The organism is Sorangium sp. So ce145, from assembly GCF_051525985.1.
GTDB lineage: Bacteria > Myxococcota_A > Polyangia > Polyangiales > Polyangiaceae > Sorangium > Sorangium cellulosum_B.
The window spans coordinates 2,995,182-3,050,000 of record NZ_CP150315.1; the positions used below are offsets into that span (position 1 = coordinate 2,995,182).

Genomic DNA, 54,819 nt, shown 5'->3' on the forward strand with positions numbered 1-54,819 from the left:
CGGCGTCGCGGCCGCGAGGGTCACCTGGTCCACGCCGGAGTCCGGCTGTACGAAGCGGCCGGTCGCGCCAGCGTAGCCGTCGAGACCGAGCTCGGCCGCGGTCGAGCGACAGGCTTGCACGCGGGCGGCGGCCTCGTCCGCGTCGGTCGCCGACAGCGCGAGGAGCGCGCCGTCGGCGCCGATCTCGATGCCCAGCGTGGCCGGGGGCAGCGGCGCGATCTCGGTCACCGCGCCGTCGGCGAGGCTCACCGCGAACAAGGTGTCGCGCAGCACGAGCACCCGCTGGTTTGCGGCGTCGAAGGCGAGATCCGCGGCGCCGGCCAGCCCCGTCTCGAACCGCGGCACCACCGTCTTCGCGGCGGGATCGATGCTGAGCAGAGAGAACGACCTCGGTCCACCGAGCGCGTAGAGCCGGTTCGTCGCCCCATCCCAGGTGAGCGGACCCACGGCGCCGCTGCCATCCACGGCGTCCTCGACGGCGCCGGTCGCGAGCGAGTAGGACGAGATCGACCCGGCGCGGTTGACGAAGAGCGCCTGCGGGGTCGCGCCGCCCGACAGCCCCGTGACCTCGAGCTCCGCCAGCGGAAGCGCGCTGCCCGAGCCCGGATCGAGCGTGGCGAGCACCGGACGCCCCTCGAAGGAGCCCGCCATCACCAGGGCTTCGCTCGCCGTGGGCGTACGGCCGCACCTCCCGCCTTCGCCTTGCTCGAAGTTCGCGGCGCAGAGGTCGCAGCTCTCCCCCGTGTATCCGAGAGCGCAGACGCAGCGCGCGAAGCCGATCGAATCGTCGCACCTCCCGTGCTCGCCGCAGCGCACGCCGGCCCCGTCGCAGGAGGGTAGGCAAGCGCCCGTCGTCGAGTCCTGCAGGTAGCCTTCGGCGCAGCTCGCACAGCCGATCCCGCCGTACCCCTCGGCGCACCCGCAGCGGGCGCCCGTCTCCGTGTCGACGCAGATCTGGTTCGTGCTGCAGGTGAAGCCGGAGGCGGCGCACGTCGGCACGCAGCCGGTCCCGCTGTCCCGATAGCCGAGCGCGCAGCGCGAGCAGTCGTCCCCGGTGTACCCCGTCGGACACTCGCACAGCGCGGTGCCGCCCGCGTCCGAGCAGCGGCTCGGCGCCTTGCAGTCGAGCTGGGCCTCCGCGCAGGTGGGGCGGCAGTCGCCGTTCGCGTCGTTGTCCTGGTAGCCGCTCTCGCACTCATCGCACAGCCGACCTTCGTACAGCGCCTCGCACGCGCATTCGTCCGCGCCGGCCGTCGCGACGCACGTGCCGTGCGGACCGCAGAGCTCCGGGTTGACAGCGCAGTCGAGCGGGATGAGCGCGCAGCGGTTGCCGACCTGCTTGTAACCGGACGCGCACGTCGTGCACTCGGTGCCGACGAACCCCTCGGTGCACACGCAGGTCGGGCCCAGAGCCGAGCTGACGCACTCCTGCCGGGCGCTGCACATCTCGACGCCGCAGCTCAGAAAGCCCGAGACCGAGTCCTCGCACCCCAGAAGGGAGAGGAGCAGGAGCGGCCAGGAGACGCGCAGGACCCTCATGGCACCTCCGCTACCCACGCAAGCGCGTTGCCCGCAGGCTCGTGCGCGAGGCGAACCTCGAGGGTGGCCTGAGACGCCCAGTCCATCAGCGCGAGGGTGGCGGCGCGCCGTTCGGGGAAGTTCGTGATGCTGTCGAGGGCCAGCGCCTCCCACGAGGCCGTGTCGTGCCCGGTGATGCCTTCGATCGGCCCCGAGACGCTGAGGCCCTCGTCGGTGTGGACGATGAAGCTGTAGCTCGCGTCGGCGGGGCGCGCCGTCGCGTCGACGCTCACCGGTCGGCCCGGCGCGGCGACCAGGAGGAAGCCGGCCCGGAGGCTCGCGGACAGCGCGATCTCGAGCTCGGCCGCCCCGCCCCCGTCGTCGACGACACACACGGCCGCGTCGGGGTGGTCGACGGCGATGGTCACCGCATCGATCGGCCGGGCGCCCAGATCGGCGACGATCAGCGCCGGATCCGCGCCCTCGTACGCCAGCGTGAGCGGCGCCGTGCTCCCGCCGCTGGCATCGACGACGCGCTTCGCGTGCCACGCCGGGACGGCGCCGAAGCGCGCGAGGGCCCCGGCGCAATAACGCAGGAGTCGGTCCTCACGGCTCTCCGCCTCGCTGCCGAGCAAGTAGGCGCGCGCGCTTCCGGGATCGAAGGCCATGGCGAGCCACTCGGAGCCCTGCGTCTGGCCGACGAGCTCCGGCGCGGAATCAGCGAGCTCGAAGGTCGCGCCCGCCTCGTCCAGCCCGAGGATCCTCGCGCGGCTCGGGTCGTACTCGAGCGCGCGAGCGCCTACCGCGGAGAGCTCCTCGGCCTGGAACGTCTCGAGATCGATCTCGTAAATGGCGTCCGCGGACGCGGAGAACGCCCTGTTTCCGGCTGGATCCAGCGACAGCGCGCTCCCCAGATCGGCGTCCGCGCTCGTGAGATCCATGACCGCACCGGAAGCGAGATCGAGGGTCGAGAGGCGCCCGCCGCTCAGCGCGAACACGCGACCGGAGCCCGCGTCGTAGGCGACGTCCGTCACGGTGCTCGGCACGCTCGCCAGAGGGCGGAACGACCAGTCGGGCGGGACGAGCGCGCCGAGAACGCGTTCGGAGCCGACGACGGACAGCGTCAGCAGCGCAGGGGCCGAGAGCGCGGTGACGCACCGTCCGGCGTCGTTGCGCGTGAGCCCTGGCTCGCAGCGCTCACAGCTGTCGCCCGCGTGCCCCGGATCGCAGCGACACGCGGCCCCGCTCGCCGTCTCCTGGCAGACTCCCGCCTCACCGCAATCGACGTCGGGGGCGTTGCAGGTCGGGACACAGTCGGACCCGACCAGCGCGGGCCGGTAGCCCTCCTGGCAGGGATTGCATTCAGGCCGGTCGTCTCCCGGCGCGCAGGTGCAGACGCGGCCTTCGCCGCAGTTGAGCGGCGGGGCCTCACCGCCGTCGTCTGCACACCCGGCGACCAGCGCCAGGGCCGTCGCCCAGAGCCCGTAGCGCAACGTCATTTCCCTATCCCGACGGTGACCATGAGCCAGAACCTCCACGCGCTGTAGTCGTACGTCTGCTTCGCTCGCCAGCTCGGTCCCTCCGCGTCGATCCCGAACAGGCGATAATCGACATGCTGGACAAGGAGCTCGGCGCCGATGGTGTTGAGGCGCGACGTGCGGAAGACAGGGCCGACCTGGAACCCGTAGATCCAGCTGAAGCGGGTCGGATAGGTCACGTCGCACTCGCTGACTTGCCCGCGCGCCCGCAAGTCATCACACAAGCTCTCGTAGGCTTCGCCGTCCCTCCCTTGCGCGCTGCCGTCGTGCGCGAACAGGAACTCCGGGCCGGCGAAGGCGCCGAATCGGAGCGCGAGGGACTCCGCCACGGGGAGCGCGGCGCCGAGCATGAAGGGGGTCGCGAACTCCCAGCCGATGCCCCGCTCCGGAACGGTGGGCTCTCGTCCTTCGAGGGTCGTGCCCGTGGTGAACCAGAAGCCAAACCCGAGGCTCACGGGCTCAGGCCCGAACATCAGATCGAAGCCGAGCAGCACCGGCGTGTGATCGTCGACGTCCTCTCTCCCGGAGCGCAAGGACAGCGGGCAACTGCCGGCGCACTGGCCCTGAAAATCCAGCGTGCCGCTCCCGTAGGCGCCGTAGCCGAAGCGAAACACGGACAACGGCACGCTCCGCGGCTTCCTCTTGGCCGGAGGCGGTGGCTTGGACGGCGCGCCAGCGGTGGGGGCCGGCGGGGGCATGTACGGTGGAGGCCCGGGCGGGTAAGGCTGGGATGGATAGGTATACGGATACGGGGTTGGATACGGATATGGGTACGGGTACGGCTGGGCGGCGCTCGGAGGAGGCGGCGCGGGCTGCGCGGGTTCAGGCTGTGAGGGGCCGGGCGGCGGAGCTTCCGCGGGCGCGGGCTGCGGCGGTAGAGGCGGCGCGGGCGCGGGCTGTGCCGGTGCAGGGGGCGCAAACGCGGGCTCCATGGCGCTCGAGTCGGGCGCCTGAGCGAACGACCGCGCGCTCATGATCAAGCCGAGGCACTGCACGTGCCAGAAGAACCTCCTTCGCGAGGTGCTCCACCGTCGGGTTTTCACCACTTCCTCATCCTAGAGCTCGGGCGCGAGCTGAAGCAAGGGCCAAGCCAGCGCCGTAGTTGCTGCAAAACCCGCCTCGCGCCTCGCGAAGACCACGACATCCGTGTCGTTGGCTCTCTCGACGAGCTGTCGAGTCCCAGCTTCGACCGCTTCGATCGTCATGGAGGTCCACGCTACCCTGTTCGACGCTGGAACTTCGGTGATCCCGGGTGAGCTCGGCCTGGCGCTCTCTGTTGCGCGCCCCGCGTCGCGGCCCTGGAGCTTGGCCGAGCGACCGCCCGGTGGTACCAGGACACGATGGACGTGAGAGCTGGGGCGCCCTCCCGGGATCCTGCGCGCACGGCGCTGCTGATCATCGACATGCAGAACGACTTCCTCGCGGAGGGAGGCGCGTTCTCGAAGCGCCACTGTGATCCGCACCAGCTCGCGCAGACCGTGGCCTGGCTCGCGCGCGCGGCGCGAGCGCAGGGGCGGGTCGTGGTGTGGGTGACGTCGGTCTACGGCGAGATCGACGCGGCCCCGGACGCGCTCCGCGGACAGACGCACACCGGCAGCGCGTGCTGCGCTCGCGGCACGTGGGGCGCCGAGCTGTTCCCGGCGCTCGTCCCGGTGCGCGCCGAGCGCCCCGCGGGGACCGCGGAATGGCATGTCGAGAAGCGCTGGTATTCGGCCTTCCGTGAGACCGAGCTGCACGCCCGGCTGGCGCAGGCGGGCGTGACCGGCGTGGTCCTGTGCGGCGTCGCGACCAACGTGTGTGTCCTCGCCGCCGCCCGCGACGCGCGCCGGCTCGGCTATGACGTCGACATCCTCGGGGACGCGACCGCGGCGGGGACCGCGGGCAAACACGCCGTGGCGCTGCGCGAGATCGAGGGCCTCGGCGGCCGGCGCCGCAGCTGGGCCGACCTGCTCTCCGACGGACCCGGGCCGGTGCACATCGCCGGTATCGGCGCGGGCGAGACGGCGCTGTGGTGCGGCGCCCTCGACGAGCGCCTCGCCGGGGACGCCGGCGCCTTCGCCGCCGTCGAGCGCGAGGTCGCGTGGACGACGATGCGCCACCGCGGAGGGGAGGTGCCCCGCCTGGTCGCCATCCAGGGCGAGCGCTCGCCGGACGGCGCCATGCCGCTCTATCGCCACCCGGCCGACGAGCAGCCCGAGCTCTGCCCCTTCACCCCCGCCGTCGACCGCATTCGCAGGGAGGTCGAGCGCCGCGTCGGGCACCCGCTCAACCATTGCCTGCTCCAGCTCTATCGCACGGGGCGCGACTGGATCAGCGAGCACTCCGACAAGACGCTCGACCTCGCGCGCCCGTCGTTCATCGTCAATGTCTCGCTCGGACGACAGCGCACCATGGTGCTCCGGCCCAAGCGCGCCGAGGACGGCAATGCTGTACAGAAGGTCCCTCTGCCGCACGGCTCGCTGCTCGTCATGGACCTGGAGACGAACCGCCGACTCTATCACGCCATTCGCCAGGAGGGGGACACGGAGGGTGAGGGAGGCGGCCCGACGCCGCCCTCGCGCATCTCGCTCACGTTCCGGCACATCGGCACGTTTCACGATCCGGCGACCGGCGCTGTCTGGGGCGTCGGCGCGCCCGCGTCCCATCGCCCCGAGGCCGAGGCGCGCGCCCGAGCCCGATCCGCGGTCCCCGAGCCGGAGCGCGAGGCGGCGGAGCGCGGCGAGGCAGAGCGGATGTTGCAGCTCTTCCGCGCCGAGAACATCGACCCCACCTTCGACGTCGCCGCGTACCGCCCGGGCTTCGAGGCGCTCAATTTTCGCACGCTGCGCACGGCGCAGGAGCCCGGAGGCGACCGATGAGCGCTCAGCGCACGGTGTATTTCGTGAACGGCTCGATCTCGAGCTGGCGCGTCCTGATGGCGGCTCACGAGAAGGGCCTCGCCTTCGAGCCGCGCCGCCTCCGCGTGATGCGGGAGCCCCGCGAGACGCGCACCCCGGAGTTCCTGGCCCTCAACCCGCGCGGCCAGGCCCCGGTGCTCGTGGAGCCCGACGGCGCCGTCATGAACGAGTCGCTGGCCATCCTGACGTACCTCGAGCTGCGGTATCCCGACCCGCCGCTCCTCCCGCCGCTCGCCGAGCCCGGCGCGCTCGCCCGCGCGCTCGCCTTCGCGCAGGAGTCCGAGGCCACGGCGTGTGTCTACGACCCGCTGGAGGGCCTCTTCGAGGCCGGCCCCGAGGCCGTGTCGCCGGACCGGCGAGCAGCCATCCTGGGCGCGCTCTCGGGCGTGGAGCGGGAGCTCGCGCTGTGGGATGCGCGGGCCCAGAAGACACAATTCATCGCGTCGGACGCCTTCACGCTCGCGGACTGCGCGTTCTACCCCGTGCTCGCCTACATGCAGCGGCGCGGGCTGTCGCTCGCCGGTCATCCGGCGCTCGACGCCTACGAGCGCCGCGTGCGCGGTCGGCCTTCGGCGGTGGCCTCGTACCCCGAGGGCTGGTCCCACGACCGGGCGCGCCCCGACCTGTTCGCGCAGGCGCGCGCGCTCGCCGCCGCGACGTAGCGCGGCCGCCCCGCTGGCCGTGGGGTGAAGGCGGCCTGTTCGATGCGTGGATAGGTCGGCGATCGTATCGCCCTCGCGCACAGGCTCGAGCTCACGAACCAGAGATCCGAGGTGATCGATCGCGTTCGCCGAACTCTCGTTCATCGATACGCCCAGCAGCAGCAGATAGAGGGACCGATCACGATCTCGCGGTCCCTGGAGTCCTGACGCCGAGGGGCTTGGCTTCAAGCAAAGCGCTGAAGGGCGACCGGCTCGAGGATCCTTGTGAACGGTCACACCGGGTCGAGCTACCGCCCGGTTCCGCAGGGGTGGCGTGAAAGCGGCTCCTTCGGTTCACGGATAAATGTATTGAGGGACGAACTTCAACGATGCGGCGCTTCATTCGGGCTAAAGTTGATCATCATCACTAAATCTTCCGGAGCCGTCATTCGACCGGGACTCATCGGACAGGATCGATCGCCGTCCCGTTGTGCGGTGAGCTGAATAGTTGCACTACCCTGTGCTTGACATGAAAGCGCGCTTGGACGTCTTATTGCGCCGCGATACCAGCTGCCGTTCCGGTGAGCGCAAATCCAACCGATGAACGTTGATTATGCTCGCTCCAGGAGGTCCATCCATGCGAACGCTTGCCACTCGAACCGCCCGCGTTGCCCTCGGTCTCTGCCTCACGGCCGCTGCCTGCGGGCAGTCCGAGCCGAACGTCTCCGGGCAAGGAGGTGCGGGCGGCGGCTCGGACGGCTCGGGCGGCGAGAGCGCGACCAGCAGCGGCGACACGACGTCGAGCTCCAGCTCGGGCAGCGGCACGGCGTCGAGCTCCAGCTCGAGCGGCGGCACGACATCGAGCTCCAGCTCGGGCGTCGATACGACGTCGAGCTCCAGCTCGGGCACGGGTCCGGACGACACCCCTGTCGAGAACGCGAGCGCCGATTGCGAGGTCGCCGCCCTGCCGGAAGCGAGCGCTCTACCCAAGGTCTCCAAGTTGCCCGACCCGTTCACGAAGCTCGACGGAACCAGCGTTTCCACGAAAGCAGAATGGCACTGCCGGAGGCAGGAGATCCGCAAGCAAGCCGAGAAGTACATCTACGGCGAGAAGCCGACGCCCGACGTGGTGACCGGCACCGTCACCGAGAACAAGATCTCCGTGCACGTGGAAGCCCAGGGCAAGAAGATCGACTTCAGCGCCGACATCGTGCTGCCCTCCAAGGGGGAAGCGCCCTTCCCCGCGATCATCAACGTGGGCGGGAAAGGCGGGTTCGGTGGCATCACGCTGGGTGAAAGCCGCATCCTGGATCAAGGTGTCGCCGTCATCTACTACAACCACAATGAGATCGGCAGGGAGGGCACAGCGGAGCAATCCAGAGGAAAACCCAACCCGGGGAAGTTCTATGATATCTACGGCGGTGATCACTCGGCGGGCCTCTTGATGGCATGGGCCTGGGGCGCCAGTCGGATCCTCGACGTCATCCAGGCGTCGGGAGGCGACATCATCGATCCGACCGGGATCGGCGTCACGGGGTGCTCGCGCAACGGCAAGGGAGCATTTGCCATCGGCGTCTTCGATGATCGGATCGCCTTGACGATCCCCCACGAGACGAGCACCGCCGGCGTGCCGGCCTACCGCATCGCCGACGTGCTGGGCAAGGAGCGGACGGACCACAACTACTTCGGGCTGAACTGGCTCAGCAACAATTTCGAGCCATTCGTCTTCAAGAACAATGCCTCGAACGCCGTCAAGCTCCCGATTGACACCCACGCCCTGATCGCGATGATGGCGCCGCGCGGCCTGCTCGTCCTCGAGAACCCGCACCAGGCTCAGATGGGCGCCCCCGCCGGTCATACGGCGACAGCGGCCGGAGCGGCGGTCTACAAGGCGCTGGGCGTGGAGAAGAATGTCAGCTACCACTCGAAGGTCGCCGAGACGGCGCATTGCTCTTACAAGAACGAATACACCGATGTCCTCGCCAAGAGTATCGCCAGATTTCTGAAGCACGAGGGCGAGGCGCCCGGTGAGTTCGTCGTGGGCTCGGGCGGCTCGCTCAGCATGGCGGACTGGGTGGACTGGCAAGCCCCAACGCTGGAATGATGGCGCTGTTCGGGGAGCGCGATCGTCCCTGAGCCGAGGTGCGCGCAGAGCGGGGTGCAGGTTCGTGTGATTCGGGCTCAACCGCCCCGCATCACCCCGGGCGGGGCGCGGGCTGCACCGTGGCGACGCTTCGTGTCTGAATCTGCATCCACCGAGCGGTGGTGACCGCGGCCACGAGCGCGACGATCGTGGTGACCAGGAGCGGCGCGGCGCCGTCGCCGGACATGTGCGCGCGAGAGACGTTGTCGAGGTGGATGCCGAGGTGCGCGGCCCACGCGACGAGCACGCTGCCGCCCGATCGGAGGTGCAGCGCCGTCATCAGCACGCTGAGCGACGTGATGAACAGGAGGCTGAGCGCCCACGACCACCTCCCCAAGAGCATCCCGCGTGGGGCTCACCGCCCGCGCGTGCGCTCGAGCAGCGAGCGCAGGATCTCCTCCGCGTGCGTCCACAGCAGCGACCCTCCCGCCTCCGGGAGCACGCGCCGCTCGGCCGCGCGCAGCCGCCCGGCGAGCGACGCCCCGAAGTCCGGCGAGTGCACCGTGCTCGTGTCCCGCGCGCCGTACCACAGGTCGACCGGCGCGCGGATGCTCCCCGGATCGAACGGCCACGGGCTCATCGTCAGCACCGTGTCGCGCGCGTAGCCGGCCGGCCCCTGCGAGAACGCCTCATCCATCGCGCGCCGGTAAGCGCGCTCGAACACGGGGGCGGTGTACACCGCGCGGTCGACGTCCGCGAGCGTCGAGATGACGAAGCCCCACATCGCCTCGGCGCTGAACCCGCAGAAGAACGCCTCCGCGCGCCCTGCGTCGGTCGCCACCAGCTCCACGAGCCGCCGCACGTCCGGCGCCAGCGCATCGGCGAACACCGGATTCGCCAGCTCATCGGTCCCCGCGACCACGGCCACGCCAGCCACGACGCCGGCCGCCGCGCAGGCCAGGGCGAACGGCGCGCCCGCAGAGAACCCGACGGCCGCCACGCCGGACAGCCGCCGCGCCTCTAGGAAGCGCCGTATGTCCTGCGACCAGTCGCCGAGCGTGCGGCCCGGGGCCTCGTCCGACGCCCCGAGCCCCGGGCGATCCACGGAGATCAGCCGCACGCCGAGCCCGTCGACGACATCGCCCCCGAACCCCATCGACCGGCTCGTGGCGCCGCCGGGGCAGAGCAGCACGGGGATGCCGTCCTCCGGTCCCCACTCCGCCCAGCCCAGCCGCCGGCCGTCTGGAAGCGCCGTCTCCCCGAGCCGGACCGGCTCCACCACGCCGCTGATCATGGCCCCAGGGTAGTTGACCTGCACCGAGGATGCCAGGCGCCCCGCGCGTGTCGGGAAGGCGCGGAGACCGACCGGGGTCAGGACAATGCGGAGCGCACGTGTACGTGCTGCGCGGTTCCGCATGGAGCTGCCACGGACTCCCGTGGTAAGGTGATGGTGTCAGGGGGGTGGATGGTGGTGAATTTGTGATCGAGCCCGCGCCGGCCTCCGGCACACAAGTGCGCATGGATCAATGGCTCGATGGCGCGCCGGTCGGGGAAGGGGACAGGCCATGATCGCGGTCGCCGAGCCGGGCACACGCTCCCTCAGCGACGACGAGTTCGTCCTGTTCCAGAAGCTCGTCAAGCGCCTCTCGGGCATCTCCCTGGGCCCGCAGAAGAAGCCGCTCGTGCTCTGCCGACTCGGGCCCCGGCTCCGCGCGCTCGGACTCCGCAGCTTTGGCGAGTACTACCGCCGGGTGACCGCGGCGGGCGGTGAGGGTGAGCTCGTGCACATGCTCGACTGCATCTGCACCAACGAGACCCATTTCTTCCGGGAACGCGAGCAGTTCGAGCTCCTCGAACGCGAGATCCTCCCGGCGTGGGAGAAGAGCGCGGGCCCCGGCTCGCCGGATCGCGGAGCGCCCCGCGCGCGCGTCCGCCGCCCGCTGCGCGCGTGGAGCGCGGCCTGCTCGACCGGGGAAGAGCCCTACTCGATAGCGATGACGCTGCTCGACAGCCTGTCCTCCTCCGAGCACAGCGGCGCGAGGGCTGATCGCGCGCCGCGCAGGGCAGGCGGCGCGCCGGCGGGCGTTCCGGGGATCGGCGTCCTGGCGACGGATCTGTCCGTCCGTGCGCTCGAGCGGGCGCGATGCGCGGTGTGGCCGATCGATCGGGCCTCGGAGATCCCGGACGGGCGCCTGCGCGCCTACATGCTCCGCGGGACGGGCGCAAGCGCGGGCCTGATGAAAGCCGGGCCGGAGCTGCGCCAGATCGTCACCTTCCGGCGCTTCAACCTGCTCGACGCGGCGCCCGAGCGATTCGGCCTGTTCGATCTGATCTTCTGCCGGAACGTCTTCATCTACTTCGACGCCGCGACGAAGGCGGAGATCGTGGCGAAGCTCATCGCCAGCCTCGCGCCCGGAGGGTACCTGTTCCTCGGGCACGCCGAGGGTCTCCACGGGACGGACCCCCGCGTGCGATGCGTTGCCCCGTCCGTTTATCGGCTCCAGCCCCAGGCGGGGCTCAAGGGGAGCCGGATCCAGTAGCGCTCCTGCGGGACGTTGCTCCTGAACAGCAGCTCGTCCGACGGAGCCTCCCTCTCTCGAGGAGACCCGCGACGCCGCTCGACGGCGCCGGTGCGCGGTGCGCTGTCAGGGATGGATGTTGAGCTCGTAAACGCCGGATTCCTCGATCGCGCCGTCGACCACGATGACGATGGTCTGCCCTGCGTCGAGCGACACCGTGACCTCCGACGTGAACAGGTGCAGGTCGTCCCCGAGCACGTCGTCGCTGCACGCGATCTCCTCGCCATAACAGTCCCCGTCGAAGACGGCGAGCACGGTGTCGTAGTCGGAGCCGACCGTATCGATCGTGTACGTCCCCGCCTCCGGCGCGGTGAACAGATAGGCCACCTCAGGCGCGTCGAAGCCGCCGCAGCTCGCGTCCACCTTGGCCAGGCTCCCCTTGGTCGTCCCCGTCGCGGTCTGGGAGGCGAGGGGGGCGAGCTCGATGGGTTTATCGCACGTGCCGGTGCCGTCGAACAGGTCCACGTTGAGCACGTAGTCGCCCTCCGCGCCGTGGCTGTCGACGCTGATCAGGGCGGTCTGGCCGGCGTCGAGCCACACGAGCTTGCTCGAGTCCCTGCTGTCGTTGACGCAGGCCATCTCGTCGCCTTCGCACCCGCCGTCGCGCACGGACAGGACCGTATCGATCGTGGAACCCACGGTGTTCATGCGGTAGAAGCCATCTGCAGGCGCGGTGAAGCTGTACGTCGCCTCGCCGCCGGGCACCGTGGCGCAGGAGGGCGCCAGGAGATCGGCATAACCCTCGGTGCTGCCCGTGACCGACTGCGGGACCACGGCGGCGAGCGCGAAGCGAGGGCACGGCGGCGCCTCCCGCTGGGTGATGTGGAGCGCGTACTCGCCGCTCGCCGACACGCTGTCCACGGAGACGATCACCGTCTGGCCGGCGGCGAGGAACAGGCTCGCCCGCGAGTGGGTGATGACCCCCGCGGGGTCCACGTTGTCATTGCACCTGAGCGAGGGGCCAGAGCACGAGCCCTTCAGCACGTCCAGGACCGTATCGAGCGCCGAGCCCTCCGTGTCGAAGATGTAGAGCGCGTCGGCCGGCGCGGTGAAGCGATAGGTCGCCTCGGGGGCCCCGCGAGAGGCGCAGTCCGGCGCGAGGTGATCGGCGAGATCCGCGGTCGTGCCCGTGACCGTCTGCGGCACCGTCGAGCCGAGATCGATGAGCGGGCACTGCACCTCGTCGACCTCGAGCCGGTAGTCGCCCGTCGGGCCCGCGGTGTCCACCACGAGGATGACCGTCTCGCCGGCCGCGAGCGAGAGCGTGATGAGCGCCGGCTCGAACAGGCCGTCGACACACGCGATGAGATCGCCGGCGCACGAGGCGCGGCGCGCCTCCATGAGGACGGGGAAGCTCGAGCCGCTCGCGTCGAACGTGTACATGCCCTCGCGCGGCGCGGTGAAGCCGTAGGTCGCCTCGCCCCCGGTCGAGAAGGTCGCGCAGGCCGAGATCAGGTTGCGGAGGTGCTCGTTGTTCCCGGTCACCGTCTGCGGCAGGGTCGCGCCGATCTGGACGCCCGGGCACGGAGGGGCCTCGACGATCTCCAGCGTGAAGCTCGCCAGCGGGCCGGCCGGATCCGCCACCGCGACGAGCACCGTCTGACCGGCCTCGAGCGTCGCGAACGCGTTCGACTCGCCGCTGCCGTAGCGGCAGTAGAGCGAGCGGCCCGTGCACGAGCCGCCGTCGCGGAGCTCGACGATCAGGTCCGACGGGGCGCGCGCGCTGAACACGTACGTGCCGTCCGACGGGGCCGTGAACGTGTACGTGGCGTCCGGGGTCGCGCCGATGTCGCAGTCGGCGGACACCGTGTCCTCGCGCAAGACGGTCGTGCCCGTCACCGTCTGCGGGACGACGGGATCGAGGGCGGTCGGCGCGCACTGGACCGGCCCGGGCTCGGCCACGCGGAGCGTGAAGTCGCCCTGCGCGCCGCCCGCGCCGCTCACCACGACGAGGATGCGCTCGCCCTCGGCGAGATCGACGGAGATCTGCGACTGGACGCTCCCCGCGTCGTCATTGCAGGCCAGCTCCTCGCACGTGTCCGCCCGCAGCGCGCCGAGCGCCGTGTCGTACGAGGCCTCGAAGGTGTCGAACAGGTACGTCCCCGCGTGAGGCGCCGTGAACAGGAACGCCTGATCGGCCGCGCCAGGCTCCGAGCAGGTCAGCCAGCGGCCGTCGTCGGCGCCGATCGTCGTGCCGCTCACCCGCTGCGGGACGGCGGAGCCGATGTCCTGGGAGGGCTCCGCGCTGCACGCGCAGGTGCCGCCCTCGCAGGGGCGCCCGGGGTCGCAGGCGCGATCGCACCGGCCGCAGTGCTGCGTATCCGCGGCGAGGTCCACGCAGCTGCCGGCGCAGTCGGTGAGGCCCGGGAGGCAGGTCTGCCGGCAGACGGATCCGGAGCACGCGCGGCCTGGCGGGCACGGCGCGCCGCACTTGCCGCAATGGTCCGGGTCGGTGCGCGTGTCGACGCACGCGTCGCCGCAGCGCTTCACGTAGCGGCCCTCGCGGCACTCGGCTGGCTCACCGCCGCCGTCACCGCCGTCGCCGTCACCGTCACCGCCGTCGCCGCCGCCGCCGCCGAGCCCCAGCGGCGCGCAGGCGCCCTTCACGCACGCCTCCCCGGCCCGACATTCCTGGCCGCACGCGCCGCAGTGCTCCGGATCGGCGTGCAGCGCCACGCAGGCCCCGCCGCAGACCGAGTAGGGAGCCTCGCACCGCGGCGCCGGGGCGTCGTCGTCGCCGCCGCACGCGGACACCGCCGAGAGGAGCGCGGCAGGCAGCCAGAGCGCGGCGCTCGAGAGCGCGCGCCCGAAGCGAAATCCGTGTCTGTTCATCGACATCCCCCTGCGGCACGCGCCGTCGGCGCGCGCGAGCCGGCGGAGAATGCGAGCGCCTCTCCGACGTTCGGCTCCCGGGCTCCGCGCTGGTGGTTGATGGCTGACGTGGCCGCTCCGCTCATCCGCCCCTGTCGTCGAGGGCTCGCTGCGCCGGCCGGCGACCCGACGGCACCTCGGCCGGGTAGGCCGCTCCACGATCGTGCCTCACGTCGCGAAGCGAGGTCAAGGCGCGCCGTCCGGCAGGCTCTTCGATAAGGCGAGCCCGCGCGCCGCGCCAGCTCCAGCTAGAGAGCGACAACCGCCCCACCCCTTGCTAGAACCGCCCGCATGTCGCGGCCCGCGCGCCCTGAAGTCCTCGCTCCCGCCGGTGACCGCGCCGCCATGGAAGCCGCCGTGCGCGGCGGGGCCGATGCCGTCTACTTCGGCCTCCGGGGTGGCGCCGCGGGCGGCGGCGCGGCGTCGCCCTTCAACGCCCGCGCGCGGGCCGCGAACTTCGACGCGGCGGAGCTCGAGGAGGCGGTGCGCTTCCTCCACGCCCACGGCGTGAAGGGCTACGTCACCCTGAACACGCTGGTGTTCGACGACGAGCTCCCGGCGGTCCGCGGCGCGATCGAGGCGTGCGCCGCGGCCGGCGTCGACGCGGTCATCGTCCAGGACCTCGGGGTGATGCGCCTCGCGCGGGCGATCGCGCCCGGGCTCCCGATCCACGCCTCCACGCAGATGACCTGCACCGACGCGGCCGGCGTCGAGCTCGCGCGATCGCTGGGCGCCGCGCGCGTCATCCTCGCCCGGGAGCTCTCGCTCGACGACATCGCCGCCATCCGCCGGGCGACCGACGTCGAGCTCGAGGTCTTCGTCCACGGCGCGCTCTGCATCGCCTACTCGGGGCAGTGCTTGACGAGCGAGGCCATCGGCGGCCGCAGCGCCAACCGCGGCGCCTGCGCCCAGGCCTGCCGCCTGCCGTACCGCCTCGTCGTCGACGGCGCGCTGCGCGACCTCGGCGACGCGGCCTACCTCCTTTCGCCGGAGGATCTCGACGCCACCGACGTCATCCCCGACCTCGTCGCGCTCGGCGTCGCCTCGGTGAAGATCGAGGGGCGCCTCAAGGGCCCGGAGTACGTCGGCGCGACCGCGCGGCTCTACCGCGCCGCGATCGACGCGGCGCTCGGCGAGGGGGCGGGCCCCGGGGTCACGGACCGGGAGGCGGCGCTCCAGGCGTTCTCGCGGGGCTCGGGCCCTGGCTTCCTGCGCGGCGTCGACCACCAGCGCCTCGTCGACGGCCGCACCTGCGATCACCGCGGCATCGAGGTCGGGGAGGCGCGCGGCGTCGCGCGCCGGCGCGGCCACGAGGTCGTGGTCGTCCGCGCCGCCCGGCCGCTCGCGCGCGGCGAGGGGATCCTCGTGGAGGGCGGGTTCGCCGGCGAGGGCGAGATCGGCGGCCGCATCTGGGGCCTGTGGGCGGCTGGCCGCGAGGTCGAGCGCGCGCCGGCGGGGGGCGACGTCGAGGTCTGGCTCGGCCCGGACCGGCGGCTGCCCGAGGACGTGCTGAGCGGCGCGCGGGGGCTGCGCGGGCGCCGGGTCTTTCGCACGAGCGACCCCGTCGCCACGCGCGCGGTCCGCGAGGCGCTCGACCGCGCCCAGCGCCGGGTGGCGATCGACGTCCGCCTCGAGGGCCGCCTCGGCGAGCGCCCGCGGCTCTCGGCGGCGACGGAGGGCGGGGCGTCGGCCTCGGTCGAGGTCGACACCCCGCTCGGCCGCGCCGATCGATCGCCGCTCGACGAGGCCACGCTGCGGAAGCAGCTGGATCGCCTGGGCGACACGCCGTTCGCCCTGCGCGGCGTCGGGCTGTCGCTCGACGGGCCCGCGCTCGTGCCGCCGTCGGCGCTCAACCGCGCGCGCCGGGCGCTCGTCGCGGCGCTGATCGAGGCGTCGCACCGCCCCCATCCGTCGGCGCCGCTCTCGGCCGAGGGGCTCGTCGCCGGGGTCGCTCCGCCGGACGCGCCGCCGCCGGCGCCGGGCCTCTTCGTGCTGTGCCGCAACGTCGCGCAGGCGCGGGCGGCGCTCGACGCCGGCGCGAGCGGCGTCTACCTCGATTTCCTGGAGATGGTCGGCCTCGGCGCCGCGGCGCGCGAGCTGATGGCGGCCGGGGCCTCCGTCGGGGTGGCGCCCCCGCGGATCCGCAAGCCGGGCGAGGAGAAGATCGACCGGTACCTGCTCTCGCTCGGGCCGGCGTCGATCCTGGTCCGCGGCCTCGGCGCGCTGCTCGACGCCACGCCGGGCGTGCCCCGGATCGGCGATTTCTCGCTGAACGTCACGAACAAGCTGGCCGCGCGCGAGGTGCTCTCGCGGGGGCTCGCCGCGTTCACGCCGTCGTTCGACCTCGACGCCGCCCAGCTCGAGTCGCTGCTGGACTCGCCGTTCGGGCCGTTCGCCGAGGTGGTGGTGCACCACCCGATGCCGCTCTTCCACATGGAGCACTGCGTGATCGCGGCGACGCTGTCCGAGGGCAAGGATCACCTCACCTGCGGCCGCCCGTGCGAGCAGCACGCGCTGTCGCTGCGGGACCGGGCGGGCATGGATCACCCGCTCGAGGCGGACGTGGGGTGTCGGAACACGGTGTTCCACGCGGCGCCGCAGAGCGCGGCGCACCTCGTGCCGAGGCTCGCGAGCTGCGGCGTGCGGCGGTTCCGGATCGAGCTGGTGCGGGAGGACGCCGAGGGGGCGCGGCGGGTGGTGGAGGCGTACCGGCGGCTGCTCGCCGGGGAGGTGGCGCCGGCCGAGGTCGCGCGCGGGCTGCGGGCCGAGGGCAGCTACGGGGTGGTGCGCGGGTCGCTGCGCGTGCTGCAGGCGTGAGAGGTGCGGCCATCGCTCGGCGTGCCCTCCTCGTCATCCAGTGGAAGCCCTGTTCGACCGAGCAGAGCGCGAGAGCGACGTCTGCGAGAACGGCAGCGTTCGCTTCGACGACCGTTATGGCCATGTGGCGGATTGCTATTGGCACTGCGGTACAGACGGGAGCGGCGAGGAGGTCACCTGCTTCCAGCCCGACACGAGCGACGCGACGCGCTGCGCGGAGTGAGCGCTCAGAACACGAGCACCTCGCCGCCTGACGCGAGCTGGCACGCGCCGTCCTGGGGATCACCGCCGGTGCGGAGGATCTCGGACGGCTCCGGCTCGCGGTAGACGCCGGAGAGCGCGATGTCGACCATGCGCAGGATCGCGCGATCGAGCTTGGTGACGAAATAGCAGGGGATCGTCGGCTCCTTGTGCGCCCCGCCAACCCCGGAGTCGTCCGTCAGGAACAGGTATCGGCCGCCCGTGAGCTGCGCGGCAGAGCGCATGCTGAGCTCGGTGAGCTCATCCACGCCGCTCGACGCGACGGGATAGACAGCCACCCCGAGGTCCTTCAGGGCTCGTATCCCGCTCGCCATCGCCGCGGCGTTGCTGTCGTGGTGGGGCGCGTCCGCGACCCAGAAGGCGAGGCGCGCGGTGTCGCCGCCCGTGCGCCACGAGAGGTCGGCCGCCTTGGAGAGCGCCATGTCCGGCGCCTCCGGGAAGTCGCCGCCGCCGCCGGCCGCCTGCTCGGCGAGCTTCTCCTGGAACTCGTCGGGATCGGAGCGGAAGTCGAACCACCGGACGATGTAGTCGTCCTCGGTGTCCTTGTACAGGACGAGCGACCAGCGCTGCTGGGCGTTCGGGTACCTGGCGAAGATGGAGTCGGACAGCGCGATGAACTCCGTCTGGAGATACGTGATCTCGTCGCTCATGCTGCCGGTCGTGTCGATGACGAGCGAGACGTCGAGCGTCTCCTTTTTTCCTGGAGGCGCCGCGAAGAGGCTGTGCGCGGCCTGGTGATCGGCCTCGGTAATGGGCAAGAGGCCCGGGAGCTGCTGCGAATAGAGCGTGCTCCGGTACGAGAGGAAGAAGTCGAAGTTGCGATTGTCGTCCCAGGCGCCGGCGGTGAGCGTGCCAGGATCGATGCTGGCGCCGCCGCCTGCGCCGCCTGCGCCGCCAGCACCGCCTGCGCCTCCGCCGCCTCCTGTGCCCAGGCTTCCGCCGGGGGAGCCTTCGCTCGGAGGACCGACTCCATCCGACACACCTCCCGAAGCGGCTGAGCCGACCGCGGCGCCTTCGCCGAAGCTCGCATCGGGGACAGCGCCGCCGCCCTTCCCCGGGATCTCCCCGTCGCCGCCCTCTGCTGAGCTCGGGCCGCCCGAGCACGCTCCCAGCGCGAGAAGGCCTCCCACCATGAAAGCGAAGCGGAAACGGGTGTGCATCGGGATCTCCTTGGCCGCCAGGGTCGTCACGTGCCGACGTCGGACGCGGCCGGGGACGCCGTGATGCACGGCGCGTACCGGGTAAGATATGAATAATTTCATATGCTTACGTGGATGCGCGTGGTGCGTTCTGTGCCAAGGCGCGCCGGGGCGCGCCGAGGAGCAGCAGGCGCGCACCCCTGGGATCGCCGCCGCGGTTGTGGGTGACGTCGACGTGACGCGCTGCGCGAGAGACCTCAGGAATGGACGCGTCATGGACTCGTTGACCCTTCGCGCCTTCATACGTCTCGACCGCGTGCTGCACGCCCGCCTGCTGGAGCGCGTCGATCAAGCGCTGTTTCTGCTGGTCAGGGAACGAGGCGTCCTCGACCGCGCCCGCCACGTACACGCGCGCGCGGATCCGCGGCGCCAGGAGCTGCGGGCTGTCTGGATCGTCGGTCGCCAGGTTGCCGCCGTGGTAAGACGCCGCCGCGATCACGCGATCGTCTTCAACGTGACTGTAGCTCGTGACATCTGTTCGTCCTGCGTTTGGCGTGTGGATTACTCTCCTCCTCTCGCCTTGGCGAGCACAGTTGTCGTTCTGCGCCTCGAGCAGCGGAGTTGCTGATCTGCTGCTTCCCAGGCAGCAGCGTCGCCCATCTCCGGGTGAAGCGGCGACGACCCCCGGACGTCGCGCTCGATGGTGTCGCAGATGCGCGTGAGAGGCAGCCGGCCGTCCGGCTCGTGGCCGGACGGGTCGAGGCGCGGCCCCGAAGGCGGCATGTGATCGTTCACATGGCCGATGTCAACTCGAAACGGCCGCCAGCGACCGTCCTTGCGCCCCGATGGCAGACAGGTCTCCTCCGGAGCGCCGCGTCAAGAGGGGCGGGCATCGGGCCGCCGTCACACAGGCGCTGCAGCGCCGCCACCTCCGGCGCGTGGCGGAGCGACCTCGATCTGGCGATGCGGAACGCCACACCCCGCGTCGCGCGCCCGCCGCCGACGCGGTAAGGCGCCCGCGCCTCTTGCCGCGGCGCTCCGGAGAGCCCCGCCAGCCTCGCGCTCCCTCGGGCTCGGGGACCCTGCGGACCGGTCGTTTGGAATTGACGTTGCTCATGTGATCGTTCACATTGCCGCCGAGGGGTATCCTTGTTGCTGCGCCTTGCTCGGGTCGCCACGCGTACCGAGGCATTCGTCGTCTGATCGATACTTTGCACCAGCTCCGTTCGCTCGGTCGTCGCGGAAGCGATCGCCGAACGATGGAGATTGGCATCGAGCCGAGGGTGCTGCACCGGAGAACACCGCATCCCGCGCTTGTTCGGCGGTTGTCGTGAGATCTCGAGTGCTGTTCACCGGAGATGATTCCTTCAAAGATCCGGCAGCGCTGGCGACGCCGGATGACAACCGTCGGGGCGGCGTGATCTATGTTGAAGAACATGAACCCACAAAACCACGTGTCACGGAGGATGTTCCTGGCCATCCTGGGCTCGGCGTCCGTCGCCGCCGGCTGCTCCCGCGAGGAGAGCGAGGCCGCGCGCGACGCCCAGAAGCCGGCGTCGAGCGCCGAGGCCGCAGGGCGGAAGCCGAAGGCGCTGACCGAGATCGTCGTCGGCTTCTCGCAGACGGGCGCCGAGAGCTCCTGGAGGATCGCGCACAGCAAGTCGATCCAGGCGGAGGCGGAGAAGCGCCACGTGCAGCTCCTCTTCGCAGACGGTCAGAACGTGCACAACAACCAGGTCAACGCCGTCAACGGGTTCATCACCAAGGGCGTCGACGTCATCGTCATTGCGCCGCAAGAATCTGTGGGCTGGAAGCCCACATTGAAGGAGGCCAAGCGCGCCGGGATCCCGGTGGTGCTCACGAGCCGGGGCGTGGACGCGGAGGAAGATCTGTACGAGACGGTGATGGTCGCGGATTTCGTCTGGGAGGGGCGCCGGGCAGGGGAGTGGCTCGCAAAGCAGACGAACGGCAAGGCGCGGATCATCGAGCTCGTGGGCACGCCGGCGGCGGACGTGGCGGTGATGCGCAAGACCGGCTTCGCCGAGGCCATCGCGAAGCATCCGGACATGAAGATCATCGCGAGCCAGAGCGGTGACTTCACGCGCACCAAGGGAAAAACGGTGATGGAGACGCTGCTCTCGGCCCACAAGGGCGAGATCAACGCCGTCTACGCTCACAACGACGACATGGCGCTCGGGGCGATTCAGGCGATCCAGGCGGCAGGGTTGAAGCCCGGGCAGGATATCCTGGTGATATCGATCGACGCCGTGAAGCCGGCGTTCGAGGCCATGATGGAGGGGAAGCTGAACGCGACGGTCGAGTGCAACCCCATGCACGGCCCCCTGCTCTTCGATACGATCGACAAGATCGTGCGTGGTGAGAAGGTGCCGAAGCGCACGATCGTCCCTGGCCAGATCTTCGAGCGCGAGCAGGCAGCGGCGGCCATCGGCTCGCGGCCCTACTGAGGGAAGGCCTTGCTCTCTGTCGAGGGCCTCAGCAAGTCCTTCCCCGGCGTTCGCGCTCTGCACGACGTGCACGTCGAAGCGCGCGCCGGCGAGATCCAGGCGTTGATGGGGGAGAACGGCGCCGGCAAGTCGACGCTGATCAAGCTGCTCACCGGCGTCTATCCTCCCGACGCCGGGACCTTGCGCCTCGGCGGTGCGGTGATCCGGCCGACCTCTCCCCGCCACGCGGAATCGCTGGGGATCAGCGCGGTGCACCAGGAAATCAGCCTGATCCCGCACCTCTCCATCGCGGACAACATCATGCTGGGCCGGCAGCCTCGGCGCTTCGGCCTGATCGACCGGCGCGCCGTCCGCGCGAAGGCTCGTCAGGCCCTCGCGCGCCTCTCGCTGGATCTCGACGTATCGCGATCGGTGGCGGCGCTGCCCACTGCGCTGCAGCAGATGGTGGCGATCGCCCGCGCGCTCGCCGTGGACGCGCGGATCCTGATCCTGGATGAACCCACCTCCAGCCTGGATGAAGCGGAGACGCTGCGGCTCTTCGACGTGATGCAGAGGCTGAAGGCCCAGGGGTTGGCGATCCTCTTCGTGACTCACTTCCTGGATCAAGTCTACGCGGTCAGCGATACGATCACGGTGCTCAGGAATGGCTGCTTGGTCGGGCAGTACGCGAGCAGCGCGCTGCCTCGCCTGGAGCTCGTTCAGGCGATGCTGGGCGTCGAGCCTGGCGCGAAAGGCAGTGCCGCGCCGGGCGGCGCTGCCGGTCCGGGAGGGGCGGCGAGCGCCGCTGAGCCGGCGCTCGCCGCGCGCGGCCTCGAGAGAACGGGGGTCATCGGGCCGATCGAGCTCGCGCTGCGGCCCGGCGAGGTGGTGGGGCTGGCGGGGCTGCTCGGCTCTGGCCGAAGCGAGACCGCCAGGATGCTCTTCGGGATCGAGCCCGCAGATCGCGGTGAGCTCGCGGTGAACGGACGTGCGACCGAGATCAAGACACCACGGCACGCGATCCGGGCCGGCCTCGCGTACTGCCCGGAAGACCGCAAGGTGGATGGCATCATCCCGAACCTCTCGGTGCGAGAGAACCTCGTGCTCGCCTTGCAGGCCTCCCGGGGGGCGCTGCGGGTGCTCCCGCGCCACGAGCGGGATCGTCTGGTCCAGCACTACATCAAGGCCCTCAGCATCAAGACGCCGTCCCCCGAGACGCCCGTCAAGCTGCTCTCGGGCGGCAATCAGCAGAAGGTGCTGCTCGCGCGCTGGATGGCCATGCAGCCGCGGATCATGCTGCTCGACGAGCCCACGCGCGGCGTGGACATCGGCGCCAAGCTGGAGATCGAGGCGCTGGTGAGGTCGCTCAGCGAGAAGGGGGTCGCCACGGTCTTGATCTCATCGGAGCTCGAGGAGATCGCGCGCAACTGCTCCAGGGTGGTGGTCTTGAGAGACCGCAAGCAGCAGGGCGAGCTCGCGGGAGAGTCCGTGACGCCTGCGTCCATCATCCAGTCTATCGCCCATCAGAAGGAGGCGCCGCCCGATGCTTGAGAAGATCACGGAAGCGGCGCGCACGAACGCCAACCCCACCGGCATCGGGATCCTCCTCTTCATCGGCTGTGCGAGCGCCCTGCTGCTCGTGCGCGGGCGCCGCGAGGCCTGGCCTTTGCTCGGCCTCCTGGCGCTCCTTCTGTTCAACTCCGTCCTGTCCAAGAATTTCTTCTCCATCGTCGAGCGCGACGGGGCTTATTACGGGACGCCCATCAACCTGCTCAACCAGGGCTCGGAGGTGATGCTCCTCGCGATCGGCCTGACCCTGGTGATCGCCGTCAGGGGCATCGACCTGTCGGTCGGCTCGGTCATGGCGTTGTCGGGCGCCACCTGCGTGATCCTGATGAAGGAGGCCCACTGCGGGCCGCTCCTGGCTGCGTTCTTGTCCCTCGCCGTCGCCGGCGGCGTCGGTCTGTTCAACGGCGCGCTGGTGACGGCGCTGAACATCCAGCCCATCATCGTCACCTTGATCAGCATGGTCGGTGTCCGCGGCGTCGCCATGCTCATCACCCGCGCCGAGCCCGTGACGCACACGGATGCGACGTTTGCGTTCATCGGCAACGGTCACGTCGGTGGCTTGCCGTTCTCCATGGTGCTTGTGGCCGCCGTGTTCGTCGTCGCCGCGCTGCTCTGCCGGAGGACGGCGCTCGGTCTGTTCATGGAAGCGATCGGCGACAACGAGCGGGCGAGCCGGCTCGCAGGCGTCAGCGACCGCCGCATCAAGCTCTGGTTGTACGGCTTTTCGGGCCTGTGCGCCGGCATCGCCGGGCTCGTGGCCGCCTCGTACATCTCCACGGCCGACCCCGATCGCGTGGGGCGCCTGCGGGAGCTGGACGCCATTTTCGCCGCGGTGATCGGCGGTACGGCGCTCACCGGGGGGCGCTTCTATCTGGGGGGCACCCTGATAGGAGCGTTGTTGATACAAACGCTCTCCACCACGATGTACATCCAGCACGTCCCCTCCGAGATCGAGCCGATGCCCAAGGCCGGCGTGATGCTGCTCAGCTGTCTGCTGGTCTCGGAGGAGTCGCGCCGGCGGCTCGTCGAGCTGCTCGGGCTCAAGCGGTGGCAGTAGCCATGCTCCGCTGGGATCGGCGGGATCTGCCGCTCGTGGTGACCGCGGTCCTCCTGATCGCGCTCTACTCGGGGGTGCTGGTCTGTTACGACACGGCGCGTAGCCTGCGTTTCCTTGTCGACCTGATCAAGGGGAACGCGGCGATGGGCCTCTGCGCGGTGGGCATGACCTTCGTCATCCTGTCGGGGGGGATCGACCTCTCGGTCGGCTCCGTCGTCGCGCTCACGACCGTGCTCGTCGGTACGCTGGTGGCCGGTGGTTGCCACCCGCTGTTGGCGTTCTGCATCGGCCTCGCGGTGTCGGTCGCGTTCGGCGCCATGACGGGGCACCTGATCCATCGTTTCTCTCTGCCCCCGTTCCTGGTGACGCTCGCGGGCATGTTCTTCGCCCGCGGCGCGGCGTTCCTCGTCAGCATGCAGCCGATCGGCATCGATCACCCTGTGCTGGACTGGATCGTCGATGAGCTCGGCTTCGCGCTGACGATCCCGGGCCTGGACCGGACCTGGGTCCCGGCGACGGCGCTGTTGTTCCTGGTCGTCCTCGTGCTCGGCGTGATCCTCGGCCGTAGCACGAGCTTCGGCCGGAACGTCCTGGCCATCGGCGGGGACAGGCAGGCGGCGCTGCTCATGGGGGTGCCGCTGGGCGCCACGACGGTGGGTCTGTACGCGTTGTGCGGCTTGTGCGCGGGCCTCGGCGGGGTCACGACGGCGCTGATCGACAGCGCCGGAAAGCCGAACATCGGCGCCGGCATGGAGCTCGAGGCCATCGCCTCGGTGGTGATCGGCGGAACGCTGCTGACCGGGGGGGCTGGCAGCGTCGTCGGCACCGTGATGGGCGTGATGATCACGGGCATCGTGCGGGCGGTGATCAACCTGGATGGACGGCTGCCGTCGCCCTGGCACCACATCAGCATCGGGCTGCTGCTGCTCGTCTTCATCGTCATGCAGCAGGTCCTGATCCGCTCGGCCCCCGCAGCCAGGGGGGTGGAGTACGGTCGTCATTCATGAATGTGGAGAGCGAGGAGCGATAGAATGAACGAGGCCAAGCGAATTCTGGTCACCGGGGCGGCGGGCAAGGTCGGCCAGACATTCATCCGCAGGTTCCTGTCGAACCCCGCGTTCGAGGGGTGGAAGGTCCGCGCGCTGTGCCATAACCGCATGCTGGAGCGGACGGCGCGCGTGGAGGTGCTGCGCGGGGCCATCGAGGACAGGGCCGTCGTCAACGAGGCGACCGAGGGGGTGACCCACGTGCTGCACCTGGCGACCAGCAAGGAGACCCCGGAGAGCATCATGGACGTGGCCGTCAAAGGCATGTTCTGGCTGCTGGAGGCCTGCCGCGTCAGCCCTGCGTTCGAGCAATTCATCCTGGTCGGGGGCGACGCCGGGATGGGCCACTTTTTTTATCCGCACCCCGTCCCCGTCACGGAGGCGCAGCGGCACAGCGCCTACCCGGGTTGTTACGCGCTATCCAAGGTGCTCGAGGAGGTCATGCTCGAGCAGTACTACATTCAGTATGAGCTCAACGGATGCTGCCTGCGCGCGCCGTGGATCATGGAGAAAGACGACTTCAAGGCGCAGCTATCCTTCGGGGACGACGTGTTCGGAGGGCCGAGGTGGCGCGATCTGGTCGGTACCGAGGCGGCGGAGGGGTACGTCCGCTCGGGCGCCGTGCCGGTGATGCTCGACCGCCACGGCGAGCCGGTGAAGCGTAACTTCGTGCATGTGGAGGATCTGGTCACCGCGATCGTCAAGGCCATCAATCATGAGAAGGCGCGCCAGCAGACCTTCAACATCTGCATGGACGAGCCGGTGGACTACGGGGAGCTGGCGCGTTACCTGGAGGCGACGCGGGGCCTGCCGAGCGTGAGGGTGAAGACGCCGTTCCATTCGACTTGGCTGGACAACTCGAAGGCGAAGTTTCTGCTCGGCTGGCGGCCGCAGTACGACCTGGCGCGGCTCACGGACGCCGCCTTCGACTACGTGCGCGCGCCCGATGACCCGCGCGTCACGTGGTACCCCGGTTGATGGGCCCTGCCTCCCCGCGGCGGCCCCTTCCCGTGGTGGACGAGCCTGGCGATCACGCCGACGCCGAGCGTCGCTGCTAGGGGACGGGCCCGCCGACAAGCACCGTCGCCCGGCGGCCCGGCGTGCGCGCGTAGGCCTCCACGACGGCCCGCCCCACGCTCGCAGCGCGCCCGCGCTTCACCAGGGCCACGATCGCGCCGCCGAAGCCGCCGCCGGTCAGCCGGGCGCCGAAGACGTCCGGCTGCGCCCGCGCGCTCTCCACAAGCTCGTCGACCGCCGGCACCGACACCTCGAAATCGTCGCGCATCGACCGGTGGGACGCGTCGAAGAGCTCGCCAAGGCGGGCCAGATCCCCGGCGCGGAGCGCGGCCACGGCGGCGAGCACCCGGGCGTTCTCGGTCACGACGTGGCGCGCGCGCCGGTCGAGCGGCGCCGGCAGCGACGCGATGCGCGGCTCCACGGTCGCGTCGACGTCCCGGAGCTCCGGGACGCCGAGCGCCGCGGCCGCCTGCTTGCACTCCGCGCGCCGCGTCTTGTAGTCGCCGCTCGCGTGCTGGTGAGCCACCCCGGAGTCGACGACGAGCAGCTCGGCCTCCGCGGGCAGCGGGATGCGCTCGAACGCGAGCGTCCTCGTGTCGATGAAGAGCGCCGTGCTCTCGTCGGCGAGGCTCGCGGCCATCTGATCCATCGTCCCGACCGGCGCGCCCACGAAGTCGTGCTCCGCGGCGTGCGCGATCCGGGCGATCTCCACGTCGTCGATGGACAGGCCGAGCATCGACCGCAGGGCGCGGGCGAGCGCCACGAGCAGCGAGGCGCTCGACGACAGGCCGCTTCCGAGCGGCACTGTCGACTCGATCCTCGCGTCGAAGCCGGGGATCGATGCGCCCCGGCCGCGGAGGACCGCGGTGATGCCCTGCACGTAGTCGAGCCACAGCCCGCGGCGCGCCTCCTCGCCGGCGCGGAACGAGAGCAGGGCGCCGCCGTCCACGTTCGCCGTCGCGACCTGGATGAGCCTGTCTTCCCGGGGCGCGATCTCGACGCGCGTCTTCTGCGGGATCGCCGTCGGCAGCACGTAGCCGCCGTTGTAATCGGTGTGTTCGCCGATCAGGTTCACGCGCCCCGGCGCCTCGGCCAGGACCTTCGCCGGACGACCGAAGACGACCTCGAAGCCATTGCTCTTCACCGTCATCGCGGCGCACCCATGTTCACGGGGCGCAGGAAACCCAAATGTTTCCGAGGCGTCAAGCCACAACTGCGGGATCTGCGCCGGGTGTCGCCGTCCTTGATGACGAAGTCGAACGGCCGGTGCTCGTTGATGACGTCGCGGTGGTTCTTGATGTCCTGGTATGTCGAAGGGGGCGGCGAGCGAGTCACATGCTTCCAGGCCGACACGATCCTCTGAATGAGGAAACCTGCGCCCGTGGAGGAGAAGACGGAATTGATAGTCAAGCAGACTGACGCCGACATCCCCAAGCCGCCGACCGCGGCACCTGCCCCGGATCGACGGGGCAGGTGCTGACGCTCTACAACGTGCGTGGGGCGGCGGTGGCGAGCTTGGGGCGCGATCTGCGGCACACCGGCACGACGGGCCCGGGGCGCTCTATCGGTCTCTCAGGTCGTCGCGGACCGACCCAATCTGCTTTGGCTTGTTGCTCTGCGGCACGTTCTCCACCGGCTTCTTCACCCAGACACCCGCCTTGTCGGCCTTTTCGCGGACACGCTTCAGCTCGGTCTCGGCCTGCTCCTTGGCCTCCACGGCGTCGCGGAGCTTCCGCTCGGCCAACCTGAGCTGCTCCTCGCTGTCCCGCTGCGCCTTCTCCGCCACGCTCCTCGCCCAGGCCTCGCTTGCGGCCTTCAGCCACGATTGCTCGTGCTGCACCATGATCGCCCAGTTCTCGCGGGTCACCTTCACGAGGCCCATCCCCGAGACCACCAGCAGCGACAGGGCTGCGATGACCCCGGTGATGAGCCGGCGCCGCCGACGCCGCCTGTGATCGGCCAGCCGGAGCACCTCCTCCAGGAAGAGCCGTTCTCGCTCCGGCAGCTCCCCCCGGTAGCGCTTGCGAAGGCCGCGCGCCTCCTCGGCCATCTCGCCGCGCCAGAGCATGTCCACGGCCCGGTCGCTCGAATCCCACAGCCTCGCGGCCGCGCGCAACCGCTCCAGGAACACCGCGTCCTCCTGGCTCTCGTCGAGCCAGCGCTTGAGCGTCGGCCACCGCTCGATCAGCGACTCGTGCACCATCTCCACCGTGCTGCCCGCGCGGTCGCTCCCCCTCTCGATCGCCAGGAGCCGCCCGTCGGCGAGCAGGCCCACCACCCGCTCGATCGCGCCCGGATCCCCGGGCAGCTCGCAGAGCTCGCTCAGGCTGGCCACGGCGCACGTCCGCTCCGGCGTCACCAGGCGCTTCAGGACCGCTCGCGCCAGCTTCGCCTGGCGCCAGCTCATCCCGGCCAACAACGTGTCGGCGTGGCTGGCCAGCGCGCCCGCCACGCCGCCGAGCGCCTCGTAGCTCGCCCGCGTGAGCAGCCGGCGCTTGCGATCGCGCATCTCCCACAGCCTGGCTGCCGTGAACTGGAGCAACGGCAGCGCGCCGTGCGTCCTCTCCAGCGCGTCGAGGATACCCTCGACCATCGCCGGATCCTCGATCTCGTGCCGCGCCGCCTCGATCGGCCTTACCAGCGCCTCGCGCAGGTCCTCGCGCACCATCGGCCGGAGGAACACGAGGCCGCGGATCATCGCCGCCATGAAGCGCTCGTGCCCGGCCAGCCGCTCGATGAAATCCGACCGCACCGACAGGACGAGCCGCAGCGGCGACGACGCGTCGTCGGCGATGCCCTCGAGGCACGCGAGGAACGCCGCGCGCTCGTCGGCAGGGGCGCCGAGCGTGAACAGCTCCTCGAATTGATCGAGAAACACCACGAGGCGCTTCTGCGCGCGGACCGCCCACCCGCGGAGCGCGGCGCCGAGCAGGCCCGGCTCGGCGCGCAGCCGCGGGACCAGCGCCGCCCGCGCCGCCGCGGCGCCATCCGGGGCGAGCGCCTGGAGCTCGGTGCTCAGGGCCACGCCCGGCTTGGTGAAGAGCTCCGCGAGCGCCGCCATCGGCTCGCGCCCGGGCCGCACGATGAGCGCCTCCCAGCCCTCGCCGGATCGCTTGAGCGCCGGGATCACCCCGGCCCGCACGAGCGACGACTTCCCCACGCCCGACGCGCCCGCGACCGCGAGCAGCGGCTGGCTCCGGAGGCGCGCGACCACACCCGCGACATCCTGCGCGCGGCCGAAGAAGCGGTCGGCGTCGGCCTCCTGGAAGGAGGAGAGGCCGGCGAAAGGGTTCTCGTCAGCGCCGAGGTGGAGCTCCCGGCGCCCGGGCAGGAGGGGCAAGAGCTCCGCCAGGAGCTCCTCGGCGGAGGCGTACCGCTCGGCTCTTCGCTTGCGCAGGCAGCGATCGATGATCGCGCCGAGCACGCCGACCTCTGGGTGGCGCGCGCTGACCTCGGGGAGCGGCTCGTCGAGGACCGGCACGCTGAGGAGAGCCGCCCTGCTGTACGGCGCGAGCGGGTGCGTGCCGAGCACGAGCTCGTGCAGCATGATCCCCACCGCCCAGATATCGCTGGACGCGTCGATCTCCGTTCCCCACCACTGCTCGGGGGACATGTACGCCAGCGTGCCGATGATCCCTCCGTCGGCGGTGAGGTGCATGTCCTCGGCGGAAGGGCCATCGGCTGCGAGGCTCGCCTCTTCGTCGCGCAGCTTGGCGATGCCGAAATCGACCACCTTGATCGCGCCCGACGCGTCCAGCATGATGTTCTCGGGCTTGAGGTCGCGATGGACGATGCCGGACGCGTGCGCGCTCGCGAGCGCGCGCACGACGGGGGCCATCATGTCGACTGCCAGGCCGGGCGGCAGCGGCGCAGTCGACACCTCCACGCCTGCCTCCGCGGGCCTGCGCCGCTCCATCCAGCCGCGGAGGCTCTGGCCCTCGATGAACTCGAGCACCATGTACGGGTAACCGTTGTGCTCGTCCACCTCATGGATCGTCACGATGTGCTCGTGCTTGCAGCGGGCGGTGGCCTGCGCCTCGATCAGGAAGCGCTGGACCCCGAGGCTGCTCAGGCGGGTGAGGAGCTTGATCGCGACGAGGCGGGCGAGCCGCGTGTCGCGCGCGAGGAACACCACGCCCATTCCGCCCCGGCCGAGCTCGCGCAGGAGCTCGTAATGGCCGATGCGGGTGCCGGCCGAAAGCGGCGGCCTCGCCTGCGATCGCTGCGAGGGCGACGGGGCGGCCGCCGCGGTTGTCGCGTGGTCGTCCAGCGTGCGAGCGGCCGCGCCCACGCCGCCGCCCTTGACCATCGCCCTGTGGGGCAGGGGGGCTCTGGAGGGGGCTGCGGTGGCGAGCGTCGTGTTCACTCGGGCCACGTCCTCGCGCAAGCGATTCCTCTTCGCCGGACCTGCCGTGATCGTGCTCGACCGCGCAGAAAATCGACGGAGCGGCTCCTCGGTGGCTGTCGTGCTGGACATCTACCCTCCTCCAATGCAATGCGGTGCGTCTAATCGACGCCTGCGCCGCGCATTCAATGCTTCCAAATGAACGAACGGGAGCATTTGGGTCCGATGATGTGGGACATGCGCTCTGCGTATGTCCGCCGTTCATCGTCGAACGGAACGCAATCCGGGATTGCGCGCGGGGGTGGGCCTCGGCCTCGGCGAGACGACCGAGGGGCGGACGTACGCGGACGACCCGTGCCCCGGCGCCTCGACCATTGGCCATGTCGGAGGGATCGTCCGGAACAACACGGCCTTTGCGGGCAGCGCGGCGCTGTTCGCGTCGGCGTCGGGCTTCGACTCGGGGATCGCGGTCGAGCAGGCGTGCGGCGCGCGCGTGCTTCACAAAACGGTCGTGTCGACGCCGGCGCCGTTCTCATATCAAGACGCGAGCACCTCGCTGCCTGACGTGAGCTCGCCGTGGTGGGGCGCGTCCGCGACCCTGACGGCTCGGGCGCGCCGCTCAGGCTCCCCGCAGCGCAGCGATGACGGGCGCTGTGTCGGGCCGCATGCCGCGCCACAGGGTGAAGCACTCGGCGCCCTGCTCGACCACCATGCCGAGGCCGTCGGCTGTCTGGCCCACGCCGGCCGCGCGCGCGGCCTGCACGAAGGCGGTCGGTTCCTTCTTGTAGGCCATGTCGTAGGCCAGGGAGCCCTCGCTCCACACGCCGGCGGGCAGGGGCGGCACCTCGTTGGTCATGGACGAGGCCGAGCCGTTGATGATCACGTCGAAGCGCCCGGCGATGTCGGCGAAGCCGCCGCCGGCGAGCCGGACCGCGCCGGCATGCGGGCCGAACTCGGCGGCGAGCTCCACGGCCTTGCTGGCGGTGCGGTTGGCGACGAAGATCTCGGCCGGCTGCTCATCGAGGAGCGGCAACAGGGCGCCGCGCACCGCGCCGCCCGCGCCGAGGAGCAGCACGCGCGCGCCCTCGAGGCGGCGGCCGAGGTTATGGGTGATGTCGCGCACGATGCCGAAGCCGTCGGTGTTGTCGCCGAGGACGGTGCCGTCGGCGCGCAAGGTGAACATGTTGATCGCGCCGGCGGCGCGGCCGCGGGGCGTCAGCTCGTCGGCCAGCGCGAAGGCCTCGAGCTTGAAGGGCATGGTGATGTTCATGCCCTTGCCGCCGCTCTTCTGGAACTCGCGTACGGCGGCGGCGAAGCCATCCAGCTCGCCGAGGATCGCGCCGTACACCATGTCCTGCCCGCACTGCTCGGCAAAGGCGGTCTGCAGCGCCGGCGACTTGGTCTGGGAGATGGGATTGCCGATGATGGCGTAGCGATCGGTCATGGGGGCGTCCAGGCCTCAGCGACGCGGGGCCGCGCCCGCGAGCGCCGCAGATCTACGATAGTGTCCAGCCAATTGCCAGGAGCGCGCGGCGGCGCCGTGGCGGCTCGCATGCAGAGCGCCTTCCGGCCCTCCTCGGGAAGCGGCGAGAAAGGCGCCGCCACCGCCGCGCCGCGCTCAGTCCTGGTAGCTCTCGGCCTTCGACGCCATCACCAGATGGAGCGGCGACGACCCCAGGAGGTCGCGCTCGATGGTGTCGCAGATGCGCGTGAGGGGCAGGTCGTTCGGCTCGTGGCCGAACGGGTCGTCGAGCTCCCCGCCGAGCGCCTCGATCATCAGGACGGGATACGCCACCAGCATCGTCACGACGGGCGTCAGCACCCCGAGCGCCTCGACGAGGGCGAGCGGCAGCGTGGCCAGGTAGAGCGCCACGCCCCGCTGGAGCAGCAGGATGTAGCCGAGCGGCGTGGGGGTCTTGAGGATGCGCTCGCAGCCCCCGAGGCAGTTGACCAGGACGCTCAGCTGCTCCTCGGCGCATACCGCCATGTTGCGCTCGAGGCTCCCGGCCCGGACGAAGGCCGCGAGGCGCTCGGAGACCTGCTGCGCCGCGCGGAGCGGCGGGTGAGGGTGCGCCGAGAGGGCCTCGACCTGCTCCGCCGGGAGCAGCCGCTCGATCTCCGGGCGCTCGGCCTGCCTGCGCAGCGAGCGCCGCGCGGCGTGGACGAACACCACCACCCAGACGGCGACCTCGCGCGCCGCGCCCGGGTCCACCGCGGCGTGCGCGTTCACGATGCGCGTGATGTTGCGGCTCGCGTTCACGATCGAGCCCCAGAGGGTGCGACCCTCCCAGAAGCGGTTATAAGCCGTGTTCGTGCGGAACGCGAGGATGAGCGCGATCACCGCGCCGGCGACCTCGTGAATGCCGATCGAGAGCGACACGCGGGGGATGTGCCTGTGCGCGAGCCAGAGCGCGGCGGCGATGACCCCGAAGGCCAGCACGCGACGCATCACGCCCGGCGACAGGGAGCCCCGCGGCGAGACGAGCATCGGCAGCCAAGCGCGCCTGGTGTAGGGGATCATCGGGGCGACCCTCGTGGCGATGCCCTCCGGGAGCACCGAAAGGGGCCATCGACGTGAAGAGGCCTCAGCCTCTCATCGAACGTGCCGATCCTCGTGTGGCCCTGTCGGGATCGCCGCCCTGATCGCCGGGATCCAGCGCGCGCGGCGCGTGGCTCACGAAGAGGAGCATCGCGCCTCCCTACCAGCGAGGTCCCTGTACCGCAACGCCGGGCGGCGCGGGCGCACGCGCGTCACACGCCAGGCGGTCGGCCTCCGGTGGCGCCTGGCGCGGACGCGCTGGACGCGGGACACTCCGCGTCCGTCCAGGCAGAGCAGACCACGGTGGTCCTGTGCGCCTGGATCGCCTGGAGCCGTCGATTGAAGCTCGTGTCCCCCATCGTCCTGTTCTGGGCGGCCTCCGCCGTGGCCTGGCTCGTCGTCGTGGCAGCGGCGAGGCGCCGCCGGGGCGGGCTCTACGCGCGGTTCGTCGGCGTGCTGCTCGGCATCCACACCTTGATCTCGTGCGCGCTCTTCGGCCACGTCGGCCCGCTCGCGCCGGGGTTCGCGTATCTCCAGGGCGCGGTGTACCTGCATTTCCTCCTGCTCTCGCGCCCCCGGATGCGGCCGCTCGCCTACCGCGCGCTCGTGAGCATCCCCGCGTCCTACTTCGTGGCGGCGATCTTCCTGTCGTTCCCGTGGGCCATCGCGAGCGGGCTCGGGGCCACGCCCTACGGCCTCTGGGTGCCCTTCGCGCTCGCCGTCGTCGGTATCCTCCAGTCGCTCACCGCCCGCCGCGAGGAGATCGAGCTCGTCGTCGATCGCGCCCCCGTCGACGGGCTGCGCCGCCACCCGCTCCCGCGCGAGGGGGCGCCCGGCGCGCGCCGGCCCCTCCGCATCGTCCAGATCACCGATCCGCACCTCGGTCCGTTCATGTCCGTCGCTCGGCTCCGCGGCATCTGCGAGCGCGCGGTGGAGCGCGATCCCGATCTCGTGGTGCTCACCGGCGATTACCTGACGATGGAATCGCAGGACACCGCGGATCACCTCGCCGAGGCCCTGTCCCCGCTCCGCGCCCTGGAGGGGCGTGTGTTCGCGTGCCACGGCAACCATGATCACGAGTCGCCCCGCCACGTCGCGACCGCGCTGGAGCGCGCGGGGGCGCGCCTGCTCGTGGACGACGCGGCGCTCGTCGAGACCGCCGCCGGGCCGGTCCAGGTCCTCGGGATGGACTTCCATTACCGCGATCGCGCCGAGCGCATGGCGGCGGTCTGCGCCCGTCACCCGCGCAGGAAGGGCGCGCTCCGGCTCGTCCTGCTCCACGATCCGGGCGCGTTCCGCCACCTCGGCGAGGGGGAGGGTGATCTCGTGCTCTCGGGCCACACCCACGGCGGGCAGCTCGGCCTGGTCAGCCTCGGAGGCTCCTGGACCGCCCTCCAGCTCTTCGTGAAGATGCCCGATCATGGCCTGTGGGCCCGCGGCCCCGATCGGCTCTACGTGCACCGCGGGACAGGGCACTACGGGTTTCCCCTCCGGCTCGGCGTGCCGGCGGAAGAGAGCGTTCTCAAGGTCCACCTCGCCGGCGACGGTGTTTGACGGAGCGGAGCGCCCTCGCCGCTCGGCGATGTGGTCTCGCGCACGAGCACGCGTACCGTGCGCCGGAGACAGGTGGCGATGTTTCCGATAAGCCGCGGCGCGCCGATCCCTGGACAAGCTGCATCGGGCCGGGCGTACCTGCCGGTCCCGGCTCGCAGTGTTAGGTTAGGTTGAGCCGAAGAAGGCATGTGGTCTATGCGGCGACCAGCAGCGTGGTTCTCGGAAATCATGGTTTAGGGGGCATCATGTACTGGGGTCACAGATCGCGCAGAAACGAAGAGAGAGGGGCAGCGCTCCTTGGCGCGGTTCCACGTGCGGCCATCACCGGTGCCGTCGCGACGCCGTCGCACGAGCCCGTGCCAGGATACCGCAGGTTGACCCGCGCTGATGTCGCGCGAGCGAAGGCGACGATGGACGCCGCCTTGGCCGCGGTCGGGAGGACGCGCCGCCTTGCCGCCGACGCGGCATTCGGGAGCAAGACGCTATCGGGGGACTTCGTACAACCGTCTATCTTTTTCCCTGACGACCGGCGGCCCATCCTGAATCCCCAGTTGGCGCCGTGGCGCGCGATCTGCGCGCTGCGGATCCACGCCGCCGACGGCTCCCTCTGGCACGGTACGGGCTGGTTCATCGGGCCCCGTACCGTGATCACGGCAGGGCATTGCATCTTCATGCACAACTACGGAGAGTGGGTGACATCCGTCGAGGTGATACCCGCCCTCGACGGCGACAGTCGTCCATTCGGCTCCGCGGTCGGGACGGTATTCCGCACCGTCGAAGGATGGGTCGCGGACAGGGACGACAGCTACGACTACGGCGCGATCCTCCTCGGCGAGGACCTCGGAACTCACACGGGGCACTTCGTGGTGGACGCGCTGAGCGACCAGGACCTCGAGAGTGCCATGGTGAACCTCGCCGGCTATCCCATCGATCGCGACATGGCGACGAGGCTGTACTTCCATGCGCGTCAGCTCCAGAGCGTCGAGATATTCCGCTTGCTCTACGATATCGACACGGAGAGCGGACAGAGCGGCAGCCCAATCTGGCTCGTGCGCAATGGCCAACAGATCGCGGTCGGGCTGCACACGAAGGGCGACGCGAGCGTGAACTGGGGGACGCGGATCTCTGTCGATGTCCTCGGGAACCTGCGGCGCTGGCTCAACGAGTCGTCTCAGATCAGCCCGCCAACGCCCGCGCCCGCACCTGTCGCGGTGTCGCCGGCCGAGACGGACACTGATCACACCGAGCATGCCGGCCGGGGCGCCCCTTGCATCAAGGCGCCGTGATGCTGCCGCCTCGCCGACGCGCGCTGGTCTCCGGCGTCGTCGTCGATGGCGTCGGGCGCCCGCTCGCGGGCGTACTCCTCGGCATCAGCTCCGGAGACCATCCGTACCCCGAGATAGGCGTCGTCTCGGGGTACGACGGTACGTTCGAGCTCCCGCCACTGATCCCGGGACGCTACGTCATCTCGGCCTACTCGACCAGGGGGAGCGCCAAAGTCGCCATTGAGGCTCGCGCAGACGCACCGAATCACCTCACCATGGTGATCGCGTGAACGAGCGTTTCGGCCGGGGAGGGCGCCGCGCGCAGGAGATACTGGAAGGAAGATGAGCGAGACGAATTGGTAGTTCGAGGAAGGGGGAAGTCGTCATGAGGATCGAAACGGTCGTCGTCGGGGGACGCAGACTCCGGGATGAGTCGGGGAGGGAGCAGTCATCCACACCGGTATCCGAGCGCGCCATTGCGCTGGAGGACCATTTGCTGAAGCTGAAACCGATGCAGTACGACCGGCAAGCCGCGGAGCTCCTCGCCATGGCGTCGGCGTGGGCGTACTCGGATCCGAGCACGTTCGCCTATGCGATGCATCGGCGCGGCCTGGAAAACCTCGAGTGCGCCGATATCTCCCTCACCAACGATCCTCTGCTCGTGGACACGACCGTGCGCGTTGTCCAGAGCTACTCGGGAAAGCTCGCAATCCTGTGTTGCCGTGGCACTATGCCGCGGAATGCTATCAACTGGATGACGGATGTGAGCGCCAGGATGCACTCGTTCTATTCCAGGGGGCGCGTCCACGGCGGGTTCAGCCGCGCCATCCAGGCGGTGGTGCCCCACCTCGTCGAGCTGTCCAAGCCGCTCAAGGGCGGCCGTTCCATCTGCGAGGCGACGGAGCAGCTGAGGAACCAGTACATGGTCTCTTGCCGGGACGAGCCACCGCGGAGAGCCCCCGGCTCCTCTTCGCCGCACACGCCCGTGGGGTCGGGCGGCACGCCAGGCGAGGAGCCTCCCACGAGCGGCCCGGCGGGCGCTCGTCGGGTCGAGCCGGTCGAGGCCCTCTACATCACCGGCCATAGCTTGGGCGGCGCCGTGGCTACCCTCGCAGCGGCGATCGTGTATGCGGATCATCGGTTCGAACACTACCAGCCGCTGCTGAAAGGCGTGTACACGTTCGGGCAGCCGATGGTCGGCGACGCGACGTTCGCCGAGGAATTCAAGGACGATCTCGGGAAGAATCTCTTCCGGCATGTGTACAATTCGGACATCGTGCCGCGCTTCCCCTCGCGGGCGATGGGTCGGTTTGCTCCTCTTGGCCGGCAGTACGTCTCCTCGAACGAGGGTTGGGTGCTCAGGCCAGCGCCGGTGCGCGCGGCGTGGACGTTGCTTCTGAGCAACTTCCTCGGCGTGACGTCGTTCCTCACGCAAGAGGTGTTCTCCGTCAACTGGCTGAGGTTGCCGTTCTCCTGGCAGGATCACTCCCCGCTCAACTACATGCGAACTTCGATGCTGGCGCCGCCCGGCGCCGAGTTCGAATGATGTGAGGCGACCCTGCGCCGCCGGCGGCCCATCCTGGCGGGAGCGCGGTGTCATTCCCGGGCCACCGCGCTCCCGATCATGCACACGTGCTGCCGGGGTCAGACAAGGTCGAGAGGCTCTATCCGCGTGGCGCCACGGAGCTCCTGGAGGCGCCCGTCGGGCGGCAGCCCGACCGCGGCCAGCTTGCCGGCCGCGAACGCGGTCCCGAGGCGCGCGCACGCCTCCAGATCGACGCCCTCGGCCAGCATCCGTGCCGCCAGCACGCCCGCCACCATCGCGTCGCCGGCGCGCCCGCTCCGGGGCGGGCGCGCTCGCCGGCGTGCGCTCCGAGAGGGCTCAGGCCGTCTCGAGGAACTTGCGCACCTGGGACTCGATCGCGCTGCCGGGCACGATGAAGGGCTTGTCCGTGATGTCCACGGAGAAGCTCTGAGCCGAGACGGCGTACGTCCCCTTCACGGTCCCCGCCGGCGTCGGCACCGAGAAGTCGCCCTTGCCCTCGTTGCCCGTGAACTTGCCGCCGGCCTTCTCGATCGCCGCCTTGGCCTTCGCGACGATGTCTTGAGAGGGACCGTTGAAGGGGACTGAGAAGCTGTGCTTTGCCATGTCGTCTCCTGGGGTGCTCGATCGCCATCCTGGTACGGCGCGAGGTGCGGCGGAGGTTAGTGCGGCCTCGCCACGGGTACCAGCGCGAACTTGCTGGGCCTTCCGCGCGCCGCAGATCACGCGGGATCGCCGCGCTCCGCAGGGCCGCGCGGGACCGCGGGTGATGGCTGGTCGCGCGTCGCTGGCTGCTGGCGAAGGTCGGCGGGACGGCCGCCGCGACGCCTCGAACCCGCGCGTCCGTAAGGATTGCGCTTGACAAGACGGACGGAATCGCCGCCTTCTATGCGCCGATTGCTCCCAGCCGTGAACCGAGGACTTATGAAGGACCTTTTTCTCAAGCAGTCGATCCTCCCCCGCGCGGGGCGGGTGTCCGCGCTCGCGCTCGCGCTCGGCCTGAGCGCTGGATGTGTGGTCACGCAGGGCCCCGGAGCGGGGGCCGCCCCTCCTGGCGGCGCGAGCCCCGGCGCGGGCGCTGACGCGAGCGCCGCGGGGGGCGAAGGGCCCGCGCAGACCAACCTGCTCAAGGCGTCCGACTTCGACGACAACAAGAGCCTGCCCTGGACCACCTCGTTCACCGCGCCTGGCGCGGGCAGCGCCGAGGTGAAGAAGGGGGCCTATTGCGTCACGGTGACGAACAAGGGGTCAAACAACTGGGACGCCCAGTTCCGCCACCGGGAGATGGTGATCCAGAAGGGGCACAGCTACACCCTTCAGTACAAGGCGTGGGCGTCCTCGCCCACGAAGGCGCGCCCGAAGGTCGGCATGTCGGGGCCGCCTTACGAGGAGTACTGGTCGGACACCGTCATCCTCGGGACCGAGCCCAAGACCTTCTCCGGCAAGTTCACGATGGGGAAGGCCGATGACGCCACGGCGGAGCTCGCGTTCCACATCGGCGGCGCCATGGCGTCGGCCAAGGAGCCGTTCGAGGTCTGCATCGACGACATCCGCCTGGACGACCCGCAGTTCAAGGCCGCCGCGCCCGTGGCCGAGGTGGCGGCGCCGAAGGTCGCCGTGAACCAGGTCGGGTATTTGCCCGGCACCATCAAGATCGCCAGCGTGAACAGCGCGGCGACCGCGCCGGTCGCCTGGGAGCTGCTCGACGCCTCCGGCAAGGCGGTCGCTCACGGCCAGACCAAGGTCTTCGGAAAGGACGGCGCCTCCGGCGATCACGTCCACCTCGTCGACTTCACGGCCGTCAAGGCGCCTGGCCAGGGCTACGTGCTCAAGGTGGGGGAGGACAAGAGCTTCCCGTTCGACATTGGAACGGGCTTTTACCACAAGCTCAAGTACGACGCGCTCGCGTATTTCTACCACAACCGGAGCGGCATCGAGATCAAGATGCCGTTCGCCGGCAAGCCCGAGCTGGCACGCCCGGCGGGGCACCTCCACGACAAGAGCACGCCCTGCCTGAAGGACAGCGGCTGCGACTATGCGCTCGACGCGTCCCGCGGCTGGTACGACGCCGGCGACCACGGCAAGTACGTCGTCAACGGCGGCATCTCGGTGTGGACGCTGCTCAACTGGTACGAGCGCACGAAGCACCTCGGCGCCTCGAGCGCCGACTTCGCGGACGGCAAGCTCAACATCCCCGAGAACAAGAACGGCGTGCCCGACATCCTCGACGAGGCGCGCTGGGAGCTCGAGTTCCTGATGGGCATGCAGGTGCCGGAAGGCAAGCCGCTCGCCGGCATGGTCCACCACAAGATGCACGACGAGTCGTGGACGGGCCTCGGCCTCGCGCCGCACGAGGACAAGCAGGCGCGCTTCCTCCACAAGCCGAGCACCGCGGCGACGCTCAACGTCGCGGCCACGGGGGCGCAGTGCGCGCGCATCTGGAAGACGGTGGACGCGGCGTTCTCGGCGAAGTGCCTGAAGGCCGCCGAGCGCGCCTGGGCGGCGGCGAAGCAGAACCCGGCCCTCTATGCGCCGCCCGGCGGCGACAAGGGCGGCGGGCCCTACGACGACACGGACGCCAAGGACGAGTTCTACTGGGCCGCGGCGGAGCTCTTCGTCACGACGGGGAAGCCGGAGTACAAGAAGTTCCTGCAGACCTCGCCGCTCAACGCGCGTTTCCCGACGGAGGTCGAAGGGGGCGCGGCGTCGATGAACTGGCGGGTCACCGACGCGCTCGGCCAGATGTCGATGGCGATCGTGCCCGGCCACGTGGACGCGGCGTGGCAGAAGGAGATCCGCGGCCGCATCGCGAAGGCGGCCGACCAGTACCTCGCCATCGCCGACAAGGAGGGGTACCGGACGCTCATCGCTCGGACGGCTGAAGGCAAGTACGACTGGGGCTCGAACTCGGGCGTGCTGAACAACATGCTCGTGGTGGCGCTCGCCCACGACTTCACCAAGCAGCCGAAGTACCTCGACGGCGTGGTGCTGGGCATGGACTACCTCCTCGGGCGCAACCCGCTCGGGCAGTCGTACGTGACCGGCTACGGCGACAAGCCGCTCGAGAACCCGCACCACCGGTTCTGGTCGCACCAGGCGAACAGCAAGTACCCGAAGGCGCCGCCCGGCGCCGTCTCCGGCGGCCCGAACTCCTCGCTCCAGGATCCCCACGCCCAGAGCGCCGGCCTCAAGGGATGCGTCCCGCAGCGGTGCTTCGTGGACAACATCGAGGCCTGGAGCGTGAACGAGATCACGATCAACTGGAACGCGCCGTTCGCGTGGGTGACCGCCTTCCTCGACGAGAAGGCGAAGCCGTAGCCGCGCTGGCCGGAGGCGGGGTCGTTTGAACCGCCAAGCGCGCCAAGGACGCCAAGTGAAAGACAAAGATCTTGGCGTCTCGTGGCGTCTTGGCGGTTTCATCCTTCCCGCAGGGTGGGGGAGCTCCCCCACCACCTGACGGCAGGCTCCCGCCGGCCACGATGCGGCCACCGGCGCGCCGGTGGTACCATCGCCCGGTCACATCGTGGAGCTCCGACCCGACGCCGTCATCGCGGACAAGCTGCACCTGCTGAGGCCTCTCGGGCAGGGCGGGATGGGCGTCGTGTGGGCGGCGCGGCACCTCGCCCTCGACACCGACGTCGCGGTGAAGTTCATCCGCCCCGAGCGGGCGGCGGAGCGTCCTGCCCTCGTCGCGCGCTTCCAGCGCGAGGCGAGGGCCACGGCGCGGATCGCGCACCCCCACGTGGTGCAGGTCATGGACTACGGCGTCGTCGACGGCGCCGTGCCGTACCTCGTGATGGAGCTCCTGCGCGGCTTCTCGCTGGCCGAGCTCCTCGAGCGCGGCGGCCGCCTCAGCTTCGCCACCGCGAGGTCGCTCGCGCGCCAGGTGGGGAGCGCGCTCGAGAGCGCCCACGAGCTCGGCATCGTGCACCGCGACATCAAGCCCCACAACGTCTTCATCACGGAGGGGGGCCAGGGATACCCGCTCTTCGTCAAGGTGCTCGACTTCGGCGTCGCGAAGGTGGCGGGCGACGCGGCCGTGCCGGCGGCGAACCCCGCGCTCACCGAGACCGGGATGGTGATCGGATCGGCCCCGTACATGAGCCCCGAGCAGCTCGAGGGGAGCAAGGACGTCGATCTCCGCTCCGATCTCTGGTCGCTCGGCGTGATCCTCTACGAGGCGTTGACCGGGGCGCTGCCGTTCCAGGGCAGCTCGTTCGTCGCCGTCGGCGCGGCGGTCCTGAAGGGGAGGTTCCGCCCCGCCAGCGAGCAGAGGAGAGGACTGCCGGCGTCGATCGACGACTGGTTCTCCAAGGCGCTCTCCGTCGATCCGACCTGCCGATTCCAGTCGGCGCGCGAGATGGTCGATGCGTTTCTGAGCCTGGAGGTCCGGACGGCGGATGTCGACGCCCCCGGGGGCCGCCATCACCCGGCCGCGTTCGCCACGACCGTGGCCGCGCCGGTCGCGCTTCTAGGCGCGCCCCACGGCGCCGGCGAGCTCGCGAGAGCGCCTGTCACCTCGGGCACGCTGGCGAGCTCAGGCGCGCTCGCGGGCGACCCTGTGACGGCAGCCCCTGTCCCTGACACCGCGGCCGGCCACACCGTGCTCCACCAGCGCGCCGCGGAGCGGCCCGCGGCGCAGGGCCGCGGCGGCGGCTCGCGCGCGCGCGAAAGGCGCCTCCGCCGCGCCGCGCCGCTCGCCGCCGCCGCGTGCGCCGCCGGCGCGGGGGTGTACCTCTTCCTGCGCGAGCCGTCGGCCGGAACGGGCGGCTGCCCGGCCGGCATGGTGCTCGTCGAAGGCACCGAGTTCCAGATGGGCTCCGACGCGGACGCGGAGACGCCCAGCGACGAGACGCCGCGACATGGCGTGACCGTGCGTCGGTTCTGCCTCGACGTCACCGAGGTGACGGTGAAGGCCTACTCGGACTGCAAGGCCTGCGATCGCCCGCGGCAAACCGTCGAGTCGGAGGGGCTCACGCCCAGCGGCCGCGCCTTCTGGAGCCAGTTCTGCAACGGCCCCGAGGCGCTGGACCACCCCATCAACTGCGTCGATTGGTACCAGGCGAAGGCGTATTGCGCCGCCTCCGGGAAGCGGTTGCCCACCGAGGCGGAGTGGGAGCTCGCGGCGCGCGGCAAGGACGCTCGGACCTACCCCTGGGGCCACGCGCCTCCCTCGGGCGAGCGCCTCAACGCCTGCGGGCCCGAGTGCAGCCAAATGCTGACGGAGCGGCTGGAGAAGGTGGGGAAGGGGCCGTGGCCTCGCATGTACAACGACGGCGACGCGGCCCCGGCGACCGCCCCCGTCGGGCGATCGCCGGCCGGGAAATCGCCCGCCGGCGCCCTGGACCTGGCCGGCAACGTCTGGGAGTGGACCGAGAGCCATTATTGCCCTTACGACAGGGACGATTGCGACGACTCCCGCCGTGTGCTCCGCGGCGGCGGGTGGGATACGGTCGAGAGCCAGTATGTGCGCTCCGCGCACCGCCGCCCGAGCGCCTCCACGGCGCGCGGCTGGAGCATCGGCTTCCGCTGCGCCAAGGCACCGTAGGTCCGCGCGTCGGAGCCCCTGCCGAGCGCGACCTGGCGGAGCCGCCGCTCGACCTCACGTCATCGATCCCGATGCGCCCAGCGCTCGCGGCCGGCGTGACCTCGACGGTCGCACGCGGGCGCACCAAGAGCTCCCGCATGATCGTGGAGTCGTTGCTCCCCTGGCCAGTGATGAGGCTGACCAGCACGGGTGGAGTCCAGGCGAGCGCGTCCTTGCGCGAGCTCCTGGAGATGGAGTCACCGACCCCGGAACGCCTGTCGGAGCGCTTCGAGATATCACGGCTCGGGAGCCAGGCGGTCCTCGCCGAGAGAGAGTTGCCGTGGCGGCGCGCGCTCCGCGGCGAGTCCTTCAACGACGAGGAGGTCTGGTACGATCGACCGACCGGCCGCAGCCTGCTGTTGCTCGTGCGCTGCCGCGCGTCGGCCGGCGAGGCGCTGCTCGCGTTCGAGAACGTCGCCGATCAGCCCTTCGCGATCCGGCTCGCCGATCTCGTGGCCAGCGTCGGCACCGCGCTGCCCAGCGCGGACGAGCCCTCGGCCCTGGCCCATGGGTTGCTCGACGAGGTGGCCGTCGCCGTTCGCGCCGACGCCGTGTTTCTCGTCGCCACCGAGGGAGACGAACGCCTCAGGCTGGTCGCCTCGGTCGGCCTTCCCGAGGCATTCGCACGAGATTGGAACCTGAACCTGACTGCCAGCGTCATGGCGCTGGCCGTCGAGACCGGCGACATCCAGGAGGTCGCGCGCATCGAGGATCTGCCGGAGGGCGCCTTCCGCGGCACCCTGCGCCTGCTCGACCTCGGGCTCCGCGCGGTGTTTGCGTTCCCCCTGAGCGCGGGGGGCGAGCGTGTCGGGGTGCTGGGGCTCGCGCGGCGCAAGCCGGGGAAACTCAGCCGGATCGAGCGCCGCTTGCTCCGGGGCGTGGCGGGCGCCTGCGCGCTCGGGCTGCGGCAAGCGCGGCTGCGCGACGCCGAGCGCCGCGAGGCCCGCCGGCTGCGATTGCTCCGCGACGTGGCCATGGACATCGAGGCCGCCATGCCCCTGCACGCGCTGCTGCGCCGCCTGGTGGAGCAGGCCTGCGAGCTGACCCGCGCCCGTTACGGCGCCCTGGGGGTGCTCGACGCCGAGGGAACCGGGCTCTCCGACTTCATCTATGTGGGCGTCGCCGAGAAGGTCGCCGGCGACATCGGCCGCTTACCCGAGGGCCGCGGGCTCCTGGGCGCGCTCATCCACGACCCGCGGCCCTGCCGGGTGGCGAATATCCACGCCGATCCGCGGTCGGGCGGCTTCCCCGCGCATCACCCCGCGATGACGTCCTTCCTCGGCGTCCCGCTGCTCATCGGGCAGAAGGTGTTCGGAAATTTCTATCTGTGCGACAAGGACGGTGGCGCCGAGTTCGCGGAGGAGGACGAGCGGTTGGTCCGGCTCTTCGCCGCGCAGTCGGCGCTGGCCATCGCCTATGCCCAGCAAGTCGAGCGCACGCAGGAGGCCCATCGCGAGACGGACCGCCTGCGAAGCGAGTTCGCGGCCGTGATCGCTCACGATCTCCGCAACCCCGTCGCGGCCATGACGCTGCTCCTGGACGCGCTGCTCGCGAAACGCGAGGACGGTTCGGTCGTCGTGCCGGTCCAGCAACTCCAATGCTTGCGCCGGATAGGCAGCCGGATCTCGCACATGAGCCAGGACCTGCTCGACGTCTCTCGCATCGAGCTCGGGCGGCTCTCGCTCGAGCGCCGGTCCGTGTCGCTGGAGGAGGCGACGCGCGCGCTGCTCACCGAGATCGAGCCGACCCTCGGGCAGCACCCGGTGACCCTCGACGTGGAGGGGCGTGTGCCCGAGGTCTTCGTCGATCCGGCCCGGCTGTCGCAGATCCTCACGAACCTGCTCGACAACGCCGCCAAGTACTCCGGCGCCGGCTCGCCGATCCGCGTGACCCTCCGTCCGGAGTCGGGAGGCGCGGCGCTGACGGTCGAGGATCGCGGCCCTGGTATCGCGGCGGCGGATCTTGGCAGGCTGTTCGATCGGTTCTTCCAGGCCCCGCGGGCGCGGGAGAAGAACACGGGGCTCGGCCTGGGCCTCTACATCGTCAAGGGGCTGATGGAGGTGCACGGCGGCAGCATCGCCGTGGAGAGCTCGCCGGGCCAGGGCTCGACCTTCCGGCTGTGGTTTCCGGCGGCTCAACCCGCGCAGGCAGCATAGCTTGCCTGGCGCTCACCCGGGCCTTCGAGCTCACCGGCGACATCGATCCAGCTGAAGCTGGAGAGACTGAAGTTTCCTGACATCCACAGAAGCACTTTGATTTCCTGCCCGCCCAGGTCGTGTCGTGGCGCACGCCATCGAGCGCCTTCCGTTCCCGCGGGGGGAGCCTCATGACAGGCGAGTCGCCGCGCGATGCGCCCGCGTCGCCGGCGACCACGAGCACGCGCGCGATGGAGGCAGCATGAAAACGAACCGGACTCGTCTGGGCATCTCTGCGCTCTTTGCCATGGCTTCATTCGGGCTCACGATCGCGGGCTTCGCCGACACGATGGAACGCACGGAGGACGAGAGAGAGGTGGACTGGAGGGCCTGTCAGCAGCTGCATGCCCGCGCCTCCGGCCAGGTGGAGCGTGTCCGGGCGGCTTACCAGGCATGCCGTACCGACAACGATTGCGCCATCGTCGATACGAGCACCGACTGCGGCGGCACCTGTGGTGAGGTGGTCAACCGGGCGGGCGTCCACCAGATGAGGCGCCTCCTCGTCCACCTCGACGCGACCGTATGTCGCGAGCATCGGAGGATGGGCTGCCCCTACGGCACGCCCGCGTGCCTCGCGTCCAGGCCCGTCTGCGCCGGCGGTGCGTGCACGTTCGCCCCGCTGTAGGCGACGTCGCGCGACCCGGCGTCGCCGCGCCGACGCGGGCCGCCCGGGCGCGCTCAGACCTCCAGCGCGCTCTCGACGATGCGATGCACGAGGCCGTACTCCTTGGCCTCGCGCGCCGTCATCCACAGGTTGCGCTCGGTCTCCTGCGCGATCTTCGCGGGCGCCTGCCCCGTCGCCTCCGCGAAGATGCGGTTGAGCCGCTCGCGCGCGGCCATGATCTGGGCCGCCTCGATCTCGATGTCCGACGCGGGGCCGCGCACGCCGCCGAGCGGCTGGTGCAGGAGGAAGCGCGTGTTCGGGAGCGCGAACCGGTTCTCCCGCCGCGCGGCGACGAAGATCAGCGCGCCCGCGCTGGCGACCCAGCCGGTGCCGATCACCTTGACCTCGGGCCGGATGAAGCGAATCACGTCGTGGATCGTGTCCCCCGACTCCACGTGCCCGCCCGGCGAGTGGATCAGGATCCGGATCGGCTTTTCACCATCATCGCTCGCGAGGGCGAGGAGCTGCGCGGTGGTCGCCTGCGCCAGCTCGCTGGTGATCTCCCCGAAGATCAGGACGGTCCGGCTCCTCAGCAGGCTGCTCTGGACCTTGTCGGGCAGCGCGCGGTGGAGCGCTTCTTCGTTCGGCGTGCAATCCGGCGTGGAATCCGGCGTGGAATCGAGGCGCGTCATGGCCCCGAGCTTCCGGCGGCCCTCGCCCGCGCGCCATGACCGCGAGGCGCGGAGTCATGCTCGCGCGTCTCGATCCGCCAGAGAGCGCTGGACGAGCGGCCTCGGCGGGGGCAACCATGGAGCATGGCGGACGAGATGGAGCGGCTCCTTCCCCGCGGCGTGGGGGTCTCCCGGCATCACGGCCACCCTGGCGCGCCCTGGCGCGCGGGCGCGGGCGATCCCCCGAGCCTCCACGTCGTCGTGCAGGGCGCCTTTCGCCTCTCGCAGGACGGCGTGTGCGCGCTGGAGCTCGACGCCGGCGACGTCGTGCTCCTCGGGTTCGGCCCGCGCGGCGCGGGGCCCCGCGAGCAGAGCCTCCGCTGCGTCGCGCCGCCGCCCGAGCGCGCCCCCGCCGAGGCCGAGCTGATCTCGGCGACCTACGCCGCCGCGCCCGGCGGGGTGCTCGCCTCGCTCGCGCCCGTGGTCCACCTGCCCGCCGGCGAGGTGCGGCGCGCGCCGGGGCTCTCCGCGGTCGTGGGCCTGCTGCGCGCCGCGCTCGCGGAGGCTTCCCCCGCGCATGCCCAGCTGGCGCGCTCGCTTCTCGAGCCGCTGCTCGCCTACGCGCTGCACTGCCACGAGCATGCGCGCGAAGGGCGCTCGTCGCGCGCGCTCGACCGGCGCGGCGCGCGCGCCTTCGACCGTCGCGTCGCGCGCGTGCTGCTGCTCATGCAGGAGAAGCCGGCCGAGCGCTGGAGCGTCGAGGCGCTCGCGAAGGCGGCGGGCCTCTCCCGGGCCGCGCTGGCGCGGCGGTTCCTCGCCGAGCTGGGGGTCCCGCCGCTCCGCTACCTCGCCGAGCTCCGCATGCAGCGGGCGGCCGAGCTGCTCGCCGAGGGCGACGGCTCGCTGGCCGCCGTGGCGGCCGAGGTCGGGTACGACTCGGAGTTCGCGTTCAGCCGCGCGTTCAAGCGGCACACGGGCGAGGCGCCGGGCGCGTTCCGCCGGCGCAGCCGCTCCGAGGGGGCCGCGTTCCGCCTGCCGCCGGTCCGCGCGGCGGCGTGAGCGCTCCGCCCGGGCGGAGCGGGAGCCCTCCGCTGGCCGGCTCGCCGCTCGAGGTGCGCCGCTGCGGCGAGGTGCCGTCGGCGCGCGAGCTGTCGAGGTGCGGCAGGTGATGAGCGGGAGCGAGCTCCCCGAAGAGCTCCTGTGAGCTCACCCTCGCGCGGCGCGCTGATCGGGCGGCTCCGCCACTTAGCGCCCGAACGTCATCAGCGACGAGCTCGCGGGGCGTGGGCTGGTCCGCCGGGTGAGCGTCGAGGTGCCGTCGTTCCTCGCCGGCCTGATGATCGTCGCCAGCTCGGATCTCCTGATGAACGCGCCGATGCCCCTCGTGCACGCGGTGGCCGGGGTCCTGGGGCTGGTCGTCCGCGAGGCGCCGATCGCCCTGCCGCCGGTCCCCTTTGCGCTGCTGTGGCACGAGCGCTTCCAGGCCGATCCCGCGCACCGCTGGGCACGCGAGCGGATCGCCGCGGCGATGCGCCGTCGCCTCGGGCTCGACCAGCATCCCCGTCGCGGCGCCGCTGGCGGCAGGGCTCAGGACCGGGAGCCCCTCCAGCGCGTGCGTCGGCCAGAGCGGCCGCGGCGCTCATGACCGGAAGGTCCGGGCTCGCGAGGCTCTGGACCGTGCGGCACGCCTTACCGTACTTCGTGGTCGGGTAGGGCTACGCCTTGGAGGCCGTGATCCTCGAGCCAACCTCGCGAAGCGGGGGCGGAGCATCATCCTGGTCTCCTCGGAGCTGCCCGTGATGGGACGCTCGTCCCGGAAGGAACAGTCTCGATGAAAACGGATCGCGAAGGCCAGAGGATCGCTGCTTCGAACGAGGCGCCCCGCGGCGCGCGCTTCATCCACGCCGCGGGGGCGGCGCTCCTTGCCGTGCATGCGCTGGTGGGTTGCTCGAGCGCGCGCGACGTCCCTGCCGGCCATGGCGGCAGCGGCGCTGGCGGAGGGAGCGGCGGTGAGGGCGGCAGCGACGAGGGGGGCGAGGGCGGCGGCGCTGGCGGCGAGGGCGCTGGCGGCGAGGTCGGCGGCGCTGGCGGCGAGGGCGGAGGCGCTGGCGGCGAGGGCGCTGGCGGCGAGGTCGGCGCTGGCGGCGAGGGCGGAGGCGCTGGCGGCGAAGGGGGCGAAGGGGGCGGCGGCGTCACGGTGTCAGCCGAGTTCTTCGACGACTTCAGCTACAGCGGCATCGCCGACGACGGTCTCAAGAGCCGGTGGTGGGTACGGACGACCGACGGAGCGCCCGGGGTCGCCGGCGCACAATGGCTCTCGTCCAATGTGTCGTTCATCGACGATCCCGATCTCGCCTCGAACAGGCTGCTGCGGCTCGAAGCGACCACGCGCGGATCGGGGGCGAGCACCTCGCACGCGGAGATCCAGTCCAACGACGACAGGTTCCGCCTCGGGACCTACTCCGCCAGGGTGAGATTCCGCAACACGCCCCTGACCGGGACCCGGCACCTCGGCGACAAGCTGGTCGAGACGTTCTTCACGATCAGTCCATGGATCAACGACCCCGAGGTCGATCCCAACTACTCGGAGCAGGATTTCGAGTACATGCCCAACGGCGGGTGGGGGCAGGGCGATACCAGCACGCTGTGGCTGACCTCGTGGGAGACGGCCACGCTCGAGAATACGCAGTCGAACCAGGTCGCGGGGGACCAGGCGGGCTGGAAGAGGCTCCTCCTCCAGATCGACGCGTCCGGTATCCATTACTACATCGACGGCGCGCGGCTCTGCACGCACGACGCCACGTACGTCCCCGAGACGGACCAGCACCTCGACTTCAACCTATGGTTCGACGAGCTCGCCGCCGGACAGACCGGCCCGCGGACGTACGCCGAGGACGTCGACTGGGTTTACTTCGCGAAGGACGTCCTCCTGTCGCAGGCCGAGGTGGACGCGCAGGTGGCCCGTTTCCGGGCGTCCTCGCTCGCCCTCGTGGACACCCTGCCGTAGCACCCCCGCTCAGGGCGAGGGATTGTTTTACTTTTCCTCCTCTGTATTCCCATTCTTCCCGGCAAGGCACAGGCGGACCTGGCGAACAGCACATCGGGTGTGTAGTTGACCGAAGCTGGCGGATCCTTCTGATGGTGGTCACGCCTGGTCGCACGCAGGTTCTTCGGCAAGAAGGGCGGCCGAATGCCGCGGAGCCAAATCGCCGATCCTGACTCGCCGACGGGTAGCATCTGGCCGGCCTGAAGAACATCAGCCCGAGGGCCCAGGTCCTGTGCCTGGCCGGGCGCGAGGCCGAAGATTCCCTCCGGGCTCGGCGCCACACGAAGGAGAGAGGACCGTGAAGAACGAGATCGCTGGCATCCGCATCCCTGACAGCCACCTGGCCGCGGAAGCGACCGAGCTCGCGCGGGAAATGTCGGCGCCCTTCCTCTTCAACCACGTCATGCGCACGTACATCTTCGGCGCGCTGCTCGCGAAGCGGCGCGGGCTCGCGCTCGACCTCGAGCTGTTCTACGTCGGGGCGGCGCTCCATGACCTCGGCCTGGCCGCGAGGTTCCGGGGCCCGGAGCGGTACGAGGTCGAAGGCGCAAACGCGGCGAGCGAGCTCCTGAAGCAGCACGGCGTGCCCGAGGAGGCGATCGGCGTCGTGTGGGACGCAATCGCGCTGCACACCGTGAGGGGGGTCCCGCCCTACAAGCGGCCCGAGGTGGCGCTGCTCCACGTCGGAACGATCATGGACATCACGGGCAAGGACTTGAAGGAGCTCTCTGCGGACGAGGTGGATGAGGTGCTCCAGGCGTACCCGCGTCTCGATTTCAAGCGCGCATTTCCGCAGGCGATCGCTGACATGCTCGCCAGCAAGCCCGAGACTGCCTTCTACAACTTCACGGCGGACATCGCCGAGCGCCTGATCCCGGGCTTCCATGCCCCCAATTTCTACGACGTTATCCTGGCGGCGCCGTTCAAGGAGTGACTGGACCCAGCGCGTTGAGATCTGTAGCCAGCCAATCACAGCGAGGCTCGCCGCCCTGCGTGCGCTGCGATGGCGACGCCGCCGCGCTCGCCCGGGCTCGACGCGCGCGGCGCCATCCGGCGCAAGGATGAGCCGATCGAGCGGCTGCGCGCGGAGCGCGGGGCCACCCTCGGCGGCGAAACGGGCGGGCCGATCTCGTGGAGGCCCACCCAGCGCGAGCGGCGGCGCTTCAACGAGACAGGTCGAGCTCGAAGAGCGGGAGCAGCCGGCCAGGGATGCTGGCAGAGCCCTTCTCGCCCACGCGCCGCGCGCCGCAGGCCTCGTAGAACCGCGCGGCGTTCGGATCGCCCTGGATCACGAGGACGCGGTACCCGCGTCGCCGCGCTTCGTCGCGCGCGTGCGAAAGGAGCGCGCGGCCATGACCGCGCCCGATCTCCTCCGGCTCGACGAAGAGGTGGCCGAGCTCCACCCGGGTCGGGCTCAGGGCCTCGAGCGTGTAGAACCCGAGCGCCTCGTCTCCGCGCACCAGGACGAAGGTCGGATGCCGCGCCACGTACGCCGGCGAAATCGAGAGTTCCGCGCGGCACGCCTCCATGAACTCGCGCGTGTAGCCCCAGTGCGCCTTGGAACGGAGGGCGAGCGCGCCGAGGAGCTCAGCCTCCTCGGGGCGAGCGGCCCGGATCACGGGGACCTCGGGCAGGCGAGCCGACCGGGCGCGCCGGGGACGGCGGCGCGCCGGTCTCCGCCGGGCGGCGTCTGCTGGTACAAGGGCATGGCCTCGGCATTCTAGCGACGGGCTCCTGACCTCGCGATGGCCTTCCGAGGAGCGAGCGCCTGTCGGCTACAGGCTGCGTCGTGGGACGTCCTGAGCCGGAGGGACACTCAGCCCTTCCCGCTCATCGTCCCAGGCAACCGCGCTGATCTTCCAGCCGGCAGGCGTCTTGACCAGCTGGATGGACTTCGTGCCCCTCGCCTCGAAGCGCTGCCCCGAGAGCAGCCCGGACTTGCGATACACACAGAAGCGCTGCGCGATGTTCCCGAAGAGGTCCGTCCTCGCCGAGACCTCCTCCTCGGAGAAATCGACCAGCTCCCCGCTCGTCAAGAGCTTCTCCCTGGGCTCGATGAACGAGCGCAGGTCGTAGATCGTCGGTGGTTCTCCGCAGGTCTTGATGATCACGCCCTCCGCGAGGAAGAGCGCGCGCAGCGCGTCGAGGTCCGGTCGGACTCCACCCTTGTTTCCAAAGGCCTGAAAGAACGCGTGTACGACGGCGTCGATGGCGCGCTCGTCCTCGCTGCGGGTCATGGCAGGCCGGCCTCCATCGAGGGGTCTCAGAGATCACCAACGAACGCCGGACGAGCGCAAAAATTCGGCGCGCCGCCGTGCGCCGCGAGGCGCGCGTGCAGCGAGGAAACGAGCGAGCCTCCCGTCCATCTCCAGCCCCAGCGTATACCAGACATGGGGCCTTGCCGGAAGCCCCCAGGCATGCCGCACCATGCTGCGCCATGAAGATGCCGAAGCACGCCGTGGTGATCGCGGGTGGAGGGCCGACGGGGCTCATGTTGGCGGCCGAGCTGGCGCTGGCGCGGATCGACGTCGCCGTCGTCGAGCGGCGCGAAAACCAGGACCTCGCCGGCTCGCGCGCGGGCGGTCTGCACGCACGCACGATCGAGGTCCTCGATCAGCGTGGCGTCGCGGAGCGCTTTCTCTCACAGGGGCGGGTGATGCAGGTCGCGGGCTTCTCGTTCATCCCTCTCGACATCAGCGACTTCCCCGTTCGCCACAACTACGGGCTCGCGCTCCGCCAGAACCGGATCGAGCGCATCCAGGCCGACTGGGTCTCCGAGCTGCCGGTGAAGTTCTATCGCGGGCGTGACGTGACGGGGTTTGCGCAGGACGACACGGGCGTCGACGTCGAGCTGTCTGACGGCGCGACGCTACGAGCGCAGTACCTCGTCGGGTGCGACGGCGGTCGCAGCCTGGTCCGCAAGAAGGCGGGCATCGACTTCGCCGGGTGGGACGCGTCGACGAGCTACCTGATCGCGGAGGTGGACATGGTGGACGAGCCCGCGTGGGGCGTCCGCCGCGGCGAAAAGGGCGTCAATGCGCTGGGTAAGCTGGAGGATGGAAAGCGTGTTGGCGTCGTGCTCGTGGAGCCGCACGTCGGCAAAGCCGACAAGCCGACGCTCCAGGACCTGCGCGATGCGCTCGTCGCGGTCTACGGCACCGACTTCGGTGTTCGCAACCCGACCTGGCTATCCCGATTCAGCGACATGGCTCGGCAAGCGGCGTCCTACCGAGACCGGCGTGTCCTCCTGGCGGGCGACGCGGCGCACGTGCACGCGCCGGCAGGTGGACAGGGACTCAACCTCGGCGTCCAGGACGCCGTGAACCTGGGATGGAAGCTCGCCCAGGTGGTGAGCGGCACATCGCCCGACAGCCTGCTCGATACCTATCACGCCGAGCGGCACCCCATCGCTGCCCGCGTGCTGCGCCTGACCATGGCGCAAACCGCGCTCGGTCGCGGCGACGATCGAACGGAGGCCCTGCGCGAGACCGTGACCGAGCTGCTCACGATGGACGAGCCTCGCAAGCGCTACGCCGCGATGATGTCTGGTCTCGACATTCGCTACGACCTCGGTGAAGGACACCCGCTGCTCGGACGTCGGATGCCCGATCTCGACCTGGTCACCGAGAGCGGACCGCTGCGCGTATTCACGCTGCTGCACGAGGCAAGACCGGTCTTGCTTAACCTCGGCGAGCCGGGGGCCTTCGACATCGCTCCCTGGGCCGCTCGTGTTCGGCTGCTCGAAGCTCGCCCCGCTGGTGTGTGGGAGCTCCCGGTGCTCGGCGCGGTACCTGCGCCGACTGCCGTCTTGATTCGACCCGACGGACACGTCGCGTGGGTCGGAGAAGGGACGGACCACGGCCTTCGCGACGCCCTCACCACCTGGTTCGGACCGCCCACCGAGCGGAGCGCCGCGGCGTAGAATGTCCCGGCAGCGAAGCGCGCGAATGCGCTCGACGCCGAGCCGTATGACGAATCCCACGACGAGGAGCACATCGCTCTCGAGATCGAGCCCCGTGACCCGGTTGGCGCCGGCGATCTGATCTTACATCCAGGCTCGTTGTATTCGCATTCACCTCTTCTGTTCGTTGCGTCGGAGCTTGGCCAGCAGATCGTCGAGCTGGTCGAAGCGCTCGCCCCAGATGTGTTCTCATCGGACATGTCCAAAATTTCGGCGGACGCTCGTTCGTCGCCCGGTCTTCTGGCGGGATTTCCGACGCACGGAGCCTGGCGCGCTCACTCCCCTTGCTGAGCGCGCTTGCGGAAGCGCAGCAGCTTGCCGCGCGAGACGCCGAGCCGCTCCGCGGCCGACGTCACGTTGCCCCCGGCGGCCGCGAGGGCGGCCTCGACGCGCTCCTGCGTGAGCGCGGCCTTCTGGTCGTCCGGCGCCTTCCCCAGCACCTCCTCGACCGCCCACAGCCGCAGCCCGGGCTCGTGATCGAGGCGGCGCACCTCCGCGAGGGCCGCGTCGAGCCCGCGCACGTTGCTCGGCCAGGGATCGAGCAGCAGCCGCTCCATGGCCTCGACCTCCACCGCTTCAACCGGGAGCGCGACGCCCGCGCGCCGCGCGAGCTCGCTCGCCACGCTGAAGAGGTCCTCGCGCCGCTCGCGGAGCGCCGGCACGTGGATGCGGGCCATCGCGAGCCGCGCGAACAGGTCGCGCCGGAACGCCCCGCGCTCCACCATCTCCTCGAGGTCCCTGTGGGTGGCGGCGACGACCAGCACGTTCACGTGGACCGGCCGCTGCGCCCCGACCGGCAGCACCTCGCGGTTCTCCAGGAGCCGCAGCAGCTTCGCCTGGAGATCGGGATCGAGCTCGCCGATCTCGTCGAGGAACAGCGTCCCGCCGTCGTGGGCCACGACGATCCCGGGCGCGGCGCTGCGCGCGTCCGAGAACGCCCCCGCCACGTGACCGAACATCTGGGACTCGAACACGCCGCGGGCGACGCCGGCCACGTTCACCGCCGCGAACGGCGCCGCGCGTCCGAGGGCCGCCGCCGTGGCGCGCGCGACGAGCTCCTTGCCCACGCCGGTCTCCCCTTCGATGAGCACGTTGCCGGGGCGGCTCCGCGGCAGGCCCTCGAGGGGCTGCGCCACGGTGCGCAGGCCGTACGGCCCGACGAGCCCGCCCACGGGCGGCGCCGGATCGAGCGGGCCGAGGAGCTCCTCGCGGAAGACGAACAGGACCCGCCCGAGCCTCAGCACCGCCCCGTCGTCGAGCGGCGTGAGATCGCGCGGCGCGAGCCTCGACCCGTTCACCCACGTGCCGTTGCGCGACCCGACGTCCGCGACGCGCAGCGCGCCGCCGGCGCGATCGATCCGCAGGTGCTTGCCTGACACCTCCGCGTCGGCGAGGCCGCGTTCGGCGAGCCAGGCGCGGCCGATGACGGTCCCGGAGTCGGGCAGCGCGAACGCCATGGGCCGCGGGAACGCGCACACCAGCGCTGGCCGCCGCCTCCCGGCCTCGGGCCGCACCGGGCTCCGGTGCTCGACGGTGCTCGACACGTCCTTGGCCATTCTCCTCGCAGGGTGCCATGCGCCTCCGGAGCGTGGAAGCGCCGCGCTGGGGGGCGACGGTGGTGTCGTTCGCCCGGAGCTCCGCCGAGCTTCCCGCGGAGAAGCGCGGCCTCAGCGCCTCAGAGAGACCGCCCGTCGAACCCGCACATCGGGTCTCCCGGGTTCGTGCACTTGGGCTGCTGGGGCCCCACCCCCACTGGCGGTCGCGGTCCCGACGCCGCGGGTCGGGCGAGCGCCTCCCGCAGGTGGGCGAGCGCGCTCTCGTAAGCGCGGAGCGCGCCCTCGTCGGCGCCGGGCGTCCTCGCGCGCGCCGCGGCGACCTGGGCCGCTGCCGTTGCCTCGGGCCGCCGCCGCTCCGCGGCCCATGCGGCGAGGTCGGCGTGGCGCCGATCGAGCGCCGCGATCCTCTCGAGCGCGTCGAGCCGTGTCTCCAGCGCGTCGAGCGCGTCCCCGAACGCCCGCAGCCGGTTGTGGTT

General features: G+C 70.8%; 43 protein-coding genes (2 of these 43 running past the window's edge). 24 read left to right on the forward strand and 19 right to left on the reverse strand.

The features are described 5' to 3' along the window. The 3 genes in view from WMF34_RS11535 to WMF34_RS11545 are tightly spaced (each overlapping or abutting the next) and all read right to left on the reverse strand, a layout consistent with a single transcriptional unit that may run on beyond the window. Positions 1-1,539: the 5' portion of a hypothetical protein gene (locus WMF34_RS11535; protein ID WP_437993327.1), read on the reverse strand. The gene continues 465 nt to the left of window position 1, outside the view; only the first 1,539 of its 2,004 coding nucleotides appear in the window; its start codon is at positions 1,537-1,539; its stop codon lies beyond the left edge, outside the window. Next, on the reverse strand, positions 1,536-3,017 hold the full coding sequence (locus WMF34_RS11540; protein ID WP_437993328.1) for a hypothetical protein: 1,482 nt from the start codon (positions 3,015-3,017) through the stop codon (positions 1,536-1,538). Before WMF34_RS11540 ends, WMF34_RS11535 begins: the two co-directional genes overlap by 4 nt. Next, the gene (locus tag WMF34_RS11545) at positions 3,014-3,682 is read right to left on the reverse strand and encodes a hypothetical protein (RefSeq protein WP_437993329.1); all 669 of its coding nucleotides are present in this window, start codon (positions 3,680-3,682) and stop codon (positions 3,014-3,016) included. Before WMF34_RS11545 ends, WMF34_RS11540 begins: the two co-directional genes overlap by 4 nt. 714 nt (positions 3,683-4,396) lie before the next feature. Here WMF34_RS11545 and WMF34_RS11550 point away from each other — a divergent pair. The 3 genes from WMF34_RS11550 (at position 4,397) to WMF34_RS11560 (ending at position 8,698) form a co-directional block, all read left to right on the forward strand. Further along, the gene (locus tag WMF34_RS11550) at positions 4,397-5,914 is read left to right on the forward strand and encodes an isochorismatase family protein (protein WP_437993330.1); all 1,518 of its coding nucleotides are present in this window, start codon (positions 4,397-4,399) and stop codon (positions 5,912-5,914) included. Further along, positions 5,911-6,615: a glutathione S-transferase family protein gene (locus WMF34_RS11555; RefSeq protein ID WP_437993331.1), complete on the forward strand. Its 705-nt coding sequence runs from the start codon at positions 5,911-5,913 to the stop codon at positions 6,613-6,615. Before WMF34_RS11550 ends, WMF34_RS11555 begins: the two co-directional genes overlap by 4 nt. Before the next feature lie 616 nt (positions 6,616-7,231). Continuing rightward, positions 7,232-8,698 carry a glucuronyl esterase domain-containing protein gene (locus tag WMF34_RS11560; protein ID WP_437993332.1) on the forward strand — a complete coding sequence of 489 codons (1,467 nt, stop codon included), beginning with the start codon at positions 7,232-7,234 and terminating at the stop codon, positions 8,696-8,698. A 91-nt stretch (positions 8,699-8,789) separates the two neighbouring features. Here WMF34_RS11560 and WMF34_RS11565 read toward each other — a convergent pair whose 3' ends face one another. Together WMF34_RS11565 and WMF34_RS11570 are read right to left on the reverse strand one after the other, a co-directional pair. Next, complete coding sequence (locus tag WMF34_RS11565; protein WP_012234847.1) at positions 8,790-9,080, reverse strand: hypothetical protein; 291 nt, start codon at positions 9,078-9,080, stop codon at positions 8,790-8,792. Between the two features lie 12 nt (positions 9,081-9,092). Continuing rightward, positions 9,093-9,971, reverse strand: a complete 879-nt coding sequence (locus tag WMF34_RS11570) for an alpha/beta fold hydrolase (RefSeq protein WP_437994628.1) — start codon at positions 9,969-9,971, stop codon at positions 9,093-9,095. Between the two features lie 271 nt (positions 9,972-10,242). Between WMF34_RS11570 and WMF34_RS11575 the strand changes: the two genes are divergently transcribed. Next, a complete protein-coding gene (locus tag WMF34_RS11575; protein WP_437993333.1) occupies positions 10,243-11,217 on the forward strand; it encodes a CheR family methyltransferase in 975 nt (324 codons plus the stop codon). A 105-nt stretch (positions 11,218-11,322) separates the two neighbouring features. On the opposite strand, the gene WMF34_RS11580 is transcribed toward WMF34_RS11575, so the two are convergent. Then, positions 11,323-14,088, reverse strand: coding sequence for an MXAN_6577-like cysteine-rich protein (locus WMF34_RS11580; protein ID WP_437993334.1), 2,766 nt, complete (start codon positions 14,086-14,088; stop codon positions 11,323-11,325). Positions 14,089-14,418: 330 nt separating this feature from the next. Here WMF34_RS11580 and WMF34_RS11585 point away from each other — a divergent pair, with 330 nt between their 5' ends. Further along, the gene (locus WMF34_RS11585; protein WP_437993335.1) at positions 14,419-16,944 is read left to right on the forward strand and encodes a DUF3656 domain-containing U32 family peptidase; all 2,526 of its coding nucleotides are present in this window, start codon (positions 14,419-14,421) and stop codon (positions 16,942-16,944) included. Between the two features lie 40 nt (positions 16,945-16,984). Next, on the forward strand, positions 16,985-17,167 hold the full coding sequence (locus tag WMF34_RS11590; RefSeq protein ID WP_044964635.1) for a hypothetical protein: 183 nt from the start codon (positions 16,985-16,987) through the stop codon (positions 17,165-17,167). Between the two features lie 4 nt (positions 17,168-17,171). Here WMF34_RS11590 and WMF34_RS11595 read toward each other — a convergent pair whose 3' ends face one another. Continuing rightward, positions 17,172-18,365: a vWA domain-containing protein gene (locus WMF34_RS11595; protein WP_044968290.1), complete on the reverse strand. Its 1,194-nt coding sequence runs from the start codon at positions 18,363-18,365 to the stop codon at positions 17,172-17,174. A 106-nt stretch (positions 18,366-18,471) separates the two neighbouring features. Then, positions 18,472-18,843, reverse strand: coding sequence for a dienelactone hydrolase family protein (locus WMF34_RS11600; protein ID WP_437993336.1), 372 nt, complete (start codon positions 18,841-18,843; stop codon positions 18,472-18,474). A 937-nt stretch (positions 18,844-19,780) separates the two neighbouring features. On the opposite strand from WMF34_RS11600, the gene WMF34_RS11605 reads away from it, so the two are divergent. Genes WMF34_RS11605 through WMF34_RS11625 form a run of 5 tightly spaced genes read left to right on the forward strand, consistent with a single transcriptional unit; the run spans position 19,781 to position 25,438 of the window. Then, positions 19,781-20,809 carry an ABC transporter substrate-binding protein gene (locus WMF34_RS11605; protein WP_157906612.1) on the forward strand — a complete coding sequence of 343 codons (1,029 nt, stop codon included), beginning with the start codon at positions 19,781-19,783 and terminating at the stop codon, positions 20,807-20,809. A 9-nt stretch (positions 20,810-20,818) separates the two neighbouring features. Next, entirely contained in the window at positions 20,819-22,339 is a 1,521-nt protein-coding gene (locus tag WMF34_RS11610) for a sugar ABC transporter ATP-binding protein (RefSeq protein WP_012234855.1), read from the forward strand. Continuing rightward, on the forward strand, positions 22,332-23,414 hold the full coding sequence (locus tag WMF34_RS11615) for an ABC transporter permease (protein WP_080598838.1): 1,083 nt from the start codon (positions 22,332-22,334) through the stop codon (positions 23,412-23,414). Before WMF34_RS11610 ends, WMF34_RS11615 begins: the two co-directional genes overlap by 8 nt. Positions 23,415-23,416: 2 nt before the next feature. Further along, positions 23,417-24,421: an ABC transporter permease subunit gene (locus WMF34_RS11620; RefSeq protein WP_012234857.1), complete on the forward strand. Its 1,005-nt coding sequence runs from the start codon at positions 23,417-23,419 to the stop codon at positions 24,419-24,421. Between the two features lie 24 nt (positions 24,422-24,445). Continuing rightward, a complete protein-coding gene (locus WMF34_RS11625; RefSeq protein WP_012234858.1) occupies positions 24,446-25,438 on the forward strand; it encodes an NAD-dependent epimerase/dehydratase family protein in 993 nt (330 codons plus the stop codon). 76 nt (positions 25,439-25,514) lie between these two features. Here WMF34_RS11625 and galK read toward each other — a convergent pair whose 3' ends face one another. From galK to WMF34_RS11645, 4 genes are all read right to left on the reverse strand, one after another. Beyond that, positions 25,515-26,627 carry a galactokinase gene (gene galK, locus WMF34_RS11630; RefSeq protein ID WP_437993337.1) on the reverse strand — a complete coding sequence of 371 codons (1,113 nt, stop codon included), beginning with the start codon at positions 26,625-26,627 and terminating at the stop codon, positions 25,515-25,517. A 411-nt stretch (positions 26,628-27,038) separates the two neighbouring features. Next, positions 27,039-29,843, reverse strand: a complete 2,805-nt coding sequence (locus WMF34_RS11635; RefSeq protein WP_437993338.1) for an nSTAND1 domain-containing NTPase — start codon at positions 29,841-29,843, stop codon at positions 27,039-27,041. 598 nt (positions 29,844-30,441) lie between these two features. Further along, positions 30,442-31,266: a shikimate dehydrogenase gene (gene aroE, locus WMF34_RS11640; RefSeq protein WP_012234860.1), complete on the reverse strand. Its 825-nt coding sequence runs from the start codon at positions 31,264-31,266 to the stop codon at positions 30,442-30,444. 174 nt (positions 31,267-31,440) lie between these two features. Beyond that, positions 31,441-32,343: a bestrophin family protein gene (locus tag WMF34_RS11645; RefSeq protein WP_012234861.1), complete on the reverse strand. Its 903-nt coding sequence runs from the start codon at positions 32,341-32,343 to the stop codon at positions 31,441-31,443. Positions 32,344-32,598: 255 nt separating this feature from the next. On the opposite strand from WMF34_RS11645, the gene WMF34_RS11650 reads away from it, so the two are divergent. The 4 genes from WMF34_RS11650 (at position 32,599) to WMF34_RS11665 (ending at position 36,726) form a co-directional block, all read left to right on the forward strand. After that, the gene (locus tag WMF34_RS11650) at positions 32,599-33,915 is read left to right on the forward strand and encodes a metallophosphoesterase (protein WP_012234862.1); all 1,317 of its coding nucleotides are present in this window, start codon (positions 32,599-32,601) and stop codon (positions 33,913-33,915) included. A gap of 374 nt (positions 33,916-34,289) precedes the next feature. Next, positions 34,290-35,201 carry a trypsin-like serine peptidase gene (locus WMF34_RS11655; RefSeq protein ID WP_157906613.1) on the forward strand — a complete coding sequence of 304 codons (912 nt, stop codon included), beginning with the start codon at positions 34,290-34,292 and terminating at the stop codon, positions 35,199-35,201. After that, positions 35,201-35,470, forward strand: a complete 270-nt coding sequence (locus tag WMF34_RS11660) for a hypothetical protein (protein ID WP_012234864.1) — start codon at positions 35,201-35,203, stop codon at positions 35,468-35,470. Before WMF34_RS11655 ends, WMF34_RS11660 begins: the two co-directional genes overlap by 1 nt. A 95-nt stretch (positions 35,471-35,565) precedes the next feature. Then, the gene (locus tag WMF34_RS11665) at positions 35,566-36,726 is read left to right on the forward strand and encodes a lipase family protein (RefSeq protein WP_437993339.1); all 1,161 of its coding nucleotides are present in this window, start codon (positions 35,566-35,568) and stop codon (positions 36,724-36,726) included. A gap of 98 nt (positions 36,727-36,824) precedes the next feature. Here WMF34_RS11665 and WMF34_RS11670 read toward each other — a convergent pair whose 3' ends face one another. Together WMF34_RS11670 and WMF34_RS11675 are read right to left on the reverse strand one after the other, a co-directional pair. Beyond that, entirely contained in the window at positions 36,825-36,989 is a 165-nt protein-coding gene (locus tag WMF34_RS11670; protein WP_197539378.1) for a hypothetical protein, read from the reverse strand. Positions 36,990-37,062: 73 nt separating this feature from the next. Then, positions 37,063-37,329: a hypothetical protein gene (locus WMF34_RS11675; RefSeq protein ID WP_012234867.1), complete on the reverse strand. Its 267-nt coding sequence runs from the start codon at positions 37,327-37,329 to the stop codon at positions 37,063-37,065. 318 nt (positions 37,330-37,647) lie between these two features. Between WMF34_RS11675 and WMF34_RS11680 the strand changes: the two genes are divergently transcribed. The 4 genes from WMF34_RS11680 (at position 37,648) to WMF34_RS11695 (ending at position 45,130) form a co-directional block, all read left to right on the forward strand. Continuing rightward, positions 37,648-40,041 (forward strand): glycoside hydrolase family 9 protein, encoded by a 2,394-nt coding sequence (locus WMF34_RS11680; RefSeq protein WP_437993340.1) that lies wholly within the window; start codon positions 37,648-37,650, stop codon positions 40,039-40,041. A 205-nt stretch (positions 40,042-40,246) separates the two neighbouring features. Then, positions 40,247-42,271, forward strand: coding sequence for a bifunctional serine/threonine-protein kinase/formylglycine-generating enzyme family protein (locus tag WMF34_RS11685; protein WP_437993341.1), 2,025 nt, complete (start codon positions 40,247-40,249; stop codon positions 42,269-42,271). Positions 42,272-42,501: 230 nt separating this feature from the next. After that, positions 42,502-44,466 (forward strand): GAF domain-containing protein, encoded by a 1,965-nt coding sequence (locus WMF34_RS11690; RefSeq protein ID WP_437994629.1) that lies wholly within the window; start codon positions 42,502-42,504, stop codon positions 44,464-44,466. A 241-nt stretch (positions 44,467-44,707) separates the two neighbouring features. Continuing rightward, entirely contained in the window at positions 44,708-45,130 is a 423-nt protein-coding gene (locus tag WMF34_RS11695; protein WP_437993342.1) for a hypothetical protein, read from the forward strand. 53 nt (positions 45,131-45,183) lie between these two features. Here the strand turns inward: WMF34_RS11695 and WMF34_RS11700 are convergent, their stop codons facing one another. After that, positions 45,184-45,801, reverse strand: coding sequence for an ATP-dependent Clp protease proteolytic subunit (locus WMF34_RS11700; RefSeq protein ID WP_437993343.1), 618 nt, complete (start codon positions 45,799-45,801; stop codon positions 45,184-45,186). Positions 45,802-45,924: 123 nt separating this feature from the next. Between WMF34_RS11700 and WMF34_RS11705 the strand changes: the two genes are divergently transcribed. The 4 genes from WMF34_RS11705 to WMF34_RS11720 all read left to right on the forward strand — a co-directional run bounded on the left by WMF34_RS11705 (position 45,925) and on the right by WMF34_RS11720 (position 49,760). Beyond that, positions 45,925-46,839 carry a helix-turn-helix domain-containing protein gene (locus WMF34_RS11705; protein WP_437993344.1) on the forward strand — a complete coding sequence of 305 codons (915 nt, stop codon included), beginning with the start codon at positions 45,925-45,927 and terminating at the stop codon, positions 46,837-46,839. 241 nt (positions 46,840-47,080) lie between these two features. Beyond that, positions 47,081-47,425, forward strand: a complete 345-nt coding sequence (locus WMF34_RS11710) for a hypothetical protein (RefSeq protein ID WP_044964641.1) — start codon at positions 47,081-47,083, stop codon at positions 47,423-47,425. Between the two features lie 186 nt (positions 47,426-47,611). Further along, the gene (locus WMF34_RS11715) at positions 47,612-48,787 is read left to right on the forward strand and encodes a glycoside hydrolase family 16 protein (protein WP_437993345.1); all 1,176 of its coding nucleotides are present in this window, start codon (positions 47,612-47,614) and stop codon (positions 48,785-48,787) included. 337 nt (positions 48,788-49,124) lie between these two features. Further along, positions 49,125-49,760: an HD domain-containing protein gene (locus WMF34_RS11720; protein ID WP_437993346.1), complete on the forward strand. Its 636-nt coding sequence runs from the start codon at positions 49,125-49,127 to the stop codon at positions 49,758-49,760. A gap of 229 nt (positions 49,761-49,989) precedes the next feature. On the opposite strand, the gene WMF34_RS11725 is transcribed toward WMF34_RS11720, so the two are convergent. Both WMF34_RS11725 and WMF34_RS11730 read right to left on the reverse strand, forming a co-directional pair. After that, positions 49,990-50,445 (reverse strand): GNAT family N-acetyltransferase, encoded by a 456-nt coding sequence (locus tag WMF34_RS11725; protein WP_012234877.1) that lies wholly within the window; start codon positions 50,443-50,445, stop codon positions 49,990-49,992. A gap of 156 nt (positions 50,446-50,601) precedes the next feature. Continuing rightward, the gene (locus WMF34_RS11730; RefSeq protein ID WP_012234878.1) at positions 50,602-51,063 is read right to left on the reverse strand and encodes a DUF4440 domain-containing protein; all 462 of its coding nucleotides are present in this window, start codon (positions 51,061-51,063) and stop codon (positions 50,602-50,604) included. A gap of 206 nt (positions 51,064-51,269) precedes the next feature. Between WMF34_RS11730 and WMF34_RS11735 the strand changes: the two genes are divergently transcribed. Next, positions 51,270-52,748: an FAD-dependent monooxygenase gene (locus WMF34_RS11735; protein WP_012234879.1), complete on the forward strand. Its 1,479-nt coding sequence runs from the start codon at positions 51,270-51,272 to the stop codon at positions 52,746-52,748. Between the two features lie 314 nt (positions 52,749-53,062). On the opposite strand, the gene WMF34_RS11740 is transcribed toward WMF34_RS11735, so the two are convergent. Continuing rightward, positions 53,063-54,331 (reverse strand): sigma 54-interacting transcriptional regulator, encoded by a 1,269-nt coding sequence (locus WMF34_RS11740; protein WP_437993347.1) that lies wholly within the window; start codon positions 54,329-54,331, stop codon positions 53,063-53,065. Between the two features lie 131 nt (positions 54,332-54,462). Next, positions 54,463-54,819 carry the end of a hypothetical protein gene (locus WMF34_RS11745; RefSeq protein ID WP_437993348.1) on the reverse strand. 657 nt of this gene lie beyond the right edge of the window, so 357 of the gene's 1,014 nt are visible here — the last part of the coding sequence; its start codon lies beyond the right edge, outside the window; it ends in the stop codon at positions 54,463-54,465.

What these genes read in the sequence shown, in the direction of transcription:
- WMF34_RS11555 (WP_437993331.1), top strand. Translation starts at nt 5,911, where the DNA reads ATGAGCGCTCAGCGCACGGTGTATTTCGTGAACGGCTCGATCTCGAGC.
- WMF34_RS11690 (WP_437994629.1), top strand. Translation starts at nt 42,502, where the DNA reads ATGGAGTCACCGACCCCGGAACGCCTGTCGGAGCGCTTCGAGATATCA.
- WMF34_RS11705 (WP_437993344.1), top strand. Translation starts at nt 45,925, where the DNA reads ATGGCGGACGAGATGGAGCGGCTCCTTCCCCGCGGCGTGGGGGTCTCC.
- WMF34_RS11605 (WP_157906612.1), top strand. Translation starts at nt 19,781, where the DNA reads ATGAACCCACAAAACCACGTGTCACGGAGGATGTTCCTGGCCATCCTG.
- WMF34_RS11550 (WP_437993330.1), top strand. Translation starts at nt 4,397, where the DNA reads ATGGACGTGAGAGCTGGGGCGCCCTCCCGGGATCCTGCGCGCACGGCG.
- WMF34_RS11615 (WP_080598838.1), top strand. Translation starts at nt 22,332, where the DNA reads ATGCTTGAGAAGATCACGGAAGCGGCGCGCACGAACGCCAACCCCACC.
- WMF34_RS11580 (WP_437993334.1), bottom strand. Translation starts at nt 14,088, where the DNA reads ATGAACAGACACGGATTTCGCTTCGGGCGCGCGCTCTCGAGCGCCGCG.
- WMF34_RS11645 (WP_012234861.1), bottom strand. Translation starts at nt 32,343, where the DNA reads ATGATCCCCTACACCAGGCGCGCTTGGCTGCCGATGCTCGTCTCGCCG.
- galK (WP_437993337.1), bottom strand. Translation starts at nt 26,627, where the DNA reads ATGACGGTGAAGAGCAATGGCTTCGAGGTCGTCTTCGGTCGTCCGGCG.
- WMF34_RS11540 (WP_437993328.1), bottom strand. Translation starts at nt 3,017, where the DNA reads ATGACGTTGCGCTACGGGCTCTGGGCGACGGCCCTGGCGCTGGTCGCC.
- WMF34_RS11595 (WP_044968290.1), bottom strand. Translation starts at nt 18,365, where the DNA reads ATGCACACCCGTTTCCGCTTCGCTTTCATGGTGGGAGGCCTTCTCGCG.
- aroE (WP_012234860.1), bottom strand. Translation starts at nt 31,266, where the DNA reads ATGACCGATCGCTACGCCATCATCGGCAATCCCATCTCCCAGACCAAG.
- WMF34_RS11660 (WP_012234864.1), top strand. Translation starts at nt 35,201, where the DNA reads ATGCTGCCGCCTCGCCGACGCGCGCTGGTCTCCGGCGTCGTCGTCGAT.
- WMF34_RS11675 (WP_012234867.1), bottom strand. Translation starts at nt 37,329, where the DNA reads ATGGCAAAGCACAGCTTCTCAGTCCCCTTCAACGGTCCCTCTCAAGAC.
- WMF34_RS11570 (WP_437994628.1), bottom strand. Translation starts at nt 9,971, where the DNA reads ATGATCAGCGGCGTGGTGGAGCCGGTCCGGCTCGGGGAGACGGCGCTT.
- WMF34_RS11735 (WP_012234879.1), top strand. Translation starts at nt 51,270, where the DNA reads ATGCCGAAGCACGCCGTGGTGATCGCGGGTGGAGGGCCGACGGGGCTC.
- WMF34_RS11585 (WP_437993335.1), top strand. Translation starts at nt 14,419, where the DNA reads ATGTCGCGGCCCGCGCGCCCTGAAGTCCTCGCTCCCGCCGGTGACCGC.
- WMF34_RS11700 (WP_437993343.1), bottom strand. Translation starts at nt 45,801, where the DNA reads ATGACGCGCCTCGATTCCACGCCGGATTCCACGCCGGATTGCACGCCG.
- WMF34_RS11560 (WP_437993332.1), top strand. Translation starts at nt 7,232, where the DNA reads ATGCGAACGCTTGCCACTCGAACCGCCCGCGTTGCCCTCGGTCTCTGC.
- WMF34_RS11715 (WP_437993345.1), top strand. Translation starts at nt 47,612, where the DNA reads ATGAAAACGGATCGCGAAGGCCAGAGGATCGCTGCTTCGAACGAGGCG.
- WMF34_RS11730 (WP_012234878.1), bottom strand. Translation starts at nt 51,063, where the DNA reads ATGACCCGCAGCGAGGACGAGCGCGCCATCGACGCCGTCGTACACGCG.
- WMF34_RS11625 (WP_012234858.1), top strand. Translation starts at nt 24,446, where the DNA reads ATGAACGAGGCCAAGCGAATTCTGGTCACCGGGGCGGCGGGCAAGGTC.
- WMF34_RS11565 (WP_012234847.1), bottom strand. Translation starts at nt 9,080, where the DNA reads ATGCTCTTGGGGAGGTGGTCGTGGGCGCTCAGCCTCCTGTTCATCACG.
- WMF34_RS11695 (WP_437993342.1), top strand. Translation starts at nt 44,708, where the DNA reads ATGAAAACGAACCGGACTCGTCTGGGCATCTCTGCGCTCTTTGCCATG.
- WMF34_RS11680 (WP_437993340.1), top strand. Translation starts at nt 37,648, where the DNA reads ATGAAGGACCTTTTTCTCAAGCAGTCGATCCTCCCCCGCGCGGGGCGG.
- WMF34_RS11575 (WP_437993333.1), top strand. Translation starts at nt 10,243, where the DNA reads ATGATCGCGGTCGCCGAGCCGGGCACACGCTCCCTCAGCGACGACGAG.
- WMF34_RS11620 (WP_012234857.1), top strand. Translation starts at nt 23,417, where the DNA reads ATGCTCCGCTGGGATCGGCGGGATCTGCCGCTCGTGGTGACCGCGGTC.
- WMF34_RS11665 (WP_437993339.1), top strand. Translation starts at nt 35,566, where the DNA reads ATGAGGATCGAAACGGTCGTCGTCGGGGGACGCAGACTCCGGGATGAG.